This is a genomic window from Apilactobacillus xinyiensis (genome assembly GCF_019656235.1).
GTDB lineage: Bacteria > Bacillota > Bacilli > Lactobacillales > Lactobacillaceae > Apilactobacillus > Apilactobacillus xinyiensis.
The window spans coordinates 1-40,953 of the sequence record NZ_BPLL01000014.1; the positions used below are offsets into that span (position 1 = coordinate 1).

The 40,953-nt window shown below is 31.3% G+C and carries 48 protein-coding genes; 10 read left to right on the forward strand and 38 right to left on the reverse strand.

Annotated features, from left to right (window positions below; translation table 11 throughout):
* Positions 1 to 88: 88 nt before the first annotated feature.
* Together K5Q11_RS04310 and K5Q11_RS04315 are read right to left on the reverse strand one after the other, a co-directional pair.
* The gene (locus tag K5Q11_RS04310) at positions 89 to 307 is read right to left on the reverse strand and encodes a YneF family protein (protein WP_220727724.1); all 219 of its coding nucleotides are present in this window, start codon (positions 305 to 307) and stop codon (positions 89 to 91) included.
* Positions 308 to 399: 92 nt separating this feature from the next.
* Positions 400 to 654 carry a DUF896 domain-containing protein gene (locus K5Q11_RS04315; protein ID WP_054656958.1) on the reverse strand — a complete coding sequence of 85 codons (255 nt, stop codon included), beginning with the start codon at positions 652 to 654 and terminating at the stop codon, positions 400 to 402.
* 120 nt (positions 655 to 774) lie between these two features.
* On the opposite strand from K5Q11_RS04315, the gene lexA reads away from it, so the two are divergent.
* Positions 775 to 1,404 carry a transcriptional repressor LexA gene (lexA, locus tag K5Q11_RS04320; RefSeq protein WP_220751414.1) on the forward strand — a complete coding sequence of 210 codons (630 nt, stop codon included), beginning with the start codon at positions 775 to 777 and terminating at the stop codon, positions 1,402 to 1,404.
* On the opposite strand, the gene K5Q11_RS04325 is transcribed toward lexA, so the two are convergent.
* The 3 genes from K5Q11_RS04325 to K5Q11_RS04335 form a co-directional block, all read right to left on the reverse strand.
* Complete coding sequence (locus K5Q11_RS04325) at positions 1,401 to 1,841, reverse strand: nucleoside 2-deoxyribosyltransferase (RefSeq protein WP_220727723.1); 441 nt, start codon at positions 1,839 to 1,841, stop codon at positions 1,401 to 1,403. The genes lexA and K5Q11_RS04325 overlap by 4 nt on opposite strands.
* A gap of 7 nt (positions 1,842 to 1,848) precedes the next feature.
* Positions 1,849 to 3,015, reverse strand: a complete 1,167-nt coding sequence (locus K5Q11_RS04330; protein WP_220751362.1) for a hydroxymethylglutaryl-CoA synthase — start codon at positions 3,013 to 3,015, stop codon at positions 1,849 to 1,851.
* Between the two features lie 69 nt (positions 3,016 to 3,084).
* Positions 3,085 to 3,327 (reverse strand): hypothetical protein, encoded by a 243-nt coding sequence (locus K5Q11_RS04335; protein ID WP_220727721.1) that lies wholly within the window; start codon positions 3,325 to 3,327, stop codon positions 3,085 to 3,087.
* A 110-nt stretch (positions 3,328 to 3,437) separates the two neighbouring features.
* On the opposite strand from K5Q11_RS04335, the gene K5Q11_RS04340 reads away from it, so the two are divergent.
* A complete protein-coding gene (locus K5Q11_RS04340; RefSeq protein WP_220751363.1) occupies positions 3,438 to 4,007 on the forward strand; it encodes a hypothetical protein in 570 nt (189 codons plus the stop codon).
* A gap of 18 nt (positions 4,008 to 4,025) precedes the next feature.
* Here K5Q11_RS04340 and K5Q11_RS04345 read toward each other — a convergent pair whose 3' ends face one another.
* From K5Q11_RS04345 to K5Q11_RS04360, 4 genes are all read right to left on the reverse strand, one after another.
* Positions 4,026 to 5,156 carry a family 20 glycosylhydrolase gene (locus K5Q11_RS04345; RefSeq protein ID WP_220751364.1) on the reverse strand — a complete coding sequence of 377 codons (1,131 nt, stop codon included), beginning with the start codon at positions 5,154 to 5,156 and terminating at the stop codon, positions 4,026 to 4,028.
* 128 nt (positions 5,157 to 5,284) lie between these two features.
* Positions 5,285 to 6,502: a tRNA uracil 4-sulfurtransferase ThiI gene (gene thiI, locus K5Q11_RS04350; RefSeq protein WP_220751365.1), complete on the reverse strand. Its 1,218-nt coding sequence runs from the start codon at positions 6,500 to 6,502 to the stop codon at positions 5,285 to 5,287.
* Positions 6,503 to 6,528: 26 nt separating this feature from the next.
* Positions 6,529 to 7,680: a cysteine desulfurase family protein gene (locus K5Q11_RS04355; protein ID WP_220751366.1), complete on the reverse strand. Its 1,152-nt coding sequence runs from the start codon at positions 7,678 to 7,680 to the stop codon at positions 6,529 to 6,531.
* A gap of 77 nt (positions 7,681 to 7,757) precedes the next feature.
* Positions 7,758 to 9,473 (reverse strand): septation ring formation regulator EzrA, encoded by a 1,716-nt coding sequence (locus tag K5Q11_RS04360; protein ID WP_220751367.1) that lies wholly within the window; start codon positions 9,471 to 9,473, stop codon positions 7,758 to 7,760.
* A 141-nt stretch (positions 9,474 to 9,614) separates the two neighbouring features.
* Here K5Q11_RS04360 and msrC point away from each other — a divergent pair, with 141 nt between their 5' ends.
* From msrC to K5Q11_RS04390, 6 genes are all read left to right on the forward strand, one after another.
* Positions 9,615 to 10,061, forward strand: a complete 447-nt coding sequence (gene msrC / locus K5Q11_RS04365) for a free L-methionine (R)-S-oxide reductase MsrC (RefSeq protein WP_220751368.1) — start codon at positions 9,615 to 9,617, stop codon at positions 10,059 to 10,061.
* A gap of 190 nt (positions 10,062 to 10,251) precedes the next feature.
* On the forward strand, positions 10,252 to 10,860 hold the full coding sequence (rpsD, locus tag K5Q11_RS04370; protein WP_054656976.1) for a 30S ribosomal protein S4: 609 nt from the start codon (positions 10,252 to 10,254) through the stop codon (positions 10,858 to 10,860).
* A 114-nt stretch (positions 10,861 to 10,974) separates the two neighbouring features.
* Complete coding sequence (locus tag K5Q11_RS04375) at positions 10,975 to 11,445, forward strand: YueI family protein (RefSeq protein ID WP_220751369.1); 471 nt, start codon at positions 10,975 to 10,977, stop codon at positions 11,443 to 11,445.
* Positions 11,446 to 11,453: 8 nt separating this feature from the next.
* Positions 11,454 to 12,746, forward strand: coding sequence for a replication-associated recombination protein A (locus K5Q11_RS04380; protein ID WP_220751415.1), 1,293 nt, complete (start codon positions 11,454 to 11,456; stop codon positions 12,744 to 12,746).
* 10 nt (positions 12,747 to 12,756) lie between these two features.
* Positions 12,757 to 13,044: a hypothetical protein gene (locus K5Q11_RS04385; RefSeq protein ID WP_220751370.1), complete on the forward strand. Its 288-nt coding sequence runs from the start codon at positions 12,757 to 12,759 to the stop codon at positions 13,042 to 13,044.
* Positions 13,045 to 13,104: 60 nt separating this feature from the next.
* Positions 13,105 to 13,557, forward strand: a complete 453-nt coding sequence (locus K5Q11_RS04390) for a universal stress protein (protein WP_220751371.1) — start codon at positions 13,105 to 13,107, stop codon at positions 13,555 to 13,557.
* Positions 13,558 to 13,584: 27 nt separating this feature from the next.
* Here K5Q11_RS04390 and K5Q11_RS04395 read toward each other — a convergent pair whose 3' ends face one another.
* The 28 genes from K5Q11_RS04395 to K5Q11_RS04530 form a co-directional block, all read right to left on the reverse strand.
* The gene (locus K5Q11_RS04395; RefSeq protein WP_220751372.1) at positions 13,585 to 14,454 is read right to left on the reverse strand and encodes a helix-turn-helix domain-containing protein; all 870 of its coding nucleotides are present in this window, start codon (positions 14,452 to 14,454) and stop codon (positions 13,585 to 13,587) included.
* Between the two features lie 133 nt (positions 14,455 to 14,587).
* The gene (locus K5Q11_RS04400) at positions 14,588 to 15,688 is read right to left on the reverse strand and encodes a D-alanine--D-alanine ligase family protein (protein ID WP_220751373.1); all 1,101 of its coding nucleotides are present in this window, start codon (positions 15,686 to 15,688) and stop codon (positions 14,588 to 14,590) included.
* Positions 15,689 to 15,767: 79 nt separating this feature from the next.
* Positions 15,768 to 16,574: a hypothetical protein gene (locus K5Q11_RS04405; RefSeq protein WP_220751375.1), complete on the reverse strand. Its 807-nt coding sequence runs from the start codon at positions 16,572 to 16,574 to the stop codon at positions 15,768 to 15,770.
* Positions 16,575 to 16,602: 28 nt separating this feature from the next.
* Positions 16,603 to 17,457 carry an ATP-binding cassette domain-containing protein gene (locus K5Q11_RS04410; protein ID WP_220751417.1) on the reverse strand — a complete coding sequence of 285 codons (855 nt, stop codon included), beginning with the start codon at positions 17,455 to 17,457 and terminating at the stop codon, positions 16,603 to 16,605.
* Complete coding sequence (locus K5Q11_RS04415) at positions 17,457 to 17,825, reverse strand: GntR family transcriptional regulator (RefSeq protein ID WP_220727708.1); 369 nt, start codon at positions 17,823 to 17,825, stop codon at positions 17,457 to 17,459. The genes K5Q11_RS04410 and K5Q11_RS04415 overlap by 1 nt, the downstream gene beginning before the upstream one ends.
* 130 nt (positions 17,826 to 17,955) lie before the next feature.
* Entirely contained in the window at positions 17,956 to 18,783 is an 828-nt protein-coding gene (locus K5Q11_RS04420) for a MetQ/NlpA family ABC transporter substrate-binding protein (RefSeq protein WP_220751378.1), read from the reverse strand.
* Between the two features lie 21 nt (positions 18,784 to 18,804).
* A complete protein-coding gene (locus K5Q11_RS04425) occupies positions 18,805 to 19,497 on the reverse strand; it encodes a methionine ABC transporter permease (protein WP_220751380.1) in 693 nt (230 codons plus the stop codon).
* Entirely contained in the window at positions 19,490 to 20,527 is a 1,038-nt protein-coding gene (locus tag K5Q11_RS04430; RefSeq protein WP_220751382.1) for a methionine ABC transporter ATP-binding protein, read from the reverse strand. Before K5Q11_RS04430 ends, K5Q11_RS04425 begins: the two co-directional genes overlap by 8 nt.
* Before the next feature lie 349 nt (positions 20,528 to 20,876).
* A complete protein-coding gene (locus K5Q11_RS04435; protein WP_248601353.1) occupies positions 20,877 to 22,079 on the reverse strand; it encodes an FtsW/RodA/SpoVE family cell cycle protein in 1,203 nt (400 codons plus the stop codon).
* A gap of 44 nt (positions 22,080 to 22,123) precedes the next feature.
* Complete coding sequence (locus tag K5Q11_RS04440) at positions 22,124 to 22,348, reverse strand: DUF2969 family protein (protein WP_220727704.1); 225 nt, start codon at positions 22,346 to 22,348, stop codon at positions 22,124 to 22,126.
* Positions 22,349 to 22,386: 38 nt separating this feature from the next.
* The gene (gene yidD / locus K5Q11_RS04445; protein WP_220727703.1) at positions 22,387 to 22,662 is read right to left on the reverse strand and encodes a membrane protein insertion efficiency factor YidD; all 276 of its coding nucleotides are present in this window, start codon (positions 22,660 to 22,662) and stop codon (positions 22,387 to 22,389) included.
* Positions 22,659 to 23,681 carry a rod shape-determining protein gene (locus K5Q11_RS04450; RefSeq protein ID WP_285289893.1) on the reverse strand — a complete coding sequence of 341 codons (1,023 nt, stop codon included), beginning with the start codon at positions 23,679 to 23,681 and terminating at the stop codon, positions 22,659 to 22,661. The genes yidD and K5Q11_RS04450 overlap by 4 nt, the downstream gene beginning before the upstream one ends.
* Before the next feature lie 18 nt (positions 23,682 to 23,699).
* A complete protein-coding gene (murA, locus tag K5Q11_RS04455; protein WP_220751386.1) occupies positions 23,700 to 25,022 on the reverse strand; it encodes a UDP-N-acetylglucosamine 1-carboxyvinyltransferase in 1,323 nt (440 codons plus the stop codon).
* A 27-nt stretch (positions 25,023 to 25,049) separates the two neighbouring features.
* Entirely contained in the window at positions 25,050 to 25,277 is a 228-nt protein-coding gene (locus K5Q11_RS07575; protein WP_373311487.1) for a DUF1146 family protein, read from the reverse strand.
* 98 nt (positions 25,278 to 25,375) lie between these two features.
* Positions 25,376 to 25,798: a F0F1 ATP synthase subunit epsilon gene (locus K5Q11_RS04465; protein ID WP_220751390.1), complete on the reverse strand. Its 423-nt coding sequence runs from the start codon at positions 25,796 to 25,798 to the stop codon at positions 25,376 to 25,378.
* Positions 25,799 to 25,810: 12 nt separating this feature from the next.
* Entirely contained in the window at positions 25,811 to 27,223 is a 1,413-nt protein-coding gene (atpD, locus tag K5Q11_RS04470; RefSeq protein ID WP_056966743.1) for a F0F1 ATP synthase subunit beta, read from the reverse strand.
* A 23-nt stretch (positions 27,224 to 27,246) separates the two neighbouring features.
* Positions 27,247 to 28,149, reverse strand: a complete 903-nt coding sequence (locus K5Q11_RS04475; RefSeq protein ID WP_220751392.1) for a F0F1 ATP synthase subunit gamma — start codon at positions 28,147 to 28,149, stop codon at positions 27,247 to 27,249.
* A 21-nt stretch (positions 28,150 to 28,170) separates the two neighbouring features.
* A complete protein-coding gene (gene atpA / locus K5Q11_RS04480) occupies positions 28,171 to 29,706 on the reverse strand; it encodes a F0F1 ATP synthase subunit alpha (protein WP_220751395.1) in 1,536 nt (511 codons plus the stop codon).
* Between the two features lie 29 nt (positions 29,707 to 29,735).
* The gene (atpH, locus tag K5Q11_RS04485) at positions 29,736 to 30,278 is read right to left on the reverse strand and encodes an ATP synthase F1 subunit delta (protein WP_220751397.1); all 543 of its coding nucleotides are present in this window, start codon (positions 30,276 to 30,278) and stop codon (positions 29,736 to 29,738) included.
* The gene (gene atpF / locus K5Q11_RS04490) at positions 30,268 to 30,801 is read right to left on the reverse strand and encodes a F0F1 ATP synthase subunit B (RefSeq protein WP_220727695.1); all 534 of its coding nucleotides are present in this window, start codon (positions 30,799 to 30,801) and stop codon (positions 30,268 to 30,270) included. Before atpF ends, atpH begins: the two co-directional genes overlap by 11 nt.
* Positions 30,802 to 30,840: 39 nt before the next feature.
* Positions 30,841 to 31,053, reverse strand: coding sequence for a F0F1 ATP synthase subunit C (atpE, locus tag K5Q11_RS04495; protein WP_220727694.1), 213 nt, complete (start codon positions 31,051 to 31,053; stop codon positions 30,841 to 30,843).
* 29 nt (positions 31,054 to 31,082) lie between these two features.
* Positions 31,083 to 31,799 (reverse strand): F0F1 ATP synthase subunit A, encoded by a 717-nt coding sequence (gene atpB / locus K5Q11_RS04500; protein WP_220727693.1) that lies wholly within the window; start codon positions 31,797 to 31,799, stop codon positions 31,083 to 31,085.
* A gap of 241 nt (positions 31,800 to 32,040) precedes the next feature.
* Positions 32,041 to 32,673, reverse strand: a complete 633-nt coding sequence (upp, locus tag K5Q11_RS04505; RefSeq protein ID WP_220751399.1) for a uracil phosphoribosyltransferase — start codon at positions 32,671 to 32,673, stop codon at positions 32,041 to 32,043.
* 22 nt (positions 32,674 to 32,695) lie between these two features.
* Positions 32,696 to 33,937, reverse strand: coding sequence for a serine hydroxymethyltransferase (glyA, locus tag K5Q11_RS04510; RefSeq protein WP_220751401.1), 1,242 nt, complete (start codon positions 33,935 to 33,937; stop codon positions 32,696 to 32,698).
* Between the two features lie 42 nt (positions 33,938 to 33,979).
* Complete coding sequence (locus K5Q11_RS04515) at positions 33,980 to 34,996, reverse strand: L-threonylcarbamoyladenylate synthase (RefSeq protein ID WP_220751404.1); 1,017 nt, start codon at positions 34,994 to 34,996, stop codon at positions 33,980 to 33,982.
* Positions 34,997 to 35,011: 15 nt separating this feature from the next.
* Positions 35,012 to 35,848: a peptide chain release factor N(5)-glutamine methyltransferase gene (gene prmC / locus K5Q11_RS04520; RefSeq protein ID WP_220751406.1), complete on the reverse strand. Its 837-nt coding sequence runs from the start codon at positions 35,846 to 35,848 to the stop codon at positions 35,012 to 35,014.
* Complete coding sequence (prfA, locus tag K5Q11_RS04525; RefSeq protein ID WP_220727688.1) at positions 35,841 to 36,923, reverse strand: peptide chain release factor 1; 1,083 nt, start codon at positions 36,921 to 36,923, stop codon at positions 35,841 to 35,843. The genes prmC and prfA overlap by 8 nt, the downstream gene beginning before the upstream one ends.
* Before the next feature lie 15 nt (positions 36,924 to 36,938).
* Positions 36,939 to 37,523, reverse strand: coding sequence for a thymidine kinase (locus tag K5Q11_RS04530; RefSeq protein WP_220751408.1), 585 nt, complete (start codon positions 37,521 to 37,523; stop codon positions 36,939 to 36,941).
* A 204-nt stretch (positions 37,524 to 37,727) separates the two neighbouring features.
* On the opposite strand from K5Q11_RS04530, the gene K5Q11_RS04535 reads away from it, so the two are divergent.
* Both K5Q11_RS04535 and K5Q11_RS04540 read left to right on the forward strand, forming a co-directional pair.
* Positions 37,728 to 39,077 (forward strand): Mur ligase family protein, encoded by a 1,350-nt coding sequence (locus K5Q11_RS04535; protein WP_220751410.1) that lies wholly within the window; start codon positions 37,728 to 37,730, stop codon positions 39,075 to 39,077.
* Between the two features lie 5 nt (positions 39,078 to 39,082).
* Complete coding sequence (locus K5Q11_RS04540; protein WP_220751419.1) at positions 39,083 to 39,787, forward strand: type 1 glutamine amidotransferase; 705 nt, start codon at positions 39,083 to 39,085, stop codon at positions 39,785 to 39,787.
* A 34-nt stretch (positions 39,788 to 39,821) separates the two neighbouring features.
* Here the strand turns inward: K5Q11_RS04540 and K5Q11_RS04545 are convergent, their stop codons facing one another.
* The gene (locus K5Q11_RS04545; protein WP_220751412.1) at positions 39,822 to 40,823 is read right to left on the reverse strand and encodes a serine hydrolase domain-containing protein; all 1,002 of its coding nucleotides are present in this window, start codon (positions 40,821 to 40,823) and stop codon (positions 39,822 to 39,824) included.
* Positions 40,824 to 40,953 lie beyond the last annotated feature (130 nt).

The window sequence follows — 40,953 nt, forward strand, 5'->3', positions numbered from 1 at the left end:
AATATCGAAATCATTCCATGAAATTAAATATTTAATTTAGTAATAATTGTCTAACTTTTTTAAGGCACTTCATTATTCACACTTCTTTTTATTTTGCATGTGCCTTCATGCTATTCATCATTTGATGTAATTTCTTAGCAGAAGGTTTTTGACCCATTTGTAGCATCATTGCTCTTAATTGGTCTTCATTAATAGGTGGATTATCACGTAAGTATTTTTCCATGTATTTACGCGCCATGAAGAATCCACCAACAACTCCAACTAATAAAGCAATAACTATTAGCATAATCCAGATTCCAGTGCTCACTATTTACACTTCCTCTCCGTTAAACTTCTTTTATAAACTAATTTTACACAAAACTACTAAATATTTAAAGATGGGATTAGTAAAAATACACCTTAGTCATCTCGAAGATTCTTTTTACGTTGAACTTCTCGAACTTTTTCAGGGGTTACTTCTTTACCTTCTTTATTAAATATCCTAGTCATTTCAATTTGACTACGGAAATTTTCCTTAAATCTTTTTACATATTTTTTACGTAATTTTTTTTGTTCTTCTTGTTCTGATACAGTTAACCCTTCATCAGTTTTAGCTTTATGAGCTAACTCATTTATTCTAGGAATTAATTCTTTTAAAACTTTATCTTCTGCCATTTTATATCTCCTTAATTATTATTTAAGATTCTCAGGGGAACATTAGTTTGAATGTCCCATCAGCCTATGCTAACATTGTTGATAATATTATTAGTATAACGAGGTGATATAGTTTTGAAAATAGATAATACAAAAAATTCTAAACAATTTGATATTTTAATGTTTATTTGGAAAAAAATCAACGAACAAGGCTACCCACCAACTGTAAGAGAAATTGGTGATGCTGTAGCTTTATCATCAACATCGACGGTTCATGGTCATTTAACTCGATTGGAAAAAAAGGAATTAATTAAACGGAACTCAACTAAACCTCGTGCGATTGAAATTACTCCTAAAGGTATTGAAATCTTAGGGGTAAATCGCAATGTTAACAAAATTCCAATCGTTGGAACTGTGGCCGCAGGTAATCCCATTTTAGCTATTCAAGAAACTAACGATTATTTCCCACTACCTAACAATTTTCATCAAGCTAGTGACCAACTTTTTATGTTAAATGTCAAAGGTGATAGTATGATGAAAATTGGTATCTTAGATGGTGATCAAGTCATCGTTAGACGACAATCAACTGCTGAAAATGGTGATATTGTTATCGCAATGAATGATAACAACGAAGCCACTTGCAAACGTTTTTTTAAAGAAAGTGATCACTATCGATTACAACCTGAAAACGATGAAATGGCTCCCATCATTTTAAAAAATGTTACTATTTTAGGCATAGTAGTAGGTCTTTATCGTTCACACATTAATTAAATAACCGGTCCATTATATTTTTTAACAGGCATTTTATCAAAATCATATTTCTTAACATCTTCAAAAGTAGTGAGATAACTACGGATGCTTTCCGAAATCATGAGATTGACAATGCCTGTTTTTTCGTGAAAAACAATTACTGGTTTATGGTTAGCAACTGCATAACCAATTTCAAAGGCAGTTCCACTATCGACATTATCTCCAGTAAAATCAATTACAGCTAAAACTAAATCAGCCTTTAAAATTTCGTTTACATCATCATGATATATTTTATTGGCCCACTCAGGAGTTCCCGGTTCTTCACCTGGAAGATTCGTAGTTCTAGGACTAAAAAAGCTCTCTACTGTATTATTATTAGTTAAAATTTTTTCTAACTTTTCAATCCGTTCAACTTGTTCGTCATCAAAAAATGGGCCTGCTAAGTATATTCTTTTCATAATTGATTTAACCTCTTTCTAAATAAATTCGTTGGTTATTTTTAATTTCAGACAATACAAATCTAGCATGATCACTTGAAACATCAAATTGAACATTGTCATTAATGGAATTAGTCCAACTATTAAAAATGCTTTCATATTGACTGATACTAATTTGCTTGCGGTTTTTCAACATTGAGTTAAGTAAGTCACTGTTATTATATTTACTAAAGTTTGGTTGCAAAGTCATTGCAAAAAATTCACCTTGCGCACCCGAACCGTAACTAAACAAACCAATTCTATCACCTAAATTAAGTTTGGTAGAATTGTTAAGCAATGATAATAAACTTAAATATAAAGAACCTGTATATAAATTTCCTACTTGTTCATTATAAATTTTGCTAAAATCAAATTCAGATTTTAAATTAGTCTGTAATTTATCGTCGGCTTCTTGAAGAATGGAACGTAAGCCTTTAATCCCCATTTTTACATATGGTAAATGAAATACGAAAGCTTTAAAGTCACTAATTGTAGCATTATTCTTAAGCTTGTAATTTTGCCAAGTTTTTTGAAAAAAATCAACATATATATTGTTAGAGTAATGTCCATCAACTAAAGCTTCAGTCTTATTTAAAGGACGCCAGAAATCCATAATATCTTCTGAATGAAATGAACTATCTCCTTCAAATGCCAATAATTTTGGATGGGAACTAATTATCATGGCAACAGCTCCACCACCTTGAGTTACCTCACCAGGAGTGTTCAAACCATATCTAGCAACATCTGACCCCACTACCAAAGCCTTTTTATCTGGATGCAACGTAACGTATTCTCTAGCCATTTGAATTCCTGCTGTAGCTCCATAACAGGCTTGCTTGATTTCAAAAGCTCTAGCATTTGAATTAAGCTTTAATAAATTTTGCAAATAAATTGCAGCAGATTTTGAATTATCAACACCAGATTCTGTACCAAAAATAATTAGATCAATGTTATCTTTGTCATCTAAAGCAATGGGATAAGCAGCGTTAGCAGCCATAGTGACTGCATCTTGAGTTACTGGTATTACTGATTGTTCTTTTTGTCCTATACCAATTAAATATTTATTAGGATCTTCATGTCTAGCCAAAGCTAAATCATTCATTGCTACATACATATTAGGTGTGAAAAAGTTTATTTTATCAATTCCAACTGACATTAAATATCCTCCTACTTTTTTTATAATATAAAAGCACACCATTAATTGGTGTGCATATTAGTAAAATGATTAAATAAAATGAATCTTATATTCGTCAACATTATTTAAAGAGGTAATTACTTGACCTTCTTGTAAATCACCGGCATAAACAAATCCTTCATGCTTATGACCAGTAGAAATAAAGGTCCATTGAATTACAGCATTACCCACAAATCCTCCCGAAATGCGAACTCCAGAAAGTTGTCCAGTACTCTTGTCTGACAATTGTACTTCTTGATTACCTAAGTTTGGATTTATATTTAAGGTTAACATTGTACACTCCTTATGAAAATATGTAATACTATGAATAACATAGCATACTTTTTAAATTAATTATAACATAATTAAATGTTATAATGTTTATATAGGAAGGAGTATTTTGGTTGCAAAAAGGTAATAGAAAAAATCAAGATAAACTTGAAAAAAAGTTTAAAAATCATTGGTATACTAAATGGTGGATATATATTTTTATAATATGCGCTGCTATTTTGTCATCATATGTCTATAAAAAGGTGGAAACGCAAAGATTAAATAATGTTATAGTGAGAAACAAAAAGATTAAAGCCCCTAATCTTATTCATAAAAACGTTTTTGAAAAAGTACCTAAGAAGCAAAGACATAGAGAGTTAACAAATTATATTAACAATAAAATTTTAAATAAAGAAAAATATAAGATAACATTCAATAAATCTGATTATTTGATAATTGATATACCTAAAAATAATTACTTGATAGAGGAATTAAACAATGGTCGCACAAAGAAATGGGAGAAACTTACTAAAAAGTTAAATGAATTTACAAAATGGATTAGCAATAACTATGGGGAGCTTTATGCTAATGTTGCTATAGTTTACAACAACGAACAAAACAAAGTATTCTTTTTATCACAAAATGGTCACATTAAATTTAATGTATCAGATAAAATAAAAGAAAATTTAAAAAATAATAAATAAAAAGCTAGTTAATAATAATTAACTAGCTTTTTTAAATTTATTTAAAAATATTTTTACGAATGGCGAAAAAGATTCATAAGTTTTAATATCATTGTATTGACCATTAGTTTCTCCCCAAACTGATATTGCGGATCCAATATTATTTTTACTTTTATCAAGTTCTTTATTGTGTTCATCGTTCCAAATTTCTGGGTTCCAACGTTGTAATTCTTTTTCCCAAGTGTTAAAAGAATTCTTAGTAAAAGAACTTTTGTCTAAGATAATATAAGTATAGTAATTATTACAATTAATTGTTTTAAAACCCGCATGATTTAATTCTGGCATCGTAGCACGCAACCGTATATTGTTGTTGTACTCATCTTTATCACTAATTTCGCCACTAAGGCTCCAATAATTAATTAAGATGTTTTTATTATATTTATTGATTACAGATTTATGAAAACTATCATTCCACATCATCATGTGTAATCCATAGTAATTAAGATAATCATCCATCTTATTTATATACTTAACTACGTCTTTCTCATTTTCATGATTGTCAACAGATATTTCGTCTCCACCAATGGAAAAATATGCATTTTTAGGTAACATACCGAGGTACTCGTGAATTAATTTTTTAGAAAAATCCACCGTTTCTTCTTTTTGATAGTACATTTCATTGTAACCATCAGAATTTTTAACTTTATCAACTAGTTCTTTACCATTTTTTGTATATGATAGCAATTTGAAAATAGACTGTGCATGTCCTGGAACATCAATTTCCGGAATAACTTGTACTCTATGATTATATCCATAATTTATAATATCTAATAGTTGATTTTTGGATAAAAATGCTAAATTAGTTTTAGAATTATAATAAATATCATTAACTTTTCTAGCATTATCAACAGTTTGACCTAATGTTTCGCTTTCAACACCAAAACGTTCATTATCATTCAAATGTAATAAAATATAGTTTCCACCACAATTATGAATATCATTAATATATTTTTTGATATAGTCTGGAGAATGATATACCCTAGCACAGTCTAAATTAACTCCATACATCTTATCAGAATTATCACCATATATATTAAAGTTAGGGCTTAATGTTTTAATAAATGAAATGATAATTAATATAAAAAACAATATAAATATCTTTAATTTCATAATTTGAACCTTCTCTCAATAATGATAATTATATCATCATAAGTATAAAAAATAGTAAATATATATTATATTAAAAAAGTCTAAAACCTATAAAAAGTTTTAGACTTTTTTAACAATAATGTAATTAATTATAGTAATTCAGCAAAAACATCTTCTTGACTATTCAAAAACTCATCGCCTGGACCAATATTAGTAACCTTAATATTAGTAACTGCTTTTTCTACTAAATCATCTACATCAATATTTCCTTCAAACATTCGAGCTTTCAAGGTATCTGGCTTAGTTTTAGGTGCAGGCGGTGTAAAAATAGTACAACAATCTTCAAATGGTAAAATGGATAATTCATAAGTGTCAATTTTTTCCGCTATTTTAATTATCTCCGTTTTATCCATAGAAACTAACGGTCTTAGTACTGGTAAATTAGTAACATCATTAATTGCCATCATACTTTCCAAAGTTTGAGAAGCAACTTGACCTAGTGATTCGCCAGTAAAAATCCCCTTGCAATTACGTTTTTTAGTAATAGCATCAGCTATTTTAAGCATCATACGACGCTGAATAGTCATTAAGTATCCTTCAGGTACTTTAGCCTTAATTTCTTCTTGAATCTCAGTGAAAGGAACCTCAATAAATTGAATATTACCAGAAAATTTAGCAATTTTAGCGGCTAGTTCCTTTGTCTTTGCTAATGCTTGTGGACTAGTATATGGAGGACTATAAAAATGAATCATATCAATTTTTACTCCTCTTTTCATACCTAAGTATGCTGCAACTGGTGAATCTATCCCACCAGATAGCATCATAGTAGCTTTACCACCGGTTCCAACCGGTAAACCACCAGCTCCAGCAATCGTAGAACTAGATAAGAAAATACCGTTCATTCTTACATCAGCTTCCAGAACTATATCTGGATTCTTCATTTTAACTTGGATTCCATCAACATTGTTAAGTACATATCCTCCTAATGCATCGTTTATTTCTCTAGTATGCATAGGAAAATTTTTATCTTGACGTCTAGTTTTTATTTTAAACGTCATACCTGGTTTAAATTGCTCCTTTATCATTGACGTAGCAATTTCTTTTGCTTTTTCAATATCTTTTTCAATTCGAATTGCTGGAGAAAAATTTTCGATACCAAAAACGCCTTTTAAGCGATCAATAACTTTATCTGAATCTTCATCATTGAGCTTAACATGTAGACGATCATGTTGTGCTAGTATATTTAAACTAGGAAAATCTTTCAAAGCATGTCGAACATTATTTCCTAACTGTTGAATAAAGTCTTTACGGTTTTTACCCTTTGTAGATAATTCACCATAACGAACCATTATTTCAGAATACTTCATTAATCTGTCCTTTCTAGAACTTAAAATTAACCATTAATTTTACTAAACTTTTTATATAAGGAATCAAAAACTCGATTAAACATTTTAGCTTCTTCAAGTGTATTATTTTCATCTAGAGAAATTCTTACAGCACTATCAGCTATAGATTGTGGAACTTGCATAGCACTTAGTGTACCAGAAGTTTCATTTTTCTTTGATGAACAAGCACTGGTAGTTGAAATATAAATATCATTGCTTTCAAAAGCGTGAACGATTGTTTCGCCTCGCACTCCTGAAATTGCAAAGCAAAGAATATGAGGTGCAAATAACTCATAGTTCAATTTAGAAAAAATAGTGACATTTTCAAATTGAGATAAATGATTATATATTTTTTCTTTTATTGAACGTTGTTTATTAACACTCTCAGCTTCATTTTCTAATAATAACCTTAAAGATTTGGCCATAGCTGCTATAGCTGGAAGGTTTTCAGTTCCACTACGTAGATTGCTTTCCTGTCCACCACCATCCATTAGAGGCATAATGTGACGACCAAATTTTTTATAAATAAAACCAATTCCTCGTGGAGCATGGAACTTGTGACCTGAAAAAGTTAAGAAATCAATTCTATTATTTTTAAGAATAAATTTCAAGCCCTTTCCGATTCCTTGAACTGCATCAACATGAAAGTGAATACTAGGAAATTTTTTTAAATACTCTGCAACTTCGTTAGTTGGTTGAATAGAACCTATTTCATTATTAACCAACATGACTGATACCAAAATTGTATCTTTACGTATAGCTTCCTTAAGAGCAGAAATTGAAATTCTTCCATTTTCATCAACAGGTAAATAGGTAACCTCAAATCCCTGTCGTTCTAATTGTTGGCAAGCATTAATAACTGCCGGATGCTCTATTGAAGTTGTTATTATATGTTTACCATACTCTTGTTTAGCTAAAGCAGTTCCTTTAATAATCCAATTATCACCTTCAGTTCCACCACTGGTGAAATATATTTCATTCATCTTAACATCTAACAGATTAGCAATCTGTTGTCTAGATTGTTGTAGTAAATGAAAAGATTGCTCACCAAATGAATGTAAGCTAGAAGGATTACCCCATATTTTTTCTGATACTTTTACATACGTATCTAAAGATTTAGCATTTATTTTTGTTGTTGCACTATTATCGAAATAAATCATTTAGTATTGATCTCCTAATCAATGAAATTATTATATATCTACACAAAGTAAAATCAAATAAAAAATAACTAAAATTTTTAGTTATTTTTCTCCTTATCATATTCAGATTGAATTCTTTGTAATATTCCGGGTTCAACTTTCTCTAAAGCAGTTGAAATAATTTGTAAGCTTTTATCATATTCATAATTTTCATAAAAATATTTTTTAGATTGTTCAAGTGCAACTGAGATATTGTCATTATTGTTTTTATAATGATTAGAATACTGCATCAATCTTTCTGATAAAATGACATTATCAGCAATAAAATGAGTTTCTTTCAACAATTTCTGCATATCATCATAAATTAATGAAACTTTTTTATTTATAAAATCCATGCTGATTCTATCTTGATTTATATCCTTAGACAAACTTTTAACTCTTTTTCTCAAAGTATCATATTTTTCTAAATAGCTACTCTTTACTCCAGGTAAATTTAATTTATCAATTTCTCTTTGCATTTTTAATAAATTTAATTCAAATTGTTGAATAGATTCACGAGCCTTTTTTTCTTCATCATTCAAATCTGATACTGAAGCATTTATATCTCTCTGATTTTTTTCAATCTTACTTAAATCAGCTTTTGCTTTTTGCTGATTACTTAAAATTTCAGAATATACAGCTTCACCAGATTTTAAAAGTTGATAATCATTTTTGTAAGTGTCATAAATTTTATTAAGCGTATTACCAAAGGATTTAGTATTTTTGATTTCATCATGATTTAGTGTATAGTTTTTGCTTAATTGCTCAAGTTCTAACATCAAAGAATTGTTTTGTTTTCGTGCATGAACAATAAAATCATGAACTACTTTAATATTTTTCATAACTTTCTTTTTAGCTAAAATTTCTTTTTCCATTTCTTCATACATAGAATCAATACAATCAGAAATAGAATTATTATAAGAAACCACGTCTCCAATTTTTAAATCTTTTAATGCAGCTAAAGATTCATTGACTTCAGATTCTAATTTGTCAAGCAAAACTTCAAATTTATCGTCTGAAAATCGATAACATTCTTTAACCATTCTTTTATGAACATCTTTAATCTCACTTAACTGCTTAGGAAAGACCTTATTCAGACTTTTATACAGTTTAGGAATATTTTCCATCAAATATTCAATTTTTTTTAAATGATTTTTTAATGGAGTAACCATTTTTTCAGCAGAAGAATGGTCTCCACTGAGAACTAATTTTGAAAATTCATTAATTTTTTTGCTTAAATTACTTAAATCATCTTCAATTTTTCCAGCACTATTACCATACAAGTAATTTTCGTTCAATATCTTTTTATTATATTGTTTAAAATACTTGTTAAATTCTTTTAAATCTTTAGAATGTTTATCATTCAATTTTTCAAAATCATTTAGTTTTATTTTTAGTAACTTTAAGCGACTATTAATAGAGTCAATCTTAGCAAGATTACGTTTTTGTAAATTATTTGCAGTTAATAATTTATAATTATGTGCAAATAATTCAGCTTTAGACAGAGACTCCCTTGCATTTAAAACTTCAACATCATAAATCTCACTATATTCTTTTAAATGTTTTTTTAATTGTTTTAGAGATTCCCCATTAAGATTTAATTTTTTAATTTTTTTAAAGTCTTCCATAAGAGAATTATCTGTAGCATTTTTTAACTTTTTTTCTGTTTTTTTTATATTTTTTTGTAAATTATATCTAATAATATAAACAATAAGTCCTAAAACAACAAATATTATTATTGTTATTAAAGTTAAAAGTAATATCTGGTTAGGCATTGTGTTGTCCGTCTCCTCGTAAAATTAATCTTAATAAAATATGTAAAAATTGATTTTATATAAAGTAAATAATAAAATCGTTAAATATATATTATATCACATTAAATATATAGTCCAATAATATTAAAAAGGAGTATTCTAATGCATAAGAACATTTTAAATGAGCAACTAAGTGCTTTAATTAAAAATGAACCAGATAATTTAGCTAACATGGCTAATACATCAGCTTTTTTAATGCAATTTATTGAAAATATAAATTGGGCTGGATTTTACCGATATGAAAAAGAAAACGATGAATTAGTTTTAGGACCATTTCAAGGTAAAATTGCTTGCGTACACATAAAAAATGGACAAGGAGTTTGTGGGACAGCGTTTAGAAAGCAAAAAACTCAAAGGATTAATAATGTGCATAAGTTTCCTGGACATATAGCATGCGATGCTGAAAGTATGTCAGAAATAGTAATTCCATTAGGAGAATTTGGTGTTTTAGATATTGATTCTCCGATAGAGAATAGATTTTCCACACAAGATCAATTAATAATTGAGGAACTAGCAAATACATTTATTAAAACATTGACAAAGAATTAATAATTAAGTAGAATATTCAACGTGTAAAATAATGCAGCAGTGTATGGTAAGCTCGTCAACATATTGATGCCATTAATGGTTCTATAAGTAACCCTACGGCTGCTGGGGTGAAAGTTGCAAAACAATATGCACGAATACTAAATACACAAAAGATTATTTTACTCCAAAAAAATTATTGGAGGAACTTTTTATGTCTAGATATACAGGTCCAAGTTGGAGAATTTCACGTCGTCTTGGTATTTCTTTATCAGGTACTGGTAAAGAATTAGCTCGTCGTCCTTACGCACCAGGAGATCACGGTCAAGGCCGTCGTCAAAAACTTTCAGAATACGGTCTTCAATTAAAGGAAAAACAAAAATTACGTTTCATGTACGGAATGACTGAACGTCAATTCTCATCATTATTCGTTCGTGCAGGTAAAATTAGAGAAGGTCGTCACGGTGATAACTTCATGATTTTACTAGAACGTCGTTTAGATAACGTTGTTTACCGTTTAGGTTTGGCTACTACTCGTCGTCAAGCTCGTCAATTAGTTAACCATGGTCACATTACTGTTGATGGTAAACGTGTAGATATTCCTTCATACGAAGTTAAAGTAGGACAAGTTGTTAGTGTTCGTGAAAAATCAAAAGACTTACAAATCATCAAAAATGCTGTTGAAGCCGTTGTTGGACGTCCTCAATACGTTGAATTTGATGCTGACAAGTTAGAAGGTTCTCTAACTAGATTACCTCAACGTGATGAAATGAATGCTGATATTGATGCTTCTCTTATCGTTGAATACTACAACAAACTATAATTTAATTATAATTTATTTACAAAAGCGTTTTGCATATGCAAAACGCTTTTTTATTATATTATTAATTGTTAGTATAATAGTTATTAAAATAACTTTTTTATAGGAGATTTTAAAATGAGTAATAATGATAACGTTCAAAATCGATTTGATCAATCAGTTAGTGGAACAACTCCTAAAATAAATCCGGATGAACAAAGAAAATATTTAGGAACTTTCAGAGAACGTGTCTCACTAGGAATACAGATCAAAGATTTATCAGATAATTACGCAATCGAATGCTTATTAAAAGAATTTAATGATAATAGTGATTATCAATTGATATTAAATGGCAATGTTGATCACAGTCTATTGTCCCCTTTTATTAAAAATGCATCACAAAATAATATTAAATTTACCATCAAAAATGATTCATTTTATAAAAACGAAAATGATGACTACGGAGCTATTTATGCTGCGAAGTCAGCTATTAATGTCAATCCAATAAACTATAAAGAAAAATATCCTAAACAAGATATAAATACTAAAAACAAAGAAAATCCAAAAAATAATAGCTTTTTTAATAAAATATTGAAGTTTTTTAAATAGGAGGTTGTATTTTGAAACCTCTAGCATACCGTATGCGACCTACAAATATTCAAGAAATTGTAGGTCAAAAACATCTAGTAGGTCCAAATAAAGTAATTAATCGCATGGTCAAAGCAAAAGTTTTATCTTCAATGATTTTATACGGGCCTCCTGGCACTGGCAAAACTAGTATTGCCAGTGCAATTGCTGGAACTACTCAATATGCATTTAGAATTTTAAACGCGGCTACGGATAGCAAAAAGGATTTACAATCCGTAGCTGAAGAAGCTAAAATGAGTGGAACGGTAATTTTATTGTTAGATGAAATTCATCGTTTAGATAAAACTAAGCAAGATTTTTTATTACCACTAATGGAAAGTGGAAAAATAGTCTTAATTGGCGCTACAACTGAGAATCCTTATATTAGCATTAATCCGGCTATACGTAGTCGAGCTAGTATTTTTGAAGTCTTCCCCCTATCTAATAATGATATTAAAGAAAGCTTGAATAGAGCTATCAAAGATAAAACTAATGGTCTAGGAAAATACAAAATTAACGTTTCAGATGATGCACTAAATTTCTTATCAGCAAGTACAAATGGAGACTTAAGAAATGCACTAAACAATTTAGAACTAGCTGTAATGTCTGGAAAAAATGAAAAAAATGAAACCATAGAAATCAAATTGTCAGACGTTGAAGATTGTCTACAAAAGAAACCTATCTCCGGAGATAAAAATGGAGATAGTCATTATAATGTCATTTCTGCTTTACAAAAATCAATTCGTGGATCAGATGTTAATGCTGCTTTACACTACGCAGCTAGGTTAATATATTCAGGAGATATTCAATCACTTTCTAGAAGGTTAATGGTTATTGCTTATGAAGATATTGGATTAGCTAATCCAAATCTTTGTAGTCGAACCATTCAAGCAATAGACGCTGCAAATAAACTAGGACTACCTGAAGGAAGAATTCCAATCTCTGATACTATAATTGAAATGTGCTTATCACCTAAATCTAATTCCGGCATAGCAGCTATTGACGAGGCAATTAATCGTGTTAAAGAAAATAATTATGGAGAAATACCTAATTATTTAAAAGATAATCATTATTATGATGCAAAAAAAATGGGTATTGGTAAAAATTACAAATATCCACATGACTACCCTAACGATTGGGTAAAACAACAATATCTACCCGATAAAATAAAAAATGATCAATATTATAAACCCAAACAAAACGGGAAATTTGAAACTGCTTTTAGTAAACAATACCAAAAATTATTAACAGCTCAGAAAACAAAAAACAATAAAAAACAATGAGGTAATATCCATGACTGCAATCATTATATTAATGATAATATTCGCTGTCTTACAATTAATTGTAGGTAGCTTTTTATTTAAACATCAAAACAAACCTTTTATGTCATTTCATCCTGAAAATGACCCTTTGCTAAGTAAAATAATTAAAAACTTTGGAATTACTTTCATAATACTATTTATAATTTCTGTTATTTCAATTATTATTGCAAACATGATTTTTATGATGATAGTTATTTTTGTTAGTTGTATGATTGTAATGGCAATGCAACTCACTCTCTCAAAATTTTTCTTAAAATAAGTGCTTATATTTATACATTTATAAAAAATAAAGTAAAATATAGGTTGTGAGGTGATTGTTATGTTGCAAGATTACAATAATATTTTAGTACCAATTGATGGTTCAAAGAATGCAGAACTAGCTTTTAATAAAGCATTAGAAGTTGCCAAAAGAAATAAAGCTAATCTACATTTAGTACATGTAGTAGATGAAAGAGCATTTCAAAACTTATCTAGTTTTGACGCAAAAATGATTGAGGAACTTACCGACAGTTCTAAGAAAACATTAGAAAAATATTTAAAAAAAGCAAAAGACTTTGGATTAAGTGACACCGACTACTCAATTGAATATGGATCACCTAAAGTAGTAATTGCTAAGGATGTTGTAAATAAATTGAACATTGATTTAGTAATGATGGGGGCCACTGGTTTAAATTCAGTTGAAAGATTTCTTATTGGTTCAGTAACTTCATTTGTAACTAGAGTTGCTAAATGTGATGTTCTAATCGTAAAAACCAACTTAGAAAACAAATAATTATAATAAAAAAGACGCATGATGGATTTATTCCTTCACTGCGTCTTTTTTAAAAAGTACATATAATCTTTGAGATTCATTTATAGATTCGATATTACTATAAAATTCTCCCATATGTATGGCAAAGTTCAAATGTTTCAAAGCATCATTAGTTTTACCAATCTTAAATAAACTAAGAGCCTTTAAATTTTTCAGTTCACATAGTTTAAAAGCTAAAAAATTATTTTTTAAGTTACAAATAATAGATTCATAAAATTTCAAAGCTTCTTCATGTAAGTTTAAAAATTGATATATTTTAATTACTTTTAAATATAGAATTATTAAAAATTGACCGTTACTTTCTTTAAAACTGATATTTGATAATTCCTTACCTAATATGTTTATCTGCATTATAAGATGTCTAATACTAAAATTATTTTCATATAAATATATTTCTAGCATGCCAATGGAAGCTCCAACACTATAAATGTTATTTAACATGTTTTTACAAAGTAAATTTACTTGATTATAAAAAAACATAGCTTTGTTTGAATTTTTGTGCAAATGAAAATTTAAGTAACCTTGACAATAACAGTACTTAATTCGACTATTTTTTGTCTCTATTAAATCATAATTGACTTGATCCATGTATTCATCAGCTTTTATTAACTCGTTGTTAAATATGTAATTATCAATATCTTCTGAATGATTAAATGTACTATTTATATCTATAATAACCTTATCAATGGGAATTTCTAATCTATTACATATAGAACTTATAGTGGTAATACTTGGGCAAGTGCCATTGTGTTCAATATTACTAATGTTAGCTTGTGTACAAATCCCCTTAGATATATCAGTTTGTGTTAATCCTTTAGCTAACCTACAATTTCTTATGACATCGCCTTTTATATTCAAATTTTAAGCCCCTTTTGTGTTTATAATTTTTTTGATATGGCATAAATAAATATTATATTATAATTAATGATTATTTTCAATATAAAAATAGATAGTACCCATTAGAAATGAATACTACCTATTTTTATATAAATTATGAAAGTGGTTTAAAATCATGAATAATTTTAGCTTTTCTGTTAAATTCATCAAAAGCTAATTTAATTAAACGATCAATTAATTCTGTATAGCTAATCCCTGAAGCTTCCCATAATTGTGGATATAAACTGATATTCGTAAACCCTGGTAATGTGTTAACTTCACCTAAGTATGGTTCATCGTCTTTAGATACTAAGAAATCAATTCTTGCCATTCCTTTTAAGCCTAAAGCTCTATAAGCAGCTAATCCCATGTCTGTAATCTGTTTAGATAGCTTATCTGAAACTTCAACCGGAATATCGAATTGAACCTGGCTAGCATCAACAAACTTATTATCATAAGTATAAAATGCATCTTGTTCAGGAACCTTAATTGCACCTAAACAAGAAGCAATAGGATTTTCGTTACCCAATATAGAAATTTCTAATTCTCTAGGACCGTCAATAGCTTGTTCAGCAAGAATCTTGTAATCATATCTAAAAGCATCTTTTAGACCTGCTTCGTATTCTTCTTCATTGGTTACTTTATGAATTCCAACGGAAGAACCTTGATTAGCAGGTTTTAAGAAAATAACTTTACCAAATTTTTTACTTAACTTATCATAGTTCCATTCGTCCTTGTTAAATGGAGTGATAAGTTCATATTTAGTATTTTGAATGCCATGTAAGTTTAGCATTTTCTTAGTAATATCTTTATCAAATCCCATAGCTGATTCTAAAATTCCGCTACCAACATATGGTTTATTCATTAATCTTAACAAACCTTGAATAGTACCATCTTCACCTAAGTTACCATGAACTATTGGAAAGAATACATCAATATCCTTCACTTTAGATAAATTTATAACATTAGCTAATGGATTTGATTGATCTAATTTAGGTAGCTCTTCAGCTACTACATCATCTTCATTTTCACCATCAAAGATACGATGTGAAGCTTCATTACTTAAAATTACTCCATTTTTAGTAATCAAAAACAAACTAATGTCATACTTACTTTTATCCATTGCATCATAAATATTGTGTGCCGATCTTTTAGAAACATCATGTTCGGATGAATTGCCTCCGAATAACAATGCTAAATGTAATTTTTTATCCAATTAAATCCCGTCCTATCTATAAATCTAAGAAACTTAATTATAGCATCATTCTACTAAAAAATATATCAAAAAAGCAATCCTAGTCCTTATAAACTTGAATTTTTGAATTAAATTTATAACTTAAAAATGCTAAAAATATATCGATAATTATCATATCAAAAGCAAATAAGATTGGATTAAAGTACATCCCATCTTTAACTAAATTTAAACCAAATATAGATAAAATAAATTTACCCATTGAAACTGCTAATGCATTTCCGCCCATATATTCTAAATATGCAAAAAACATTCCAATCATAAATGGTACAGCAATTACTAAAGCGATAATAGCAAATACAATAATTCTTCTCATCTTTTTAGTAAACATCAAATAGAAATTATTAAAAGCCATAAAGAAATAAATTGAACATAAGGTTACTAAAAGAGAAAGAAAAAATGACATTAAAAAGTTAAGCGTTGAGTTATTAAAGTAGGAAAAAAATGAAAATTCTGTTGTTAAAACACGTGGAATAAAATTACCGCGGCCTGCAAATACATATGGTTCTTCAATTAACTTAATTATAAAAGATACTATTCTTGTAATTAAAACAAACGCAGTCAATAAAAACATTCTGGTTTTCCAATAAGATTTACGAGAAATACCGTTGGACATAGCAAATCTAAAATTAGTGTTATTAAACAAAGTAACAATTATTAGTGATACTCCTAAAGCCGCCGTAATAAAATCAGATGAAACACCAGTAAAAATATCACTAAATGTAAAACTTCCGGTTAAAATATGAAATATAATTGGTAACAACCAAAAAAGTAACAAAAAGAAAAAGAATACCCAAAATGTAATATTTACGTAACTATGAACTAAATATTTTTTTAGTTTTAAATGCATGTGAAACATCCCCCCTGAATTTTAAATTCTATTCTCTATCTGTTAAATTGACGAATAATTTTTGTAAATCAATATTTGAAATAGTAACCGTATCTGGAATTGGTTTATCATTTAAATCACCAAATATATAATTTGATTTGATTTTACCTAATGATTCCGAACCAATTATATTTAAGCCCTCAGTATATCGATCAACTTCAGCAGCCGGGCCTGTTACTTCATAAGATGATTTTAAAAGACTCTCTGTCGAATCATTAATTAATACTTTACTATCTTTAATCACAATTACATCACTTATAATATTAGCAATTTCTTCAATAATGTGCGTTGAAATCACAAATGTTCTAGGTCGATCACTATATGTTTGAATCAGTGCATTATAAAAAACATCCCTATTTTTAGCATCCAAACCTAAAATAGGTTCATCTAAAAATATATAATCTGCCGGAACACATAGCGCAACAATAGCCTTAACAATTGAATTGTAACCGGTTGATAAATTTCCAAATTTGCTATCTTCATTTAATTTAAATTCACTAGATAGCTTTTTACATAAATCATAATCAAATTCTTTATATATATCAGCAATCCAACTAAACATGTCTTTTATTTTAAATCTATCAGGATATACATCCACTTCACTAGTTAAATAAATTCTAGAAAGTTGTTCATCATTATCATGAATAGTAATACCATCTAATGTGACAGATCCATGATTGCTAAATTTTCTATCAGCTATAATATTCATTAATGTACTTTTCCCCGCACCATTACGACCTAGCAATCCATAAATTTTTTCCGGTTCGATATTAAAACTTATATCATCCAAAACTATATCTTTACGAAATTTTTTTACTAGGTTTTTAATTTCAATACCTTCGATCATGATTCATACCCCCGTTTAATCAAATTAACAATTTGAGTTTCATCCATGTTCAAATTTTTAGCTTCATATACTAAATTCACAATATAATCATTATAAAAATTATCTTGTCTATTTTTGATTATTTTACTTTGAGCACCTACGCTCACAAAAGTTCCTCTTCCACGTCTTTTTTCTAGTAAATGATTATCAACTAATATATTCATACCCTTTAAAACTGTTGCTGGATTAATTTGAAAATTTTTAGATATTTCAGTAGTAGATGGAATTTGGCTACCTTCTTTAAAGGTTCCTGTAAAAATAGCATCTTCAATTTGCTCCGCTACTTGTAAAAAAATAGGCTTTGCACTATTGAAATTAAACTTCATTAATTTTTCACCTCAATCTATTTAAAAAGATTACTTTAGGTTTGTTACTGTTGTAACTAACTATATATTCAAAACGCTAATCTGTCAATAATTACATAAAAAAAGAGTTGAATTTTAATTCAACTCTTTATTATTTAACATTTCCCGCGGGTAAAACTGCACCATGATACTTATCTTTAATCCATTGTTGAGTTTCTTTAGATTGTAAAGCTTTCATCAATAGTTTTATTGCGCGACTATGTTGATTATCTTTCCTGGCTACCAAAATATTATTATAAGGGGAATTAGATGAAGCTTTTTGTAAAGCAATTGCATCCTTATCAGGATTTAACCCACTTTGCACAGCATAATTAGAATTAATAGCTACTGCATCGCCTTCATTATGTTGATAAATCATAGGCATCAGCTTAGCTTCATACCCTGTTTTAAATTTTAAATGTTTGGGATTCCAAGCTATATCAGAAAAATTAGCCTGTTCAATTTTTACTCCCTTTTTGATTCTAATTAAACCATTTTGTTGAAATAATTGAATGATTCTACCATAGTCAGGAGCATTACTACTAACTAAAATGGTTGCACCGTTTTTTAAATCACTTAATTTTTTAACTTTTTTAGAATATATTCCCATTGGTTCCAAATGCACTGGTCCAATATCCACTAAGTTGCCATTATATTCCTTATTCCATGTATCTAAAAAAGGAACCGTTTGAAAATAATTAGCATCTGTTTGTTTCCCTACTAACGCCCTATTAGGTAAAACATAATCTTGGAAAGTTTTAATGTCTAATTTGATACCCTCTTTTTTTAATTGTGGAGCCACATGTCTCAAAATTTCAGCATGTGGAATATTTGAAGCTCCAACTATTAATGTATTCTTCGATTCATAAGTTCCTGGACCAATTGAAATTAAACCAATAAGGGCCAAAAATAGACAAATAATGACGGTTATTTTTTTCATAATTGTCTTTCTCCTCCCAAACTATAATGATCGTTTGTCTACGTGTTTAACAAGCAAGTCTCCTAAGAATTGAATTATTAACACAATTAATAAAATAATAACTGTAGCTACTAAAGTAACGGTATTATTATTAGATTGAAAACCGTCTAAGTATGCTAAATAGCCCAATCCACCAGAACCAATCGCACCAGCCATTGCAGTATATGAAATAAGTGATATAGCTGTAACTGTACCACCAGCAATTAAAGCTGGCATGCTTTCTGGTAATAACACTTTCCAAATTACATCCCAACTAGTACCACCCATAGATTTGACTGCTTCAATAACCCCAGCATCTATTTCTCTGAAATCGGCTTCTACCATTCTGGCATAAAATGGTGCTGCTGAAATAACTAAAGATGGAATGGCAGCTTTAGGTCCAATAATTGTTCCAACTAAATCTTGTGTAAAAGGTAATAACAATACAATTAAGATAATAAATGGAATGGAACGAAATACATTAACTAGAAAAGAAACCAACCAATTAACAAACTTATAACCAATACCTTTTTTATCTCTAGTTTCAAATAAAATTAGTCCTAAAGTAATTCCTACAAAGATAACTATAATCATAGAAATTGCCGTCATCCAAATAGTTTCCCATGTTGCTTGTTGCATTGAACTCCAATTTACATTTTTAAATTGAAAATAAGATTGAATTCCTTGACTATTCATTGTTGATCACCTCAGTTTCGATTTTTAATGATTTTAGATAATCTATAGCAGATTGCTGTTCTGATATTTTGTCATTTTGCAAGTGCACAATCAACGATCCAATTGAACCGCCTTGAATTTGATGAATTGAACCTTCTAAAATACTAATTTCAATTGAAGAAAATTTCCTTAATAGATGAGAAATAATTGGTTTTTGTGCTTTGTCACCATTAAAAGTTAATTTTACAATTACTCCGTTAGGATAATTATTAACTAAACTTTCGACTGTTGAGTTTAAATCGTCAGAATTAAAACTAGAGTCTTCATTTACAAAACGTTTAGTAATTGCTGCTTGAGGACTATTAAAAATATTTACTACGCTATTTTGTTCAACCACTTGACCTTTTTCCATAACCGCAACTTGTTCAGCAACTTTTCTAATTGCATGCATTTCATGAGTTATAAGCACAATAGTTAAATTGAGTTTTTGGTTAATATCTAATAGTAAATCTAAAATTTCGTCAGTTGTTTGTGGATCCAAAGCACTTGTAGCTTCGTCAGAAATTAATATTTCAGGATCATTAGCTAAAGCTCTAGCAATCCCTACTCTTTGCTTTTGTCCACCAGATAATTCTGATGGGTAATCATTTTCACGACCTTCTAATCCAACTAGTTTTACTAAATTTAAAGCCTTTTGATGACGATCTTCTTTTTTTACTCCAGCAATTTCTAATGGTAATTCTACATTTTGAACAATAGTTCTAGACCACAGTAAATTAAAATGTTGAAAAATCATTCCAATTTTTTTCCGTTCTTCTCTTAAATCTCGATTACTTTGTTTTAAAATATTCTTACCATTAATTAAAATTTCACCACTTGTAGGAGCTTCAATTCCATTTAGCATTCTAACCAAAGTACTTTTACCAGCTCCAGAATAACCAATAATTCCAAATATTTGTCCATCTTTAATTTTTAAATTCACATTATTAACAGCTGTCAAATCAGAATTACTTAAACGATATTTTTTAGAAACATTTTTAAATTCAATCATTAAAAATAACACTCCTCTCCTTAAATAAAAAAGCTTTTCATCCCTTACTATAAAAAATTATAGTAAAGGGTGAAAAGCTTCACGTTACCACCTTTATATTATAGTTATTTCACAATAACTAACTCAACAAGTTAAATCGATTATTTAACTTTAGCAATGTAATGTATGCCAAACATTATAAACTTGTAATTAAACTCATTTATAAACCTTTTAATAGGACCATATTCAGTAGAACTGCATATCCCTTTTTCACCAAATTAGGGCTCTCTAACATATTCAGCTGTTACTTACTCATCCTATAATCAATTTTTAATAAAGTATATACATACTCATATAAAAAGTCAATTAATTAAATAAAATCTTTTTGTCCACTAAACATATAGCCACGGTTATGATATTGCATCGACATAATTAACCCAATTCCTATCATATTACCAATTAGGGCCGAACCACCTTGACTAACAAATGGCAATGGAATTCCAGTTAAAGGTAATAATCCAATACTCATTCCAATATTTTCAAAAACATGGAATAAAATCATCATAATAATTCCTGTAGATATATAAGCATAGTAAACGTTCTTAGTTTGAAAAGTTACCTTAATCATTTGATATATCAATAAAAAGTACAATAGGATTAATAACAAGCCACCAATAAATCCAAAGTTTTCACCTACTACTGAGAAAATCATATCTGACTCTCTGACTGGAACATACACGTGAGAAACATTAAAACCAGTTCCGTGAATACCACCAGATCCAATAGCTTTAATACTCTGCCATAATTGATAACCAGAACTACTTAAATTACTGGCGGGGTTCAACCAATCGTCAACACGATTAAATTGATATTCTTGAAATCCTAACGATTCCAATAATTTTCTACCACCAGGAATAATAACCAACGCTAAAGCCGTACCACCTAAAGTAGCAGCTGCTGTAAAAGCTGGCACAATAATTTTCCATGTAACCCCAGATATTATGACCATACCACTCAAAATTGCCAAGAAAACTAACATTGTTCCAAAATCATTTTCTAGTTTTAACAATACACAAATAGGTAAAGTCCATAAAACCATTTTACCAATTAAGATAAAATCATTTTTAACACTGTGATAGCCAAAAGCATTATTATGTTCAACAATAACTCTAGATAGCATTACCACAAAGGCGGGTTTCATAACTTCTGCTGGCTGAAAGGTTAAAGGTCCTATTTTAAACCAACTTTTAGCTCCAGTTTGAACGTAAAAGTAACGGCTATAAAAAATTAATAAAGCTCCCAGTAATAACAGTGCTCCCCAATAAATAATTGGTGCTACTTTCCACAATTGTTCTGAGTCAAATTGCATCATAATAATAACAATTCCAACTCCAATAGCATACCAGATAACCTGCATAATTAATTGTTTAACTATATTATTAGAACTAGAATCATGTGACATTGCAATAAAAATAGAACCTAGTCCCACTAAAGCTAACATTAAAACACAGAATATTATTCCCCAATCAATGCGGTTGTCTTCTTCATTTGATTTTTGATTTTTTGTAACCAATTGAAACGTCCCCTTTTACATCATAATGACTTCAAAAGGCATCATTAATTTTTGTGTAAATGATATTCGCTTAGAAGAACTTCAATTCCTTCATCCGCATTTTTCACACGAAAAACGTCATTATTTGAAGATGTTACTTCATATTTGTTATTTTCAATTTCACGAATTTTACCGATGCTTTCATTTCCTACTTTAAGAACATCATAAACATCACCGTTTAATTTTTCAGTTTCTAACTGAACTTGAATATTTTTTTTACTTTTTGACATGCTTACCTCCAAAATAAAAATAGTCGACTTAATATCGGCTACTTTAAGTTAATTGAGCGACGATATTGTTCTCTTGCTCGCTTATTTCTATAGATTGAAAATTTATCGGGTACCGGATCATAACCACCGTGAATAAACGGATTACATCTGATGATTCTAGCTATTCCCATTATTAAACCTAATAAAACCCCGTGTTTACGTAATGCAACTATCATATAGGTAGAACATGATGGATAGTACTTACAAGTGGGTGGAAATAGTGGTGAGATAAATTTTTTATAAAAATTAACTAGTAAGATTAATATAGTTTTCATTGATCTTCGCTGGCATTGATTAACTTGTTTTCCTTACCATCTTTACTAATATGTTCTAATAAAGCGCCAGCACCCTTAGCTACATTGTTTAATGGATTTTCTGAAATAACTACTGGAACAGTTAAAACATCAGCAATGGCCTTGTCAATTCCTTTAAGAAGTGAGCCACCACCAGTTAACATCACGCCACGATCAACAATATCTGAAGCTAATTCTGGTGGAACAACTTCTAATACATCTTTAGCAGCTGAAATGATTTGATTAACTGTATCAGAAAGTGCTTCACTAATTTCTTGGCTAGTCAAAGTCAATGACTTAGGCATTCCACTAACTGCATCACGACCTCTAACTTCCATAGTTTTAGAGTCAGTTGAATGTGTATCAGCATTGCCAATGGTCATCTTTATTTTTTCAGCAGTATGTTCACCAATGATTAAACTATGGTTATTTTTAACGTAATTAACAATATCAAAATTCATTTGATCACCAGCTAAACGAATTGAATTGCTTGCTACGATGTCACCTAAGGATAGTACTGCAATATCAGATGTTCCACCACCAATATCAATTACCATATTACCTTTTGGTTGAAAAATATCCATACCTGCACCAATAGCAGCTACTTTAGGTTCTTCTTCTAAGTAAACTTTTCCACCACCGGATTTTTCGGCTGCTTGAATAATTGCTTTTCTTTCTATGTTAGTAATATTAGTTGGTGCACAAATCATAGTCTTTGGTTTAGACATAAATCCTTTAACATTTAGCTTGTTAATGAAATAAGTTAACATTTTTTCAGTAACGTCAAAGTCAGAAATAACTCCGTCTTTTAATGGGCGAATAGCTCTAATGTTACTAGGAGTTCTACCTACCATACGATAAGCTTCTGAACCCACTGCCAAAACTTTATTAGTTTGTACATCAATAGCCACTACTGATGGTTCATTTAAAACAATTCCTTTACCTGTAACATATATAAGAACATTAGCTGTCCCTAAGTCGATGCCAATATCTTTTGCCATCATTGTTCCTCCTGATTATTATCTTTCATTGTTTATAGTTTGTTCAATTTTATCTAAGTTAATTTTGCTGTTATCTTCAACATTAATACGTCTTACTTTTGCACCTAATTTTCTTAATTTATTATGAAAATCATAATATCCACGATCTAAGTATTTAAGATTTCTTACTTGTGTAATGCCATCCGCAACTAAACCAGCTAAAACTAAAGCTGCTCCTGCACGCAGATCTGTCGCCGCAACTTCTGCTCCACTAAAATCTGTGGGACCTTCTAAGACAGCACTGCGACCATGTATTTTGTATTTTGCATTCATACGACGCAACTCTTCTAAATGCATAAAACGATTTTCGAATACATTTTCTGTTAGCATGCTAATTCCATTAGCTGCTAATTGCAAAACACTCATTTGTGGTTGCATATCTGTTGGAAAACCTGGATATGGTAAGGTTTCAACGTTAGTTGGTTTTAAATTTTCAGGACCTATAACTCTAATCCCTTCAGGTTTAATATCTACCATTGCACCCATTTCTTTAAGCTTAGCAATTAAAGGCAAATTATAAGCGGCATCAGCAGCTTTAACTAAAACATCTCCATTAGTCAAAGCTGCAGCTACCATAAATGTACCTGCTTCAATTCGATCTTGTAAAACATTATGTTCAGTTCCACTTAAACTAGTTACACCCTTAATGGATAAAGTATTAGTACCAGCACCAGTAATATTAGCACCCATTGCATTTAGAAAATCAGCTAAATCTACAATTTCTGGTTCCATTGCAACGTTTCTAACCGTAGTAACACCTTTAGCTAGAGTGGCTGCCATCATAATATTTTGAGTAGCTCCTACACTTGGAAAATCTAAGTAGATGTTGCTACCCTTTAAACCATCATCAGCAAAAGCCTCTACATAACCATCATGTTGTTCAATTGTTGCACCCATTGCTTCAAATCCCTTAAGATGTAAGTCAATCGGTCTAGAGCCAATTGCACATCCACCAGGTAAAGCAATTTTTGCATGACCCATTCTAGCCAATAGCGGACCCATTACAACAATTGAAGCACGCATTTTAGCGACATATTCAAAAGGAGCTTCCGTTGAGATATTGTTTGAAGCATTCAAAGTCATTGAATTATTATCAACATCAAAATCGACATCAATATTTAAAAACTTCAGTACCAAGCGCATAGTATAAACATCAGATAGTCGCGGTACATTATTCAAATGCACTAAATTATCTTCAGCAAGTATTGATGCAGCCATTATTGGTAAAACCGCATTTTTAGAACCTTCAATGTTTACACTTCCGTGCAGGCGATTACCGCCCTCAACAATTATCTTTTCCAATGGTAGACCTCCTATAATAAATACACCTCAAAATTGACTAAATAAATCGTGAATCTCATAAAGTAAAGTTATAAAAAGAGAAGCACATAAGTAACCTAAAGCTACTGATAAAACAACAACTAATGTTTGAAATTGTTGTTTATGCATTCTTAAAAATCTTTCTAAGTGCAAATCTACAATACACCAAAACGAAATAAAGATAAAAAATAAATAACATACAATATTCAAGATTATTTTTAAGTTAGAATAAAGCATAAAATACCTCTTTAATAACCTATACTATAACACAAAATGGCCTTTTTGTCTGTTATGTAAAATGAAAAAACTTCCGTAACAAATACGGAAGCTTTTTATTAATGTTTAGAAATATTGATTCGATTAATAGCTCTTTGTAAGGCTATCTGACTACGTTTCAAAGTAGCATCATCATGTTTTTGACGTGCTTCTTCAATTCGACGTTGAGCTCTTTCACGTGCTTCTTTAGCACGTTCAACATCAATATCCCCTTGTTTTTCGGCACTATCAGCAATAATTGATAGGTTGTTATTAGAAAACTCAATAAAACCACCATTAACGGCAATTTCATCAGTTTTTTCACCATATTCAACTTTTGCAATGTCGACTTCTAGAGAAGCAATAACCGGAACGTGATTAGGCATGATTCCTAATTGACCACTTTTAGTTTTTACAACAACTAAATCGGCAGATTCACGTTCATATACCTTACCATCAGGAGTAACGATACTAACGGTTAAAACTGAACTGTTATCAGCCAATCAGAACCCCCCTTAGTTGTTTGCAGCTTGCTTCATTTTTTTAGCATTTTCTACAACATCCTCAATAGGACCACAGTTTCTAAATGCATCTTCTGGAAGATCATCATACTTACCTTCTAGAATAGCTTTAAATCCAGCAACAGTTTGATCAACTGGAACATATTTACCAGGTAAACCAGTAAATTGTTCAGCAACACTGAAACTTTGTGATAGGAAGAATTGAATACGACGAGCACGACCTACGACAGTCTTTTCTTCGTCTGACAATTCATCCATACCTAAAATAGAAATGATATCTTGTAATTCACGATATCTTTGTAGTTCTTGTTGAACAGCTGTAGCAACTTTGTAATGTTCTTCACCAACAATTGAAGGATCAAGTGCAGATGAAGTAGATGCTAATGGATCAACCGCTGGATAGATACCTTGTTGTGTTAAGGAACGTTCCAAGTTAGTAGTTGCATCCAAGTGAGCAAATGTAGTTGCAGGAGCAGGGTCGGTATAGTCATCGGCTGGAACGTAAACTGCTTGAATAGATGTAATAGCACCCTTCTTAGTAGAAGTAATACGTTCTTGCAATTGACCCATTTCAGTAGCCAATGTTGGTTGATAACCAACGGCTGATGGAATACGACCTAGCAAGGCTGAAACTTCTGAACCAGCTTGAGTAAATCTGAAAATGTTATCAATAAATAATAGCACATCAGTACCCACTTCATCACGGAAGTATTCAGCAAGAGTCAAACCAGTTAAGGCAACACGCATACGTGCACCAGGTGGCTCGTTCATTTGACCATATACCATGGCAGTTTTTTCAAGAACACCTGACTCTTTCATTTCAAAGTACATATCGTTACCTTCACGAGTACGTTCACCAACACCGGTGAAGACTGAGATACCGTTATGACCTTGAGCAATATTATGGATTAATTCTTGAATTAAAACAGTTTTACCAACTCCGGCACCACCGAATAGTCCAACTTTACCACCACGAATGTATGGTGCTAATAAATCAATTACCTTAATACCTGTTTCAAGGATTTCAGCAGATGGGTTCAATTCATCATATTCTGGAGCATCTCTATGAATTGGCCAACGTTCTGCATCTTTATCAAATTCTGGGCCACCATCAATTGTTTCACCAAGAACGTTAAATACACGACCTAAAGTATCATCACCAACCGGTACTGAAATAGGAGATTCGGTGTTTTCAACTTCCATACCACGACGTAAACCATCAGTTCCGTCCATAGCAATTGTTCTAACAACACCGTCACCTAATTCAATAGCAACTTCGGTAATTAAATCTTCATTTTCACTTTTCTTAACTTTAAGAGCAGTGTTAATATCAGGTAATTTAACGTCCGTTGGGAATTCAACGTCAACGACTGGTCCAATAACTTGTACAATTTTACCAGTACTCATTTTCGTTAATTCCTCCCATCATATTAGTGCTTCAAAGCTTCTTGACCACCAACAATTTCAGTAATTTCGGTAGTAATAGCTGCTTGACGAGCACGATTGTATCGTAATTCCAATGATGATATTAAATCATTAGCGTTATCTGAAGCAGACTTCATAGCAGAAGAACTTGAAGAATGTTCAGCAGTTTTAGCATCCAAGATAGCTCCAAATACTAAACTTTCAGCATATTGAGGCAACACTACGTCTAAAACAGCTGATTCATCAGGTTCAATGTCATATTCAGCATTAATTTCAGCTGGTTTAATATCATTGCTTGCGTCTTCTTTAAACGCTTCACTATCCATTGGCAACATTTTTTCTGCCCTAAATGTTGAAGATACTCGATTGACAAAATGGGTATAACAAACATAAAGCTTGTTAAATACACCATCATCATACATAGAAGTTACTGTTTTAACGATTTCTTGTATTTCCTTAAAAGTAGGTACATCAGATACGTCATTATATTCATAAGCAACATTTACGCCGCGTTTTTTATAAAAATCAGCACCATTACCACCTACAGCAAGAACAATATAGTCATCTTCGTTAGGAGTATGTTCTTTTATGAAATTATTTGTCTCACGAATAACATTACTATTATAACTTCCAACCATTCCACGATCAGAAGTAACAACTAGATATGCGGTCTTCCCATTTTTTTGGGAGTTTGCATTACTTGAGGAATTTAAACTATCTAACAAATGAGACTGAGCTAAATGCATTACAACAGCTTTAACACGAGAAACATATTCCTCATAAGCAACTGAATGCTTTTGAATCTGATTCAACTTAGCAGTTGAAACCATTTGCATCGCAGTCGTAATTTGACGTGTATTCTTAGTTGATGCAATACGATGTTTAACATCATTAATAGATTCAGCCATTAGTTCTCACCATCCTTCAAGCTAGTTATTTTTTTGTTCTTTTTCAGTTGACTTACTTGGTTGAAAAGTTTGTTCAAATGCATGAACAGCTTCATCCATCTTATCAGTATCAGGCAATTTACCAGTACTTACGATTTGATCTAATAGGTCTCTATGAGAACCATCAAAGAATGCAAATAGTTCACTTTGGTAACGTGCAATATCGTCAATTGAAACTTTATCTAAGTATCCATGTGTTAAGCAATACAAGATAAGAACTTGTTTTTCAACTGGTAGTGGTGAGTGTAGTGGTTGTTTTAATACTTCCACAGTACGAGCACCACGGTTTAATTTAGCTTGAGTAGCTTCATCTAAATCTGAACCAAATTGTGCGAAGGCTTCTAGTTCATGGTATGAAGCTAAATCAAGTCTTAATGTACCAGCAACTTGCTTCATAGCTTTAATTTGCGCATCTCCACCAACACGAGATACAGAAGTACCCGCATCAACGGCTGGACGAGTTCCTGAATAGAACATGTCTGAATTCAAGAAGATTTGTCCATCAGTAATGGAAATAACGTTAGTTGGAATATAAGCAGAAACGTCACCAGCTTGTGTTTCAACAATTGGTAAAGCAGTCATGGAACCGCCACCCAATTTGTCTGACAATTTGGCAGCACGTTCAAGCAAACGTGAATGAGTATAGAAAATATCACCAGGATATGCTTCACGACCAGGTGGTCTACGAAGAATAAGTGATAATTCACGGTAAGCATTAGCTTGTTTTGTTAAATCATCATAAACGATTAAAACATGCTTACCTTTATTCATAAAGTATTCACCCATAGCAGCACCAGCATATGGAGCGATGTATAACAATGGAGCAGGTTCAGAAGGACCAGCTGACAATACGATTGTGTAATCCATTGCACCATATTTTTCTAATGTTGAAACTTGTGAACGTACAGTTGAATCTTTTTGACCAATAGCAACATAAATACAAATCATGTCTTGATTTTTTTGATTCAAAATAGTATCTACGGCAATTGAAGTCTTACCAGTTTTTCTGTCACCAATGATTAACTCACGTTGTCCACGACCGATTGGAACTAATGAGTCAATCGCTTTAATACCTGTTTGTAATGGTTCAGAAACACTTTGTCTGTCCATGATACCTGGAGCCTTTTTTTCAATTGGTTGAGTGCTTGATGTTGAAATATCACCCTTACCATCAATAGGTTGTCCTAAGGCATTGATAGTTCTACCAACCATAGCATCGCCCACAGGAACTTCCATGATTTTACCGGTACGTTTTACAGTATCGCCTTCACGGATTCCGTCAAAATCACCTAAAACAACAATACCAACATCGTTGCTTTCAAGGTTTTGAGCCATACCAAAGACGCCATTATCAAATTCAAGTAATTCGCCAGACAAGGCATTATCTAACCCATGAGCACGAGCAACACCATCACCAACATAAGTAACAGTACCTGTTTCTTCAACAGATAACTCGTCTTTATAACCAGCTAATTGTTGCTTGATTAGAGCACTGATTTCCTCAGCTTTAATGCTCATAAAAGTTTCACCTCTTTGATAGAATATTGTTAATTCAATAGAAGTTTCTTGATATTAGATATCTTTGTCTTAACGCTTCCATCAAAAATAACATTTGATGATTTAACTACTAAACCACCAATTATGCTTTGATCTACTTTGCAGTTAAAAATAACTTTATCAGCTCCTACACGTTGTGCAAAAGTATTTGAAAGATTATTTTTTTGGTCATCAGTTAATGGAACTGCACTAATAACGCTAGCGTGTACAATATTATTTGCCTTGTCATATAAAGCTTCAAAATTGTCTACAATTAACTTTAATGCATCCATCTTGCCTGCGCCAACTAATACTTTAAGTAAATTCTTGATGTATTTAGAATCTGCATTATCAATCAAAGGATTAATTAATTCTTGTTTCTTGTTTTCTGGAAAACTAACGTCAGCCAAAACTTTAGATAAGTTAGCATTATCATTAAAGATTTGTTCAATCTGTTTTAATTCTGCATAACCTGAGTCAAGTTGGCCGTCAGCTTTTAACACTTCAAAAAGTGCTTTTGAATAACGCTTTGCGAATGTGATTTTATCTAGCATTTTGCTTCCCCAACCCTTCAATATAAGAATCAATCAATGCTTTTTGGTCGTCAGCTTTCAATTCTTTTTGAATGATCTTAGAAGCAATTTCAATAGACAAATTTGCCACATCATCTTTGGTGTTTGCTAAAGCATCTTTACGTTCTTGTTCAATTTCTTTTTGAGCAGAATTCTTAATGCTTTGCGCATCAGTTCTTGCAGAGTTTACAATTTGTTCACCTTGTTGCTTAGCTGTATCTTTAGCACGGTTAACAATTGCAGATGCATCATCTTGTGATTTAGACAATGCTTCTTCGCGTTGTGCAGCTAATTTTTCAGCTTCTTGACGTGACTTTTCTGCAGAATTAATATCATTGGCAATTTTATTAGCACGTTTATCCATCATTTCACTCAACGGACCCCAAGCAAAATGCTTGATTAATCCCATCAAGATAATAAAACAAAACGCTGTGAATAAAAGGTTACCAGTGTAAAGTCCTTCTGTTAATACAAATGGACTACCAAATAACAAATGTGAAAACATCTATCGACACCTCCTTCTATTTGTTATTTTAAAGTTAAATTACTTGTTCATTACAAGTAAGGCAATAACAAAGGCAATGATAGGCATAGCTTCAACTAAACCAACACCAATAAACATGTTAGTTCTTAATTCACCAGATAATTCAGGTTGTCTAGCCATACCTTCTAGCATCTTAGAAATAACGATACCATCACCGATACCACCACCGATAGCGGCACCAGCCATAGCGATTCCAGCAGCAATTGCTCCCATAATTAAAATCCTCCTTAGTTATAAATAATCTATTCCTCAACTTCTATTTTTTGAGAAATATATACAGATGTTAAGGTTACAAATACAAAGGCTTGAATACTACCTAGAAAGACTGAAAAGCCTTGCCAGATTAATGTTAAAGGAACAGCAATAACCATGGTAATTGGTCCATGAGAAAATGCAAAATTCATAATAACACTAAGTAGCATTTCACCAGCAAAAATATTACCAAACAAACGTAACCCTAAAGTTAGGAAGTTGGTAAATTCTTCGAAAATACTAAGTGGTAACCATACCTTAAATGGTTTTAGATAAGTGTTACTAAAGTAACCCTTAAAACCAAATTTTGATACTCCCGCAAAGTGAGCCAACATTAATGTCATTAAGGCTAAAGTCATAGTGACAATTGGATCAGCAGTTGGACTCTTTACGTAAGAGACATCGTTATAAGTCAATTGGATAAACAATCCTAATTGGTTGGAAATAAGGATGAAGAAAAATAGCACAAATGCATACAAACTAAATGCTCGAGAAGTGTCCTTATCAAGCGAACCCTTGACGATATTATTTGTAAAATCAGCCATCATTTCTAAAGCATTCTGTTTTCCAGTAGGTACTAATCGTAATTTTCTAGATAAAAAGAACATTAATAAAAATACAACTACCGAAGTAACAAAAACCGAAATCATATTACCAACATTGAAGGTTAATCCAAAAAGCTTAAAAGTGGAAACTGGATCGTTCACAGACTATCACCCCTTTTCGTAACCCCAGTCACTTTACAAAAATGCAAAGCATTAATGGCGTATTTTAATATAAAATACATTGAAATATTACCACCATTCAAAATTAAATTCAAAAGAAAATTAATAAACTTTTAAAAATAAGTTACAAATTTGACAAAAAGATAGACAATATTTCTTATATGTAACATACACCATTATAAACTTTTTTGTAATAGTTAATTTAAAATTAATCTAAATTTTTTTATTTTGTACCAAATAAACGATCACCAGCATCACCTAGTCCTGGTACTATATAACCATTTTCTAGTTTTTCGTCAAGGGCTGCCGAGTAAACATCAATATTTGGATGAGCTGTTCTTAGTGCTTCAACTCCTTCAGGAGCAGCTACTAAACAAACAAATTTAATATTTTCTTCAGCTACCCCACGTTTTACTAAAGCATCCATTGCCATAATAGCTGATCCACCAGTAGCTAACATTGGATCAACAACAAAAATTTGACGTTTTTCGATATCACTAGGTAACTTAACAAAATATTCATGTGGTTGAAAAGTTTCTTCATCACGATACATTCCAATGTGTCCAACCTTAGCTGCTGGAATCAAATCTAAGATTCCATCTACCATCCCAATTCCAGCACGAAGTATTGGTACAATTGCAACTTTTTTACCAGATAGACATTTAGAATGAGCTGTTCCCATTGGAGTTTCGATATCAATATCTTCTAATGGCATATCTCTAGAAACTTCAAAAGCTAATAATGTAGAAATTTCGTTCACAACTTCACGAAATTCTCTAGTTCCACAATTTTTATCTCTTATAATTGTTAGTTTGTGTTGAATCAACGGATGATTCATAACTTGGAATTTACCCAAATCAAACACTCCCACTATATTTTTATTTTGCTAAAGGATGTTCATCAGTTAATTTTCGAACATCTTTTTTTATTTTTTCAATAACTTGTTCATTATCATAATTTTCAATAACATCAATAATTAATTCTGCAACTTTGCGAGAATCATTTTCATCAAATCCACGAGATGTAATAGCTGGTGTACCTAATCGCAATCCACTTGTAACAAATGGACTACGTTGTTCATTAGGAATAGCTTCTTTATTAGTAGTAATCATAACTGTATCTAATAAGTTTTGTACTTCTTTACCACTTAAACCTGTATCAGTTAAATCTAATACCATTAAATGATTATCAGTTCCACCAGAAACTACTTTAATGTGTTTAGAGTTTTTAAATTCTTCCGCCATTGCTTGAGCGTTCTTAATAACTTGTTCACAATATGCCTTAAATTCTGGTTGTAAGTCTTCAAAAAAACAAGCAGCTTTAGCAGCAACAACATGTTCCAAAGGTCCACCTTGTGTTCCAGGGAATAAAGCAGAATTAATTTGTTTAGCATATTTTTCTTGAGATAGAATCATTCCACCACGAGGTCCACGTAATGTTTTATGAGTAGTTGTTGTAACTACATCAGCAATGCCAATTGGACTTGGATGTAATCCAGTTGCTACTAAACCGGCAATATGCGCCATATCAACCATTAGATAAGCGCCTACTTCATCAGCAATTGCTCTAAATTGATGCCAATCAATAGTTCTACTATAAGCTGATGCACCAGCAACAATTAGTTGAGGTTTAACATCTTTAGCAATTTTTAGTATTTCATCATAATTTAAATGTTCTGTATCTGGATCTAGTCCATAAGAATATGATTTATAAATTTTACCTGAAAAGTTAACTTTGGCACCATGAGTTAGATGGCCACCAGCATTTAAATTCATTCCTAAGATTGTGTCGCCTGGTTTCAAGAAAGCCGCATATGCAGCTTGATTAGCTTGTGAACCAGAATGTGGTTGAACGTTTACAAATTCAGCACCAAACAGTTTTTTAGCACGTTCAATAGCCAAACTTTCAGAAACATCAATGAATTCACAACCACCATAATATCTACGTTTAGGGTATCCTTCTGCATATTTATTAGTTAATACTGAACCTTGAGCTGCCATAACTGCATTTGATGCAACATTCTCAGAAGCAATCAATTCGATTGTATGTTCTTGACGTTTTTCTTCATTATTAATTGCATTCCATAATTCTGGATCTTTTTGTTTGTAATCATAATTCATGATAAAGACAACTCCTTAGGTTTTATTAAATTATAGTTAACTTTACTTTGTAAAATGTGTCTGTCCAGCAGACTTGTTTAAACGATTCATATAAGCTTCACCGATACCTTTAGCATCAAATGATTGAGTTAGTATCGATTTTACTGAAGATTCATCATCAAAATGACGTAATCCAGCAAATAATAAATGACTAGCTGAATTAACATCTTGGCCTAAACTAAAAGTTTCTACATTTTCTGGAATTTTAAATTCAGAGATTCTTTGATCTGTAGCCATCATTCCAACTGGACCAGCTTGATGACTAGCCCAATTCAATGCATCTAACCAATCACTTTCTTGGTCAATAATATAAACTTGTGCATTTGGTGCATAATGTTTATATTTCATTCCTGGCGCCTTAGGGACTTCATCTTTAGCAACTTTATGGTGCTCATCAATTACTGGTCCAATTATTTTAGAAATATCTTCTGCAGTTACTGCACCTGGTCTTAAAATAGCTGGCGTATCTGTCGACATATCTAAAACAGTTGATTCTACCCCAAATTTAGAAGTTCCATCGTCTAAGATACCGGCAATTTTACCTTTTAAATCGTGATAAACATGTTGAGCAGTGGTAGGACTAGGCTTACCAGATGTATTAGCTGAAGGGCCTACAATTGGTACTCCTGCTTCACGAATCAATCCTAATGTCACTTTGTTATTAGGATTTCTAAAAGCTGCCGTATCCAGTCCACCAGTTACTGCTTTTGATAAACTTCCCGATTTTAACTTAAAAATAATTGTTAAAGGACCAGGCCAAAAAGTACTAATTAATTTTTTAGCTTCAACTGATAATGGTTGTGCGTATTTTTCAACCATCTTAATACTATCTACATGCACTATTAATGGGTTATCACTAGGACGCCCTTTAGCCGCATAAACACTCTTTACCGCTGCTTCATTCGTGGCATCCGCACCTAATCCATATACTGTTTCAGTAGGAAAAGAAACTAAATCACCATTTTGAATATCTTTAGCAGCTTGTGGTAAATCGTTAACTGTATAAATCTTTGTATCCAAAAACTATCACATTCCTTAATCTTGAATTTTCACCATTCTTGGATGATTAGCTAAATCTTGCTTAGTTTCAATCTTAGATAATGGGCTATGTTGTTTAAAAATGTCAACGACCGCATCTTCTTGCTTGAAACCAATCTCTAAATATAAAGTAGCATCTTGTTTAGAAACATCACCCCTTTCAAGTGAGATGCGTTGATATAACTCCAAGCCATTATTTTTAGCAAACAAAGCTGTGTATGGTTCGTATTTTAACACACTTTTATCCATATATGGGGTTTCATCATTCGAAATATACGGAGGATTAGAAACAATAATGTCAAATTCACCATTAATGTTTGTGAATAAGTCACTATGTCTAAAGTTAATATCTACATTATTATCGTGAGCATTTTTTTTAGCTACATTCAAAGCTGGTTCAGAAATATCACTAGCCCAAACTTGCCATTTGGAACGTTGTTGCTTTAAAGCAATCGCAATTGCTCCACTACCAGTACCAACATCTAGCACATTTAAAGGTTCATTAGAATTATCATTTAAAATCCAATCCACTAGTTCCTCAGTTTCCGGTCTAGGAATTAATACATTTGAATCAACTGATAACTCATTCCCATAAAAATGTGCTTTACCAATAATATATTGAGCTGGTTCACCGTTTATAAAACGTTGCACATCTGATTGAAACTGAAGTAACTGATTATCTGGCATTACATCACGATAATGCATTAAAAGATGTACATCATTCCAATTCAAACGCTCCATCATTAAATATTTAGCTGTATCGGTTGGTAAATTTTGTGCCTTTATGCACAAAGAAGCCCTTTTTTGGGCTTCAAAGTATGTTAACTTATTCATTTTTAAGTTGCTCCAACTTTTTAGCTTGGTCAGAAACAATTAAAGCATCAATAATTGTATCTAGTTCACCATTCATAACTTTATCTAACTTGTTCAAAGTCAAACCAATTCGATGATCAGTAACACGGTTTTGTGGATAGTTATAAGTTCTGATTCGTTCAGAACGATCACCAGTTCCTACAGCTGACTTACGTTCAGCATTATATTCACTTTCTTCTTTTTGTTGGTAATAATCATATACACGTGACTTCAAAACTTGCATCGCTTTCATACGGTTTTGTTGTTGTGAACGTTCATCTTGCATTGCAACTACAATTCCGGTAGGTAAATGAGTCATACGTACCGCAGAAGAAGTCTTATTAACATGTTGTCCACCGGCTCCAGATGCACGGTATACATCGGTTTTAATATCCTTAGGGTCAATGTCAATATCAACATCTTCAGCTTCAGGCATTACCCCAACCGTAGCTGTTGATGTATGAATACGACCAGCTGATTCAGTAGCTGGAACTCGTTGTACACGATGAGCACCATTTTCAAATTTTAGCTTAGAGTAGACCTTGTCACCAGTAATCATAATGGCAATTTCCTTAAATCCACCAACTTCAGTATCGCTTTCATCAATAATTTGAGTTTTCCAACCTTGACTTTCAGCGTAACGAGTATACATATTGTACAAATCAGCAGCAAATAAACTACCTTCATCTCCACCAGCAGCACCGTGAATTTCCATAATGATGTTTTTATCATCGTTAGGGTCTTTAGGTAGCAACATAATTTTAATTTTTTCTTCTAAATCAGCTTTTTCAGTTTCTAAAGTGCTAATTTCATCTTTTACCATGGATTCCATTTCTGAATCCAATTTTTCTTCTAGCATTTCTTTATTGTCGTCTAATTGTGAAGTAACATCTTTATATTTATTATAAGCTGCTACTACATCACGTAAACTACCTTCTTCTTTAGACAATTTCATGAATCTTTTAGTGTCCGCAATAACTTCTGGATCACTAATTAATTCATTTAATTCGTCATAGCGGTCAACTACTGATTGTAATTTTTCAAAAATTTCATCCATAATTAGTTAATCTCCTTATTTATTTAATGAATCAAAATCTGGGTTAAAGTAATGTTTACGACAAACTGGATAATAGGATTCGTTCCCACCTACTTGAATTTGTTCACCTTCATAAACTGGGGCATTATCATGAAAACGTAAATTCATAATCGCTTTATGCCCGCAGAACCAACAAATTGTTTTCATTTCTTCAATTTTATCAGCGTATAGCAATAAATATTTTGAACCTTCAAATAAATTATTTTGAAAATCATTTTTTAAACCAAAAGCCATTACTGGAATATTAAGTTTATCCACAATTTGAGCTAATTCTAAAACATTTTTTTTACTCAAAAATTGTGCTTCATCTACTAAAACACAACTTGCTTCAGGGTCTAATTTCTGAACCAATTCAAAACAATTATCGTGTTCACCGATTGAATGTGCCTTTCTGCTAAGCCCAACTCGAGAAGCTACTACGTTATGTTCTTCTCTAGTATCTAAAGCACTAGTCATAATAACGACTGATTTACCTTGTTCTTCATAATTGTGAGCAACTTTAATGATTTCAATTGTCTTACCACTGTTCATTGCTCCGTAACGATAAAATAGCTGAGCCATCTAAAAACTCACTTTCTTCATTTAATTTTCATACTCTATTATAGCGAATTTAATGGACAATTTCGATAGTGGTTTAAACATTCAGCATTTCAATTAAACTTATCTATTAAATTATTCATTTATAATGTTATTTAAAGATATATCCAATGAAAGTATGGTAAAATTTTCTATTATAATTATCGTAAATAAAGGGAGTCTTTTCAAATGTCAATTCGCAGTGGTATTGCAAGCTTCGCCGGTAAGTCTTCTTACTGGTTCTTACACACATTTTTACATGGTGGAAGTTCTCTGCCTGGTAAAATAACTACCAAAATTGATCCAAATATTCTATCACATTTAGGCAAAAATTATGATGTCATTGTTATAACTGGTACCAATGGTAAAACCCTAACAACCGCATTAACCGTACAAGTTTTAAAACAAAAATATTCTAACATTTTAACTAATCCATCCGGATCGAATATGGAACAAGGATTAGTAACCACCTTTTTAAAAGCCAAAAACCCTAAAACCGGTCGCAATTTAGCTGTTTTAGAAGTTGATGAAGCCAATGTTATTAAATTAACAAAATACATCAAACCAATTGCATTTGTGTTCACTAATATTTTTCGTGATCAAATGGATCGATATGGAGAAATTTATACTACTTATCAAAAAATTATTGATGGAGTTAAATTAGCACCTAAGGCCACTATTATTGCTAATGGAGATGCAGCTATTTTTAACTCAGTAGATTTGCCAAATCCTAAATTATTCTATGGTTTTCAAAATGGTGATGATGCACAAGATATTAAAGCTAAACCTAATACTGATGGCGTATTGTGTCCAAATTGTCAAAACATTGTTCACTACCGTTATATTATTTATGCTAATTTAGGTAAATATTTCTGTCCTAATTGTGGATTTGAACGTCCTAAATTAGACTTTGCTTTAAGTAAAATTAATACTTTAACACCTGAATCATCTACCTTTGAAATTGATAATCAAAAAATCAAAATTGGCATTGGTGGAGTTTACAATATTTATAATGCCCTAGCAGCATATTCAGCAGGTAAATTTTTAGGTATTGAAAGTAATAAAATTGCCCAAGCATTCACTAGTAACGAACGTGTCTTTGGACGTCAAGAAAAAATCAATGTTGAGGGTAAAGACGTTACGCTAATCTTAGTTAAAAATCCTGTTGGTCTTAATCAAGTTATTGATATGATTTCTTCAGATAAAGATGCATTCTCATTCATCGGATTACTAAATGCTAACTATGCTGACGGAATTGATACTAGTTGGATTTGGGACGGTGATTTTGAACGTTTACCACAAATGAACATTAAAAAATATATTACTGGTGGAGAGCGCTACAAAGATATTACTTTCCGTTTGAAGGTCGCTGGTGCTCCAGAAGAACTTCATGAAGTTGAACCTAACTTAGATAAAGTGGTTGAAAAGATTAAAACTGTTCCTACCGATAAGGTATACATTCTAGCAACTTATACTGCAATGCTAAAATTACGCAGCATTTTTGCTAACAAAGGTTACATTAAAGGAGGCATGGAATAATGGACATGCAATATGAACTAAATGTTGCGCACTTATATGGTGATTTAATGAACACTTACGGTGATTTGGGCAATATCCTAGTTTTAAAATATTATGCTCAACAAATGGGTGTAAAAATCAATTCAAAAGTAGTTAGTTTAGATGAAGACTTTAAAGCTGAAGATTATGATATTGCCGTTTTTGGTGGTGGTCAAGATTTTGAACAAGTCATTGTTTCCAAAGATATTCAAACTAAAAAAGATGAATTAATTAAATATATTGAAAATGATGGTTGTCTATTAGCCATTTGTGGCGGATTTCAATTATTAGGTCATTATTATATCGACGCTAAAGGTGATAAAATTCCCGGAATTGGTGCTTTAGACCACTATACTGAACCACAAGACAATAATCGTTTTATTGGTAACATTTTAATTAAAAATCCTGAAAATGGCGAGGAATATCACGGATTTGAAAACCATCAAGGTGTTACTCATTTAGGAAAAGATGAAAAGCCGCTTGGTATGGTTGAAAAAGGATATGGAAATAATGGTCAAGATCATACCGAAGGTGCAGTTTACAAAAACGTCTACTGCACCTATTTCCACGGACCTATTTTAGCGAGAAATGGTAATTTAGCTAAAAATATTTTAATGGCTGCCTTAAAACGTAAATATCCTGACCAAGATTTAAGTAAAGCTGCTAGTTTGAAAGTCCCAGCTTCATATTAAAAAGAGTGCGTTTAAAACGCACTCTTTTTATTTTTTAATCATTTAAAAAACTATCAATAATTTTTTCACGACATTGCATATATTTTTCATTTGGTGCTTTTGGATGAATTCGATTAGACAAGAATATAAAGGCTTGTTTAGTTTTAGGCTTAATAACAATAAAAGTTCCAGTATAACCCCCCTGCCAAATGTAAGTTTCACCACGTTTATTTTTACCAATAGCCCAACCAAAACTGCGACCTAAGTTTCCACTGACGGTTTGATCTTCAAATAATTCATCTACTAAATTTGGTGAAATAATTCCATTGTTTTTAGGATCAATCAACCAATTAACGTACTTTATTAAATCTGACAAACTACTAAATAATCCTGCTGAACCACAATCATATTTTAAAATATTAGCTTTAGGATCATCAACGACTCCTTGTAACATACCACGATTGGTTGTGACTTCAGTAGGCACACATTTATTTTTGTCTAAGGGATTAAATGAACTATTCAACATCCCTAATGGTCGCAAAACTCGTTCTTCAATTAATCTTTGAATCGGTGTACCTGTAATTTTTTTAGCAATTAAACCTAAAAAAATAAAATTAGTATCACTGTAATTCATTTTGCGGTTAATATCATCACTAATATGTAGGTTTAATAGCGCTTTAATTAAATCATCATGATTTAATTGGTTACGATTTTTAATATAACCATCAATGCCAGAAGTATGAGTAAGCAAATTTCGAATCGTTACTAATGGATATTTCCAAGCGGGAAGGTATAGACTGATTGAATCATCAACATTTAAGCGCCCTTGCTCTGCTAACTGTAGAATAACCGGCACTGTTCCTATGACTTTAGTTAAAGAAGCTAGGTCATAAATTTGATTATCATCCAGTAATGGTTTTGTTTCTGGAAGCCATTGCTTATCGCCTACAACACCAGTTTTCAGTTCTGTACCGTTTATTAAAGCATATGTAACTCCTGGTACAATTTTATTTTCCACCAAATCATTAATTAATGCTAATGTATGTGTAAATTTCATCTTTTCATCACCTTATATTCATTTTAAGTTAAGTATAATAAAAAAAGCAATCTTTTTTGTACCGCCTTAAAAAAGTTAGACATAATATCTAATTTTTTAAGGCGGTTTTTTTATGTCAAAATATTCAACT

Excerpts from the sequence above, each read along its gene's own strand:
- atpD (WP_056966743.1), bottom strand. The coding sequence starts at position 27,223 with ATGAGTACTGGTAAAATTGTACAAGTTATTGGACCAGTCGTTGACGTT.
- atpE (WP_220727694.1), bottom strand. The coding sequence starts at position 31,053 with ATGGGAGCAATTGCTGCTGGAATCGCTATGGCTGGTGCCGCTATCGGT.
- atpA (WP_220751395.1), bottom strand. The coding sequence starts at position 29,706 with ATGAGCATTAAAGCTGAGGAAATCAGTGCTCTAATCAAGCAACAATTA.
- K5Q11_RS04475 (WP_220751392.1), bottom strand. The coding sequence starts at position 28,149 with ATGGCTGAATCTATTAATGATGTTAAACATCGTATTGCATCAACTAAG.
- K5Q11_RS07575 (WP_373311487.1), bottom strand. The coding sequence starts at position 25,277 with ATGCTTTATTCTAACTTAAAAATAATCTTGAATATTGTATGTTATTTA.
- K5Q11_RS04415 (WP_220727708.1), bottom strand. The coding sequence starts at position 17,825 with ATGAAGTTTAATTTCAATAGTGCAAAGCCTATTTTTTTACAAGTAGCG.
- glyA (WP_220751401.1), bottom strand. The coding sequence starts at position 33,937 with ATGAATTATGATTACAAACAAAAAGATCCAGAATTATGGAATGCAATT.
- atpH (WP_220751397.1), bottom strand. The coding sequence starts at position 30,278 with ATGCTAGATAAAATCACATTCGCAAAGCGTTATTCAAAAGCACTTTTT.
- K5Q11_RS04390 (WP_220751371.1), top strand. The coding sequence starts at position 13,105 with ATGTTGCAAGATTACAATAATATTTTAGTACCAATTGATGGTTCAAAG.
- K5Q11_RS04540 (WP_220751419.1), top strand. The coding sequence starts at position 39,083 with ATGCAATATGAACTAAATGTTGCGCACTTATATGGTGATTTAATGAAC.
- K5Q11_RS04375 (WP_220751369.1), top strand. The coding sequence starts at position 10,975 with ATGAGTAATAATGATAACGTTCAAAATCGATTTGATCAATCAGTTAGT.
- K5Q11_RS04530 (WP_220751408.1), bottom strand. The coding sequence starts at position 37,523 with ATGGCTCAGCTATTTTATCGTTACGGAGCAATGAACAGTGGTAAGACA.
- K5Q11_RS04425 (WP_220751380.1), bottom strand. The coding sequence starts at position 19,497 with ATGAATAGTCAAGGAATTCAATCTTATTTTCAATTTAAAAATGTAAAT.
- K5Q11_RS04535 (WP_220751410.1), top strand. The coding sequence starts at position 37,728 with ATGTCAATTCGCAGTGGTATTGCAAGCTTCGCCGGTAAGTCTTCTTAC.
- prfA (WP_220727688.1), bottom strand. The coding sequence starts at position 36,923 with ATGGATGAAATTTTTGAAAAATTACAATCAGTAGTTGACCGCTATGAC.
- msrC (WP_220751368.1), top strand. The coding sequence starts at position 9,615 with ATGCATAAGAACATTTTAAATGAGCAACTAAGTGCTTTAATTAAAAAT.
- atpF (WP_220727695.1), bottom strand. The coding sequence starts at position 30,801 with ATGTTTTCACATTTGTTATTTGGTAGTCCATTTGTATTAACAGAAGGA.
- K5Q11_RS04430 (WP_220751382.1), bottom strand. The coding sequence starts at position 20,527 with ATGATTGAATTTAAAAATGTTTCTAAAAAATATCGTTTAAGTAATTCT.
- thiI (WP_220751365.1), bottom strand. The coding sequence starts at position 6,502 with ATGAAGTATTCTGAAATAATGGTTCGTTATGGTGAATTATCTACAAAG.
- rpsD (WP_054656976.1), top strand. The coding sequence starts at position 10,252 with ATGTCTAGATATACAGGTCCAAGTTGGAGAATTTCACGTCGTCTTGGT.
- K5Q11_RS04345 (WP_220751364.1), bottom strand. The coding sequence starts at position 5,156 with ATGAAATTAAAGATATTTATATTGTTTTTTATATTAATTATCATTTCA.
- K5Q11_RS04355 (WP_220751366.1), bottom strand. The coding sequence starts at position 7,680 with ATGATTTATTTCGATAATAGTGCAACAACAAAAATAAATGCTAAATCT.
- K5Q11_RS04420 (WP_220751378.1), bottom strand. The coding sequence starts at position 18,783 with ATGAAAAAAATAACCGTCATTATTTGTCTATTTTTGGCCCTTATTGGT.
- K5Q11_RS04335 (WP_220727721.1), bottom strand. The coding sequence starts at position 3,327 with ATGTTAACCTTAAATATAAATCCAAACTTAGGTAATCAAGAAGTACAA.
- K5Q11_RS04405 (WP_220751375.1), bottom strand. The coding sequence starts at position 16,574 with ATGCATTTAAAACTAAAAAAATATTTAGTTCATAGTTACGTAAATATT.
- K5Q11_RS04330 (WP_220751362.1), bottom strand. The coding sequence starts at position 3,015 with ATGTCAGTTGGAATTGATAAAATAAACTTTTTCACACCTAATATGTAT.
- prmC (WP_220751406.1), bottom strand. The coding sequence starts at position 35,848 with ATGAATAAGTTAACATACTTTGAAGCCCAAAAAAGGGCTTCTTTGTGC.
- K5Q11_RS04325 (WP_220727723.1), bottom strand. The coding sequence starts at position 1,841 with ATGAAAAGAATATACTTAGCAGGCCCATTTTTTGATGACGAACAAGTT.
- K5Q11_RS04360 (WP_220751367.1), bottom strand. The coding sequence starts at position 9,473 with ATGCCTAACCAGATATTACTTTTAACTTTAATAACAATAATAATATTT.
- K5Q11_RS04385 (WP_220751370.1), top strand. The coding sequence starts at position 12,757 with ATGACTGCAATCATTATATTAATGATAATATTCGCTGTCTTACAATTA.
- K5Q11_RS04315 (WP_054656958.1), bottom strand. The coding sequence starts at position 654 with ATGGCAGAAGATAAAGTTTTAAAAGAATTAATTCCTAGAATAAATGAG.
- K5Q11_RS04450 (WP_285289893.1), bottom strand. The coding sequence starts at position 23,681 with ATGGCAAAAGATATTGGCATCGACTTAGGGACAGCTAATGTTCTTATA.
- K5Q11_RS04440 (WP_220727704.1), bottom strand. The coding sequence starts at position 22,348 with ATGTCAAAAAGTAAAAAAAATATTCAAGTTCAGTTAGAAACTGAAAAA.
- K5Q11_RS04545 (WP_220751412.1), bottom strand. The coding sequence starts at position 40,823 with ATGAAATTTACACATACATTAGCATTAATTAATGATTTGGTGGAAAAT.
- yidD (WP_220727703.1), bottom strand. The coding sequence starts at position 22,662 with ATGAAAACTATATTAATCTTACTAGTTAATTTTTATAAAAAATTTATC.